The 51,934-nt window shown below is 61.4% G+C and carries 45 protein-coding genes, 1 tRNA gene and 1 pseudogene (1 of these 47 cut by a window edge); 19 read left to right on the top strand and 28 right to left on the bottom strand.

Annotated elements, in window-relative coordinates; all coding sequences use genetic code 11:
• Positions 1 to 17 precede the first annotated feature (17 nt).
• Positions 18 to 2,165: a fatty acid oxidation complex subunit alpha FadB gene (gene fadB / locus GYM54_RS21660; protein ID WP_181102508.1), complete on the bottom strand. Its 2,148-nt coding sequence runs from the start codon at positions 2,163 to 2,165 to the stop codon at positions 18 to 20.
• A 402-nt stretch (positions 2,166 to 2,567) separates the two neighbouring features.
• Here fadB and GYM54_RS21655 point away from each other — a divergent pair, with 402 nt between their 5' ends.
• Positions 2,568 to 4,601, top strand: coding sequence for a S9 family peptidase (locus tag GYM54_RS21655; RefSeq protein WP_181102511.1), 2,034 nt, complete (start codon positions 2,568 to 2,570; stop codon positions 4,599 to 4,601).
• A 154-nt stretch (positions 4,602 to 4,755) separates the two neighbouring features.
• A complete protein-coding gene (locus tag GYM54_RS21650; protein WP_181102513.1) occupies positions 4,756 to 5,118 on the top strand; it encodes a YgaP-like transmembrane domain in 363 nt (120 codons plus the stop codon).
• 109 nt (positions 5,119 to 5,227) lie between these two features.
• On the opposite strand, the gene GYM54_RS21645 is transcribed toward GYM54_RS21650, so the two are convergent.
• The 4 genes from GYM54_RS21645 to GYM54_RS21630 form a co-directional block, all read right to left on the bottom strand.
• Positions 5,228 to 5,515, bottom strand: a complete 288-nt coding sequence (locus tag GYM54_RS21645) for a topoisomerase II (RefSeq protein WP_131648334.1) — start codon at positions 5,513 to 5,515, stop codon at positions 5,228 to 5,230.
• A gap of 65 nt (positions 5,516 to 5,580) precedes the next feature.
• Positions 5,581 to 6,801, bottom strand: a complete 1,221-nt coding sequence (locus GYM54_RS21640) for an aspartate aminotransferase family protein (RefSeq protein WP_181102515.1) — start codon at positions 6,799 to 6,801, stop codon at positions 5,581 to 5,583.
• Between the two features lie 117 nt (positions 6,802 to 6,918).
• Positions 6,919 to 7,614 (bottom strand): crotonase/enoyl-CoA hydratase family protein, encoded by a 696-nt coding sequence (locus tag GYM54_RS21635; protein ID WP_181102517.1) that lies wholly within the window; start codon positions 7,612 to 7,614, stop codon positions 6,919 to 6,921.
• 163 nt (positions 7,615 to 7,777) lie between these two features.
• A complete protein-coding gene (locus GYM54_RS21630) occupies positions 7,778 to 9,082 on the bottom strand; it encodes an HD-GYP domain-containing protein (RefSeq protein WP_181102519.1) in 1,305 nt (434 codons plus the stop codon).
• Between the two features lie 235 nt (positions 9,083 to 9,317).
• Here GYM54_RS21630 and GYM54_RS21625 point away from each other — a divergent pair.
• Positions 9,318 to 9,407 (top strand) — tRNA-Ser (locus GYM54_RS21625).
• A gap of 151 nt (positions 9,408 to 9,558) precedes the next feature.
• Here the strand turns inward: GYM54_RS21625 and GYM54_RS21620 are convergent.
• Positions 9,559 to 10,098, bottom strand: a complete 540-nt coding sequence (locus tag GYM54_RS21620) for a hypothetical protein (RefSeq protein ID WP_181102521.1) — start codon at positions 10,096 to 10,098, stop codon at positions 9,559 to 9,561.
• A gap of 450 nt (positions 10,099 to 10,548) precedes the next feature.
• Between GYM54_RS21620 and GYM54_RS21615 the strand changes: the two genes are divergently transcribed.
• On the top strand, positions 10,549 to 10,902 hold the full coding sequence (locus tag GYM54_RS21615) for a rhodanese-like domain-containing protein (protein ID WP_181102523.1): 354 nt from the start codon (positions 10,549 to 10,551) through the stop codon (positions 10,900 to 10,902).
• A 134-nt stretch (positions 10,903 to 11,036) separates the two neighbouring features.
• Positions 11,037 to 12,158, top strand: a complete 1,122-nt coding sequence (locus GYM54_RS21610) for a mechanosensitive ion channel family protein (RefSeq protein WP_181102525.1) — start codon at positions 11,037 to 11,039, stop codon at positions 12,156 to 12,158.
• A gap of 44 nt (positions 12,159 to 12,202) precedes the next feature.
• On the opposite strand, the gene acs is transcribed toward GYM54_RS21610, so the two are convergent.
• Positions 12,203 to 14,158: an acetate--CoA ligase gene (gene acs, locus GYM54_RS21605; protein ID WP_197444543.1), complete on the bottom strand. Its 1,956-nt coding sequence runs from the start codon at positions 14,156 to 14,158 to the stop codon at positions 12,203 to 12,205.
• 253 nt (positions 14,159 to 14,411) lie between these two features.
• On the opposite strand from acs, the gene GYM54_RS21600 reads away from it, so the two are divergent.
• The 4 genes from GYM54_RS21600 to GYM54_RS21585 all read left to right on the top strand — a co-directional run bounded on the left by GYM54_RS21600 (position 14,412) and on the right by GYM54_RS21585 (position 18,356).
• On the top strand, positions 14,412 to 15,755 hold the full coding sequence (locus GYM54_RS21600) for a DUF2254 domain-containing protein (RefSeq protein ID WP_197444542.1): 1,344 nt from the start codon (positions 14,412 to 14,414) through the stop codon (positions 15,753 to 15,755).
• 169 nt (positions 15,756 to 15,924) lie between these two features.
• A complete protein-coding gene (gene dapE / locus GYM54_RS21595; RefSeq protein ID WP_197444541.1) occupies positions 15,925 to 17,073 on the top strand; it encodes a succinyl-diaminopimelate desuccinylase in 1,149 nt (382 codons plus the stop codon).
• Positions 17,067 to 17,873, top strand: coding sequence for a putative RNA methyltransferase (locus GYM54_RS21590; RefSeq protein WP_131648324.1), 807 nt, complete (start codon positions 17,067 to 17,069; stop codon positions 17,871 to 17,873). The genes dapE and GYM54_RS21590 overlap by 7 nt, the downstream gene beginning before the upstream one ends.
• A gap of 111 nt (positions 17,874 to 17,984) precedes the next feature.
• Positions 17,985 to 18,356 (top strand): hypothetical protein, encoded by a 372-nt coding sequence (locus tag GYM54_RS21585; RefSeq protein WP_131648323.1) that lies wholly within the window; start codon positions 17,985 to 17,987, stop codon positions 18,354 to 18,356.
• Positions 18,357 to 18,592: 236 nt separating this feature from the next.
• Here GYM54_RS21585 and GYM54_RS21580 read toward each other — a convergent pair whose 3' ends face one another.
• The 4 genes from GYM54_RS21580 to GYM54_RS21565 all read right to left on the bottom strand — a co-directional run bounded on the left by GYM54_RS21580 (position 18,593) and on the right by GYM54_RS21565 (position 22,492).
• A complete protein-coding gene (locus tag GYM54_RS21580) occupies positions 18,593 to 18,802 on the bottom strand; it encodes a cold-shock protein (RefSeq protein WP_014852307.1) in 210 nt (69 codons plus the stop codon).
• Between the two features lie 192 nt (positions 18,803 to 18,994).
• The gene (locus tag GYM54_RS21575; protein ID WP_197444540.1) at positions 18,995 to 20,830 is read right to left on the bottom strand and encodes a Gldg family protein; all 1,836 of its coding nucleotides are present in this window, start codon (positions 20,828 to 20,830) and stop codon (positions 18,995 to 18,997) included.
• A 10-nt stretch (positions 20,831 to 20,840) separates the two neighbouring features.
• Positions 20,841 to 21,572, bottom strand: a complete 732-nt coding sequence (locus GYM54_RS21570) for an ABC transporter permease subunit (protein ID WP_131648321.1) — start codon at positions 21,570 to 21,572, stop codon at positions 20,841 to 20,843.
• Positions 21,569 to 22,492: an ABC transporter ATP-binding protein gene (locus GYM54_RS21565; protein WP_181102537.1), complete on the bottom strand. Its 924-nt coding sequence runs from the start codon at positions 22,490 to 22,492 to the stop codon at positions 21,569 to 21,571. The genes GYM54_RS21570 and GYM54_RS21565 overlap by 4 nt, the downstream gene beginning before the upstream one ends.
• 241 nt (positions 22,493 to 22,733) lie before the next feature.
• On the opposite strand from GYM54_RS21565, the pseudogene GYM54_RS22190 reads away from it, so the two are divergent.
• Positions 22,734 to 22,817: pseudogene (locus GYM54_RS22190) on the top strand (ANT(3'') family aminoglycoside nucleotidyltransferase); the annotation flags it as partial.
• Positions 22,818 to 22,878: 61 nt separating this feature from the next.
• On the opposite strand, the gene GYM54_RS21560 reads toward GYM54_RS22190, so the two are convergent.
• The 3 genes from GYM54_RS21560 to GYM54_RS21550 form a co-directional block, all read right to left on the bottom strand.
• Entirely contained in the window at positions 22,879 to 23,130 is a 252-nt protein-coding gene (locus GYM54_RS21560; protein ID WP_131648319.1) for a CcdB family protein, read from the bottom strand.
• A 57-nt stretch (positions 23,131 to 23,187) separates the two neighbouring features.
• Positions 23,188 to 23,433 (bottom strand): type II toxin-antitoxin system CcdA family antitoxin, encoded by a 246-nt coding sequence (locus GYM54_RS21555; protein WP_131648318.1) that lies wholly within the window; start codon positions 23,431 to 23,433, stop codon positions 23,188 to 23,190.
• Between the two features lie 137 nt (positions 23,434 to 23,570).
• Entirely contained in the window at positions 23,571 to 23,981 is a 411-nt protein-coding gene (locus GYM54_RS21550) for an SRPBCC family protein (RefSeq protein ID WP_181102539.1), read from the bottom strand.
• A gap of 157 nt (positions 23,982 to 24,138) precedes the next feature.
• Between GYM54_RS21550 and GYM54_RS21545 the strand changes: the two genes are divergently transcribed.
• The 6 genes from GYM54_RS21545 (at position 24,139) to GYM54_RS21520 (ending at position 30,777) form a co-directional block, all read left to right on the top strand.
• Positions 24,139 to 24,405: a hypothetical protein gene (locus GYM54_RS21545; protein WP_181102541.1), complete on the top strand. Its 267-nt coding sequence runs from the start codon at positions 24,139 to 24,141 to the stop codon at positions 24,403 to 24,405.
• 45 nt (positions 24,406 to 24,450) lie between these two features.
• Complete coding sequence (locus GYM54_RS21540; RefSeq protein WP_181102542.1) at positions 24,451 to 25,161, top strand: trans-aconitate 2-methyltransferase; 711 nt, start codon at positions 24,451 to 24,453, stop codon at positions 25,159 to 25,161.
• Positions 25,158 to 25,490, top strand: coding sequence for a hypothetical protein (locus GYM54_RS21535; protein ID WP_181102544.1), 333 nt, complete (start codon positions 25,158 to 25,160; stop codon positions 25,488 to 25,490). The genes GYM54_RS21540 and GYM54_RS21535 overlap by 4 nt, the downstream gene beginning before the upstream one ends.
• Positions 25,491 to 25,605: 115 nt before the next feature.
• Positions 25,606 to 26,013 carry an ester cyclase gene (locus GYM54_RS21530; protein ID WP_181102546.1) on the top strand — a complete coding sequence of 136 codons (408 nt, stop codon included), beginning with the start codon at positions 25,606 to 25,608 and terminating at the stop codon, positions 26,011 to 26,013.
• 175 nt (positions 26,014 to 26,188) lie between these two features.
• Complete coding sequence (gene plsB / locus GYM54_RS21525) at positions 26,189 to 28,681, top strand: glycerol-3-phosphate 1-O-acyltransferase PlsB (RefSeq protein ID WP_181102555.1); 2,493 nt, start codon at positions 26,189 to 26,191, stop codon at positions 28,679 to 28,681.
• A gap of 152 nt (positions 28,682 to 28,833) precedes the next feature.
• Complete coding sequence (locus tag GYM54_RS21520) at positions 28,834 to 30,777, top strand: DNA topoisomerase III (RefSeq protein WP_197444776.1); 1,944 nt, start codon at positions 28,834 to 28,836, stop codon at positions 30,775 to 30,777.
• A gap of 161 nt (positions 30,778 to 30,938) precedes the next feature.
• On the opposite strand, the gene mdoH is transcribed toward GYM54_RS21520, so the two are convergent.
• From mdoH to GYM54_RS21475, 9 genes are all read right to left on the bottom strand, one after another.
• A complete protein-coding gene (gene mdoH / locus GYM54_RS21515) occupies positions 30,939 to 33,470 on the bottom strand; it encodes a glucans biosynthesis glucosyltransferase MdoH (RefSeq protein ID WP_181102557.1) in 2,532 nt (843 codons plus the stop codon).
• The gene (locus GYM54_RS21510) at positions 33,463 to 34,962 is read right to left on the bottom strand and encodes a glucan biosynthesis protein G (RefSeq protein ID WP_131648954.1); all 1,500 of its coding nucleotides are present in this window, start codon (positions 34,960 to 34,962) and stop codon (positions 33,463 to 33,465) included. The genes mdoH and GYM54_RS21510 overlap by 8 nt, the downstream gene beginning before the upstream one ends.
• A 220-nt stretch (positions 34,963 to 35,182) precedes the next feature.
• The gene (gene bglX, locus GYM54_RS21505; protein WP_181102560.1) at positions 35,183 to 37,465 is read right to left on the bottom strand and encodes a beta-glucosidase BglX; all 2,283 of its coding nucleotides are present in this window, start codon (positions 37,463 to 37,465) and stop codon (positions 35,183 to 35,185) included.
• Positions 37,466 to 37,657: 192 nt separating this feature from the next.
• Entirely contained in the window at positions 37,658 to 38,197 is a 540-nt protein-coding gene (locus GYM54_RS21500; RefSeq protein WP_131648301.1) for a DUF3087 domain-containing protein, read from the bottom strand.
• 289 nt (positions 38,198 to 38,486) lie between these two features.
• A complete protein-coding gene (gene wrbA, locus GYM54_RS21495) occupies positions 38,487 to 39,086 on the bottom strand; it encodes an NAD(P)H:quinone oxidoreductase (protein WP_131648300.1) in 600 nt (199 codons plus the stop codon).
• 63 nt (positions 39,087 to 39,149) lie between these two features.
• A complete protein-coding gene (locus GYM54_RS21490) occupies positions 39,150 to 39,848 on the bottom strand; it encodes a pirin-like bicupin family protein (protein ID WP_181102570.1) in 699 nt (232 codons plus the stop codon).
• Between the two features lie 138 nt (positions 39,849 to 39,986).
• A complete protein-coding gene (locus tag GYM54_RS21485; protein ID WP_181102573.1) occupies positions 39,987 to 40,862 on the bottom strand; it encodes an alpha/beta fold hydrolase in 876 nt (291 codons plus the stop codon).
• 65 nt (positions 40,863 to 40,927) lie between these two features.
• The gene (locus tag GYM54_RS21480) at positions 40,928 to 41,638 is read right to left on the bottom strand and encodes an LrgB family protein (protein ID WP_181102575.1); all 711 of its coding nucleotides are present in this window, start codon (positions 41,636 to 41,638) and stop codon (positions 40,928 to 40,930) included.
• Positions 41,635 to 42,000, bottom strand: a complete 366-nt coding sequence (locus GYM54_RS21475) for a CidA/LrgA family protein (RefSeq protein WP_181102577.1) — start codon at positions 41,998 to 42,000, stop codon at positions 41,635 to 41,637. Before GYM54_RS21475 ends, GYM54_RS21480 begins: the two co-directional genes overlap by 4 nt.
• A gap of 402 nt (positions 42,001 to 42,402) precedes the next feature.
• Here GYM54_RS21475 and ccoG point away from each other — a divergent pair, with 402 nt between their 5' ends.
• Positions 42,403 to 43,818, top strand: coding sequence for a cytochrome c oxidase accessory protein CcoG (gene ccoG, locus GYM54_RS21470; RefSeq protein WP_181102579.1), 1,416 nt, complete (start codon positions 42,403 to 42,405; stop codon positions 43,816 to 43,818).
• A gap of 76 nt (positions 43,819 to 43,894) precedes the next feature.
• Positions 43,895 to 45,304, top strand: a complete 1,410-nt coding sequence (gene mapR, locus GYM54_RS21465; protein WP_181102581.1) for a GntR family transcriptional regulator MpaR — start codon at positions 43,895 to 43,897, stop codon at positions 45,302 to 45,304.
• A gap of 32 nt (positions 45,305 to 45,336) precedes the next feature.
• Here mapR and GYM54_RS21460 read toward each other — a convergent pair whose 3' ends face one another.
• From GYM54_RS21460 to GYM54_RS21440, 5 genes are all read right to left on the bottom strand, one after another.
• Entirely contained in the window at positions 45,337 to 46,116 is a 780-nt protein-coding gene (locus GYM54_RS21460; RefSeq protein ID WP_197444775.1) for a PhzF family phenazine biosynthesis protein, read from the bottom strand.
• A 120-nt stretch (positions 46,117 to 46,236) separates the two neighbouring features.
• A complete protein-coding gene (locus GYM54_RS21455) occupies positions 46,237 to 49,251 on the bottom strand; it encodes a transglycosylase domain-containing protein (RefSeq protein ID WP_181102585.1) in 3,015 nt (1,004 codons plus the stop codon).
• 226 nt (positions 49,252 to 49,477) lie between these two features.
• Entirely contained in the window at positions 49,478 to 50,227 is a 750-nt protein-coding gene (locus tag GYM54_RS21450) for a Zn-dependent hydrolase (RefSeq protein ID WP_181102587.1), read from the bottom strand.
• A 3-nt stretch (positions 50,228 to 50,230) separates the two neighbouring features.
• Positions 50,231 to 51,163, bottom strand: coding sequence for a pyridoxamine 5'-phosphate oxidase family protein (locus tag GYM54_RS21445; protein ID WP_181102589.1), 933 nt, complete (start codon positions 51,161 to 51,163; stop codon positions 50,231 to 50,233).
• Positions 51,164 to 51,174: 11 nt separating this feature from the next.
• A complete protein-coding gene (locus GYM54_RS21440) occupies positions 51,175 to 51,774 on the bottom strand; it encodes a glutathione S-transferase family protein (protein WP_181102591.1) in 600 nt (199 codons plus the stop codon).
• A 149-nt stretch (positions 51,775 to 51,923) separates the two neighbouring features.
• Between GYM54_RS21440 and GYM54_RS21435 the strand changes: the two genes are divergently transcribed.
• Positions 51,924 to 51,934, top strand: partial view of a TetR/AcrR family transcriptional regulator gene (locus GYM54_RS21435; RefSeq protein WP_181102593.1) — the start only. It continues 550 nt past the right edge of the window; 11 of the gene's 561 nt are visible here — the first part of the coding sequence; it begins with the start codon at positions 51,924 to 51,926; its stop codon lies off the right edge, out of view.

Genomic DNA, 51,934 nt, shown 5'->3' with positions numbered 1-51,934 from the left:
ATTTCTCTATTCCTCAATTAACCGTAGAAGCGCTGGCCGTTGGCAGCCATCTCACGCAGCTTCGCAGTCGGGTGGTACAGCGGGCCTAGGTCGGCGTACTTGTCCGCCAGCGCCACGAACTCGGCTACCCCGATCGAATCGATGTAGCGCAGTGCACCACCACGGAAGGGTGGGAAGCCGATGCCGTAGATCAAGCCCATGTCGGCTTCGGCAGCGGTCTCGACGATTTTGTCTTCCAGGCAGCGAACGGTTTCCAGGCACAGCGGGATCATCATGTAATTGATGATGTCCTCGTCGGAGAGCTCGCGGGTCTCGCTGACGATCGGCTTGAGCAGTTCGTACGACTGCGGGTCGACGACCTTCTTCGGCTTGCCCTTCTTGTCCACTTCATAGGCGTAGAAGCCCTTGCCATTCTTCTGGCCCAGGCGGTTTGCCTCGTACATGACGTCGACGGCGGTCTTGCTGTCGTCCTTCATGCGATCCGGGAAGCCTTCGGCCATGACGTCACGACCGTGGTGGCCGGTGTCCATGCCAACGACGTCCATCAGGTAGGCCGGGCCCATGGGCCAACCGAACTTTTCCATCACCTTGTCGGCGCGCGTGAAGTCGACGCCGTGGGCGATGGCGCGGGCGAAGCCGCCGAAGTACGGGAACAGCACACGGTTGACCAGGAAGCCCGGGCAATCGTTGACCACGACCGGGCTCTTGCCCATTTTCTTGGCGTAGGCAACCGTGGTGGCGATGGCGGTTTCGCTGGTCTTCTCGCCGCGAATAACTTCCACCAGCGGCATCATGTGCACCGGGTTGAAGAAGTGCATACCGCAGAAATTTTCCGGACGCTTGAGCGCCTGGGCCAGCAGGCTGATGGAAATGGTCGAGGTGTTGGAGGCGATGATCGCGTCCTCACGCACCAGGCCTTCGACTTCGGCCAGTACCGCCTGCTTGATCTTCGGATTCTCGACCACAGCTTCGACGACGATATCGACGTTGCCAAAATCACCATAAGAAGTGGTGGGGCGAATCGCATTCAGGGCTTCGGCCATCTTCGCTGGGGTCAGGCGACCCTTCTCGACGCGCTTGCCGAGCAGCTTGGACGCTTCGTCCAGGCCCATCTGGAGGCCTTCCTCGCGGATATCCTTCATCAGGATCGGCGTACCCTTGATGGCCGACTGATAGGCGATACCGCCACCCATGATGCCGGCACCGAGCACGGCAGCCAGTTTCACTTCACGGGCCTGCTTGTCGTAGTTCTTGGCCTTCTTCTTCAGCTCCTGGTCGCTGAGGAACAAGCCGACCAGGCTCTGCGCCACGGAGGTCTTGGCCAGTTTGACGAAGCCGGCGGCCTCGACTTCGATCGCCTTATCGCGACCGAAGTTGGCAGCTTTTTGAATGGTCTTGATCGCTTCGACCGGCGCCGGATAGTTCGGACCGGCTTGACCCGCGACGAAGCCCTTGGAGGTTTCGAAGGCCATCATCTGCTCGATGGCATTGAGCTTGAGCTTGTCCAGCTTCGGCTGACGCTTGGCCTTGTAGTCCAGCTCACCGGAAATGGCGCGCTTGATCAGATCCAGCGCCGCTTCCTGCAGTTTCTCCGGAGCGACCACGGCATCGACGGCATGCACTTTCAGCGCATCTTCGGCGCGGTTTTCCTTGCCCGAGGCGATCCACTCGACGGCGTTGTCAACGCCAATCAGACGCGGCAGGCGAACGGTGCCGCCGAAGCCCGGGTAGATGCCGAGTTTGACTTCCGGCAGACCGACCTTGGCGGTAGCGGACATGACGCGGTAGTCGGCCGCCAGGCACATTTCGAAACCGCCACCCAGGGCGATGCCGTTGATGGCGACGACGGTAGGCACGCCCAGGTCTTCGAAATCACTGAAGATCTTGTTCGCTTCGAGGTTGCCGGCGACCAGTTCCTCGTCTGGGAGCTTGAAGTTGTCGACGAATTCGGTGATGTCGGCGCCGACGATGAACACGTCCTTGCCGCTGGTGACGATGACGCCCTTGACCGAAGCGTCGCCCTTGATGGCATCGACAGCCTGGCGCAGTTCGTTGAGGGTGAGGCGGTTGAACTTGTTGACGGACTCACCCTTGAGGTCGAAATTCAATTCGACGATGCCGCTCTCAAGAGCCTTAACCGTGATGGCTTTACCTTCGTAAATCATCAACTGATCTCCAGGAATGGAAGCTGAACGTTACGTGCCGCACGTCATCGGCCTGAACGACCGTCACCGAATTCGATGAAACGACACCCACCGACACGATAAACCGGGCTGACGGCATTTGCATGGCAAACGCTCGATTCATACGCCCGTTTGATTTGGGTAGCACACCTTCATGGAAAAGCGATCTGTTGTCAATCAGCTGTCTATCCGCTCGAAGACGCTCACCCTTGCCAGTCGAACAGTTAAGCCTAGCCAAGGCCTCAAATGCCGCCGCTGCGGATATGTCGGCGCGATGAACCCAAACCGCGCGGCGTCGTCACACTGACGAGGCACCTAGTACACTCCTCGCCTGCTTCACCTCGTTCAGCTGCGCCGCTCGCGGCCGCGTTTCAGGAGTTATGCATGTCTGTACCCATCGCCCGCGTCGAGAGCGGCCAAGATCCCTACAAGTGGCTGGAGAACCGTGGCGCACCTGAGGTGCTCGATTATCTGAAGGCTGAAAACGCTTACCTGGAGCGCCAGCTGGCAGACCAGGCCGAGCTGCGCGAAGTGCTGTTCCAAGAAATCAAGAGCCGCATCCGCGAGACCGATCTCTCGCTGCCCGCCCCATGGGGTCCGTGGCTTTACTACCAGCGCACCACGGCCGGGGATGAATACCCGCGTCACTACCGTTGCCCGCGCCCAGCGGACGGTTCGCTCACGGTCGATGAAAACGCCGAGCAACTGCTGCTCGACCCCAACGAACTGGCCGGTGGGGGCTTTCTTTCGCTGGGCGCCTTCAGCGTTAGCCAGGATCAGCGCAAGCTGGCCTACAGCCTCGACACCCAGGGCGATGAAATCTACCGGCTGTTCGTCAAGGATTTGGAGAGCGGCGAAGCCACCGCCCTGCCCTTCGACAATTGTGACGGCAGCATGACCTGGGCGAACGACCATCAGACATTGTTCTTCGGCGAACTCGACGACACCCACCGCCCGCACAAGATCTATCGCCATCGCCTGGGAGAAGAAGGCCGCAGCGAGGTCTACCACGACCCGGATGGCCGCTATTTCGTGCATTGCTACCGCACCAGCTCTGAGCGCCAGCTGGTGATCCTGTCCAACAGCAAGACCACCAGCGAAGCCTGGGTACTGCCGGCCGATGAACCGGAAGGCCGCTGGACCTGCCTTGCCCCTCGCGAGGAGAACCACGAGTACTACCCCGACCACGGCCAGCTTGACGGCGAATGGCGCTGGTTCGTGCGCAGCAACCAGACCGGAATCAACTTCGCGCTGTATCAGGCGGCGGAAAGCGCGCCGCAACGGGAAAACTGGCAGGAGCTGGTCGCACAAGACGACGCGGTGATGCTCGAAGAGATCAGCCTGAATGCTAGCGCCCTTACTCTCAGCCTGCGCGAAGCCGGCCTGCCGATCATCGAGGTACGGCCGCAGAACGATGCACCCTATCGCCTGCAACTGCCGGACGCGGCTTACAGCCTGCACGTGCAGAACACCCTGGAATTCGACAGCCCGGTGATCCGTCTGCGCTACGAAGCGCTCAACCGTCCCGCGCAGATTCGTCAGCTGCAGCTTGCCAATGGCGAACAGAAGGTTCTGAAAGAAACCCCGGTGGAAGGCCCCTTCGACGCCGATGCCTACGAAAGCCGGCGCATCTGGGCAACCGCAGCGGATGGCACGCAAGTACCGATCAGCCTGGTGGGTCGCAGTGAGACGTTCGGCAAAGCCGCACCGCTTTATCTGTATGGCTACGGCGCTTACGGCCACAGCCTCGATCCCTGGTTCTCCCATGCGCGGCTGTCGCTGCTCGACCGTGGTTTCATCTTCGCCATCGCCCACGTGCGCGGCGGCGGCGATCTTGGCGAAGCCTGGTACCGCGCCGGCAAGCTGGAGCACAAAACGAACACCTTCGGCGACTTCATCGCCTGCGCGGAGAAACTGGTCGCCGATGGCTATACCACGCCGCAACGCCTGGCCATCAGCGGTGGCAGTGCCGGTGGTCTGCTGATCGGTGCGGTGCTCAATCAGCGTCCGGAACTCTTCGGTGTCGCCATCGCCGAAGTGCCCTTCGTCGACGTGCTCAATACCATGCTTAACGAAGAGCTGCCCCTGACCGTCACCGAGTACGACGAATGGGGCAACCCCAACGAGCCGGACGTGCACGCGCGAATGAAGGCCTACGCGCCCTACGAGAATGTCCAGGCGCAAGCCTATCCGGCAATCCTCGCGGTCGCCGGCTACAACGACAGTCGGGTCCAATACTGGGAGGCGGCGAAATGGGTAGCCAAACTTCGCGCCAGCAAGACCGACGACAACCTGCTGCTGTTGAAGACCGAACTCGGCGCCGGCCATGGCGGCATGAGCGGTCGTTATCAGGGGTTGAAGGATGTGGCCTTGGAATACGCGTTCGTACTCAAGGTTTTCAATATGGCGAAGCGCTAAGGCGTCAAAGCTTTCACACTGCATGACCCGAGACATCTGCAGTGAGTCTGGGCTGATGGTGCCGTTCTGTAGACCGCAGGTTTACCGACTTGTGGTCGGAACGCCTCCGGCGCGCCGGGGTCACCTATCACACCACTGTTCGGAGCGATCACCCATGACCAGGACATCCTCAAACCAGGCATCGCAAAATGTGCATGGCTGGGAGCGCGCGGCATCGATCGCAGGCGGGCTCTACTTCCTCGGCAAGGGCATCGGCCGCGGTGGTCTGGGCGGGCTATTGCAGCTGGCGGTGGGCGGTATGGCCCTGGCACGCGGCGTGACGGGACACTGCGAAGCCAAGCGCGTGCTTTGCGAAGTGAACGACCAAGCCAAAATGGCTGAAGGCAACTACCGGAGCATGCCGCTGGAGCGCAGCGAAGCGGGCCAGGCGCGAATGAAAGCCAACGCTCAGGCAGCCACCTCTACCGCGACGGTCACCGGCAACGATTCACTCGCCAACCCTCCAACCGGCGTCTGAGCAATAACCGGCGCGCTTCGGGCGGGCGCGCCAAGCCGAAGCCGATTGCAGCCGCCCGACTCAGACCAGCGCGTCACAGCTCGACAAGTTGCCGAGCGCAAGCGGTCCGTCAGTGGTCGTGGCCGCAGTCCGGCCCATGAACATGATCGTCTTCGGCCGACTCGACGGGCTCCATCTCAAGCTCGAGACTGACCAGATTAGTAGCCAGCGGGCGCAGCAGCAGATTGGCGTATTCAGTGTCACCGTCTTCCACGTCAACGCCGATCATCAGCTGGTTGTTGCCGACCTGTTGAATCCACACCTCCCGCCCTTGCCACATCACGGCAAAACGGGTGCAGGACGTTTCGAGCTGAGTACCGTCTACGTCTTCCAGGATCAGTTGCAGGCTATCGCTCATGGTCAAAACTCTCGATGGATTAAAGAAGGCAGGACGTTAGCCGCCCTGCCGGATTCAGGCCTTGATCAGGCCTGGGTCAATTTCGCCGCCGCCCGCTCGAAGCGAGCGAGACCTTCAGCGATATCGTCTTCCTCGATGATCAGGCTCGGTGCCAGACGGATGACATCAGGACCGGCTTGCAGAATCATCAACGCTTCCCTTTCGGCGGCATCGAAGATCTCTCTTGCGCGGCCTTTCCACGCCTCGTTCAACACGCAGCCGATCAGCATGCCCATACCGCGCACCTGATCGAACAGTCCGTAGCGCTGACCAATCTCCAATAGCCCGCGCTTGAAGCGCTCGTGCCGCTCCTTGACGCCGTTCAAAACCTCCGGGGTATTGACGATATCGACCACCGCTTCGGCCACCGCGCAGGCGAGCGGATTGCCGCCATAGGTGGTGCCGTGGGTGCCAACACTGAAATGTGCGGCGATTTCATTTGTGGTCAGCATCAACCCGATCGGGAAACCGCCACCGAGGCTCTTGGCGTTTGTCAAGATATCCGGCGTGACCCCGTAATTCATGTAGGCGAAAAGCTCGCCGGTACGGCCCATGCCGGTCTGAACCTCATCGAAGATCAGCAATGCGTTGTGCTCGTCACACAGCTTGCGGGCCCCTTCGAGATAAGCCTGATCGGCCGGCAGAACGCCGCTTTCACCCTGAATTGGCTCAAGTACCACGGCGCAGGTTTTATCGGAAATAGCGGCGGCCAACGCATCGAGATTGTTGTAAGGAACGTGGCTGATGCCCTGAATCTTTGGTCCGAAACCGTCGGAGTATTTTGGCTGACCACCGACCGTCACGGTGAAGAGCGTCCGACCATGGAAGCTGTTTACTGCGGAGATGATTTCGCATTTCTCCGGCCCGTGATTATCGAAGGCATAGCGGCGCGCCAGCTTGAATGCCGCCTCGTTCGCTTCGGCCCCGGAATTACAGAAAAACGCCCGATCGGCGAAGGTCGCGGCGACCAGCTTCTTGGCCAACCGCAGCGCCGGTTCGTTAGTGAAAATATTGGAGATGTGCCACAACTTGCCGGCCTGCTCAGTCAGCGTAGCCACCAGTGCCGGATGGGCATGACCAAGCACGTTCACGGCGATGCCGCCGGTAAAGTCGATCAGTTCTCGCCCGCGCTGATCCCATACTCGCGAACCTTGGCCACGCACGGGGATGAAGGCGGCGGGTGCGAAAGTGGGAACGATGACCTGGTCGAAATCTGCGCGTTCTACCGGGGTGTGCGGGGCGGACATCAGGGCTCTCCTGCGAGGCGATACGATAGGAATGAAAACGCCCCGCCATGGCGGGGCGCTGCACTCGCAGTTTAAACGCAGGTCCGCCAGGAATGGACGGTCCGGCGAAAATTATCTTCAGGAGACGACTGAATGTTGCTTGTCCAGCACGATGGCCTGATCCAAGGTTTCCAGCAGCGCCTTGCGTACCTTGAGTTTGGTGTTCTTGTGGGCCGTCATGTTGATTTTTTTCAGCTGTGCCGCGATCGCTTTGGCGATGTCCATTAGCTCACCAGCAGGAACGATCTTGTCGAGGAAGCCGGCTTCGAGCGCCGCTTGCGGGGAGAAGATTTCGCCGTTGATCACCGAACGCTGGAACGCCGGTTTGGTCAGCCGATCCCGCGCCAGCTCGATACCCGAATGGTGCATCGTCATGCCGATCTGCACTTCATTGAGACCAATGTTGAATGCGCCGTCGACACCGATGCGGTAGTCGGCGGAAAGCAGCAGGAACGCCCCCTTGGCAATGGCATGTCCGGGGCATGCCACGATAATCGGGAAGGGATGGGCAAGCATTCGTCGCGTGAAGGCCGAACCGGTGGCCACAAGGGCAATGGCGCTTTCAGGCCCGGAAGTCATCACCTTGAGGTCATAACCGCCGGACAGAATCCCCGGCTGGCCGGTGAGAATCACCACCGCGCGGTCTTGCTCTGCACGATCGAATGCGGCGTTGAGCGCGTCGAATACGGCCGGCGACAGCGCATTGACCTTGCCATTGTTCAGAGTCAGCGTGGCAATGCCGTCTTCGAGGTCGTAGGAAACCAGATCACTCATGACGAATATTCCTTGTTAGAAGTGCGCAGACGTTACCCAGCACAACCCGCAAGGTAAAGCGTCGTGACTGACTGACAAGTCATATTGGCCGCGTCATCAGTGCAGTACGAGCGTAGCAGCGTTCAATGTTCAGCAGAAAATTCGCGGTTCAAAGGCGGCTGGCTTAGCTCTCGGCTGTATCCGGCTCAAGTTCGAGCACGGCAAGCAACTCGGGGTGCAGGAGCGTCTGCAACTGCGGATCGGCGATGAACAGATCGTAGGAGCCGTCGGCAATACCGCCGCTGATCCGATAAGGTGTGCCATCGGCATCGACGGTCAACTGGGAAAGATCCAGATAACGAGGCTCGCAAGGCATCTTGTTTGCGTCCCGCATGACCACAACTTTGGGCCGCAGGTGCAACTGCTGATGCTTCTCCAGCACCAGCGCGATTTCACCAGTATGCAACTCGACCAACGTCCCTACCGGGAACACCCCGAGCCAACGAATGAATTCATTCACCAGACTCTCGTCGAATTGCTGGCCGGCACTGCTGCGCAGCACGTCGTAGGCAGTCTGGATCGGGCGCGCATCGTCATAGGTGCGATGGCTGGTGATCGCATCGAAGGCATCGACGATGGTAATCACTCGCGTGGTGAATGGAATCTGATACTGATCGAGCCCTTGCGGATAACCTTTGCCATCCAGCCGCTCATGATGCCCGTACGCGGCGTGGACGGCGGCAGCGGGGATATCATTCTGGCCACACAAGGCCTCGTAGCCGAACGATGGGTGCAACTTGATGTGCTCGAACTCTTCCTGGGTCAGCTTCCCCGGCTTGTTCAAAATGGCGGGATCGATCTTCATCTTCCCGACGTCGTGCAGCAGCCCGGCGACGCCCAACAGCTCTATTTTCTCGTCGGGCAACCCAAGGTGCGTCCCGAAGCCCATCGCCAGGATGGAGACGGAGAGGCAGTGCAGGCTGGTGTACACGTCCCTAGACTTCAGACGCGTCAGCCAAAGCATGGCGCTCTCGTTGCGCAGCATGCTCTCCAGGTTCCGCTTGACCAGCGCCTGGCAGGCCTTGGTATCGATCACTCGTCCCTGCTGGACATCCAAAAGCACCCGATCCAGCACCAGCGCGCTACTTCGATAGGCTTCGCGCGCTTCCTGCACTTCAAGCGAGAGCGGGATGCGCGACATCTTGCGCTTCACCCGTAGTGGCGTCGCCGAAGGCACCATCATCTGGCCCTGATCGAGCAGTACCCGACGGGTGTCATCGACGAAAACGTAGTCGCAGCGTTCGCGCACCGCCTGGATATGCTCCAGTTTGAGCAGCGGGAATCCTTGGAATAGAAAGTCGGTCTGGCGCCACGGCCGATCCAGCTCGCATATATACATGCCGAGCTCCAGATGACTGGCGTGCAGACGCCGCTTCGTAGCAACTTCCGCCACGTCAGGCCGCTTGCGCTTGCTTTTGAATAACTTCATCGAAGCCTGTCCTGGCTCTTTATATTCGCGACGCTCGACTCCGCTTGCGTAAAGCACCGAGATATTACTAGAGCTAAGAACCTCAAAATTTAATATAGGTTCACTTCAACCCTACGTTTCGCCCGCATTCTAACGGTGCGTTAACCACATGAAAGATCTAAAAAACTTTTTGCCATCCGCGTTCTCTTCGGCTACATTAGCGCGCCTCGACGGACATCAAGCCCCGTCGAGACCCGGTGAGGTGTCCGAGCGGTTGAAGGAGCACGCCTGGAAAGTGTGTATACGAGAAATCGTATCGTGGGTTCGAATCCCACCCTCACCGCCAGACTCGAAACATACAAAGCCCCGATTATCGGGGCTTTGTATGTTTCTACCGTTCGCAATACCATCAGAAGTGCCGAGGACATTTCGCCTCGCGCAGCCATACGATCCATGCCCGCCTGGAAATGCACCGCAACGAGGCCATCACCGATCGGTCAATTACCACTGGCTCCGCCGGCTGCGGAGCCCGCTGGGCTGCTACCGGGTCCTCTGATCCCGTTACCGCCTGATGTTCCGATTTCACCCGCGGCTGCGCCGTTTTCGGGGCTGACGTTTCCATTGGCACCACGATTGCGGATGGGCTGAACGGGCGTACCGGTGGTCGTCGACCTACCAGACTCCACCGTCGATCTTCCCGGACCAGTGGTTGTGATCGGACTATCGCTATTACCCGGCTGCGTGACCCCGGGGTTAGGAGCGCCACCACTCGGGGCCTGTCCGGGCTGAGTTGCGTGTGTGCCGACCGAATTGTTCGGACTGGCAGAGCCCGCTGCGCCCGACTCGGCCGCCGAGCCGCTGGATACTCCAGGCTCGCGAATGGCGTTGATCTCGTCCCCGATCCGTTGGCGATTTTGCTCCATCTCAGCGCCGATCTGGTCACGTTCCTGCTGCAGGGTCATGCTTTCTTCTTCGGCATTCGCCGCGCCTGAAACGATCAGGGCGAACAGCATTGCCGGCACGCCAAGCCTGTTCATGGTTAGTCTCCATTCATGGTGTTCATTTCATGGACAACAAAAACCACGCAGCTGCGCACGAGGGATGATCAGCCCAAAAGCTAACCCGCCAGGTCGCGCCTGAATGAAAACTCACGTCTACTGGTCTGTAAATTGCTTGAGATTAAGCCCACGCCTTCGAGAGTGATCATCAGGCCGTTGTCGGACAGCGGATCAGACCGATGCCGCTACCACAAACCTATTACAGCGCGCCGCAATTCATCGGCGCGTAATTTTTCGGCACGACGCGCGACGGGTGAGCCGGACAACCGGAGCCCGCGCGCCAGATCAATAAAAAGGCCGCTACCATGTTCAAACACAAGAAGTTCAGGCAGGCCACCATGATCCTGATCGCTACGGCGATCATCCTGATCCTGCCGAACCTGACCCGCCTGATCAGCTGATCGCCCAAGCGCGGCACGAGAGGAACCCATGCACCGACTGTTCCTGTTATTGATGATGGCGACCGGCACAGCGATTGGCGGCGAAATTGATCAGCCCGCCGCGCTGGCCGCGTTGCAACGCGCCGACAGTATCCTGATCGACGTTCGCACCGCGCAGGAGTACGCCGAAGGCGCTTTGCCTGGAGCAACGCGAATCGAGACCCAGGATCTCTCCGAGCGCATCGCCAGTGTCGCCCCCGACAAGGACGCCCCGATCGTTCTGTACTGCCGCAGTGGTCGTCGCTCGTCCGCCGCTCAGGATATCCTCCAGGACATGGGTTATCGCCAGGTCATCAATGCTGGCGCCTATCAGGACTTGCAAGCAGTCGTTCCACCGCGCTGAGCCGCGCGCTTTTGCTCATCGCCGTCAGCGTCATCTCCCTTCGCCTTTAGCGGGAACTAATGCGTAGCAGCGGCTACTGAAAAAGAAGCCGCTATTTTTGCGCCTGCCCGCAACTGCCCGGAGGACTCGGATTGATGAATTGGGACGTGCTGTTTAACGAAACCCTATGGATCAACACTGCCATAATCGCTGGCGTCACAATTGTCAGCTATCTAATCCTGCAGGCCATTCTGCGGATCATTACCAGCCGCCTGCGGGCAATGAGCCAACGCTCCAAAAGCGGCTTCGTCGCCATTGCGGCGGAAATGCTCAGCCGCACCAGCCATCTGTTACTGATTGCTCTCTCGTTACTGATCAGCCTCAAGATCGTCGAACTGCCGGATCGCTGGGAATCGGCGATGTCGCATGGCTGGTTCATCGCCCTCGCCTTCCAGCTCGCACTCTGGATGGACACCGCCGTCAGGCTGTGGATGGAAAGCCTAAGCCGCGACGGCAAGGCGCGAAACCCGGTCACTACCACCATCATCGGCATCATGATCCGCATTGTCATCTGGACCATGATGCTGCTCTCGATCCTGGCTAACCTCGGCGTCGACATTACGGCGATGGTCGCCAGCCTCGGCGTCGGCGGTATCGCCATCGCCCTGGCGGTCCAGACGCTGCTCAGCGACGTGTTCGCATCTCTGTCCATTGGCGTGGACAAACCCTTCGAGATTGGCGATTTCGTCGTGTTCGGCGATGTCGCCGGGACAATCGAGCACATCGGCCTTAGGACCACGCGCATCCGAGCATTGAGCGGCGAGCAGATCGTCACCGCCAACGCCGATCTGCTCACGCAGGTCCTGCACAACTACAAACGCATGAACACGCGGCGAATCGTGTTCAAGTTCGGCATTGCCTATCAGACGCCGTCGGACAAGGTTCGCGAGGTTTCAGCACTGGTTAAGCAGATCATCGAGAGCCTGGATAACGCCAAATTCGACCGGGCGCACTTCCTTGCCTTCGACAATAGCCAGCTCACGTTTGAGGTCGTCTATATCATGCAGGTGTCGGACTACAACGCGTACATGGACGCTCAGCAGGAGATCAACCTGCAATTACTCGACGGCATTCGAGAGATGGGCGTGCAGTTCGCCTTCCCGGTCCGCAAGGTCGAATTCACTGGCGGCAACCTGCCGGAAGTGAACGTAGCCGGTATTCCCAAGGAAAAACCCGCTGCCAACCAGGAAGCTCAGAGCGCTCAGCCAAACGGCTGACGACTGGCGGCGTCCGGCCAGAGTGGACGCCGCCGCAGCTCGCTTCAAGGCAGACGGATCTGTTTGTGGGTTTCAATCAACTGCTCCACGACGCCCGGGTCAGCCAGTGTCGAGATATCGCCCAAGGCGTCGTATTCGTCAGCGGCGATCTTGCGCAGAATGCGCCGCATGATCTTGCCCGAGCGCGTCTTCGGCAGCCCCGGCGCCCACTGAATCACGTCCGGCACGGCGATTGGCCCGATTTCCTTGCGCACCCACTGTTGCAATTCCTGACGCAGCTGATCGGAAGGCTCCTCCCCTGTCACCAGCGTCACATACACATATATTCCCTGCCCCTTGAGCGGATGCGGCACACCCACCGCAGCCGCTTCGGCCACTTTGCGATGCGCCACTAAGGCGCTTTCGATTTCGGCCGTCCCCATGCGGTGGCCGGAAACGTTCAGCACGTCATCCACTCGGCCAGTGATCCAGTAATAACCATCCTCGTCGCGGCGCGCTCCGTCTCCGGTGAAATACATGCCGCGGAAAGTCTTGAAGTAGGTATCGACGAAGCGGTCATGGTCACGATAGATGCTGCGCATCTGCCCTGGCCAGGAATCGAGGATGACCAGATTGCCATCGGTGGCGCCTTCCAGCAGATTGCCGAGGTTATCCACCAGCCCCGGTACTATGCCGAAAAAAGGTCGCGTCGCAGAACCTGGCTTCAGTGCGGTCGCACCCGGCAGCGGGCTGATGAGAATGCCGCCGGTCTCGGTCTGCCACCAAGTATCGACGATTGGGCAACGTGACCGCCCCACCGTCTCGTAATACCAGTGCCAGGCTTCCGGGTTGATCGGCTCACCCACGGTCCCGAGCAACCGCATACTCGAACCATCGGCACCCTCCATCGCCGCGCTGCCTTCGGCCATCATCGAGCGTATCGCCGTGGGCGCGGTATAGAGAATGTTGACCTTGTGCTTGTCGATGACCTGCGCGATCCGCGTCACGTCGGGATAGTTAGGCACACCTTCGAACATCAAGGTGGTCGCGCCATTGGCCAGCGGCCCGTAAATGATGTAGCTGTGTCCGGTGATCCAGCCCACGTCGGCGGTACACCAGTAGATCTCGCCGGGTCGATAGTCGAAGACCCTTTCGTGGGTCAGCGCGGCATAGAGCAGATAGCCGCCCGTGGTATGCATCACGCCTTTGGGTTTTCCGGTTGAACCGGAGGTATAAAGAATGAACAGCGGCTCCTCCGCACCCATCTCCTTGGGCGCGCAGACTTCACCCGCGACACGCATCAAATCCTCGTACCAGATGTCACGATGCTGATGCCATTTGATATTGCCGCCGGTACGCCGCACCACGATGATCTTTTGCACGCAGCGGGTTTTCGGGTTGGTCAGTGCCTCGTCGACGTTAGCCTTTAGCGGTATGGCCTTGCCGCCGCGCAGTCCTTCGTCGGCCGTTATCACGACCTTGGAATTGCCGTCGATGATTCGTCCGGCCAGCGCCTCCGGTGAAAAACCGCCGAACACGACCGAATGGATGGCGCCGATGCGTGCACAGGCCAGCATCGCCACGGCAACTTCTGGAATCATCGGCATATAGATGGTGACGACGTCCCCTCGGTGCACATCTTGCCCACGCAGGGCGTTGGCGAACTTGCTGACCTCCTGATGCAGCTCGCGGTAGGTGATCTTGCGCTGCTCCGAGGGAGCATCACCTTCCCAGATGATCGCGACCTCATCGCCACGCGTTTCCAGATGGCGATCCAGACAGTTGGCCGAGACGTTCAAGGTGCCATCGGCAAACCACTTGATGTCGACGTGATGATCATCGAAGGATGTCTGCTTGACGCGTGTGAACGGTTTGATCCAGTCAATCCGCTCCGCCTGCTCGCGCCAGAAGCCGTCAGGGTTGACCACCGACTGTTGATACATGGCTTTGTAAGTGGCTTCGTCGGTCAGCGACCGCGCCGCAACGTCAGGATTTACGGGATACAGGGACTCAGCACTCATGGGTAAATACCTCACTCGTCGGTCTTGTTATCGTTTCGAATAACCCTGTCTCACAGGCGAACCATACGCATCAAACCAAGCGCCTGGACGACTTCACGTTCGAGCTACGCGGGGTCAAAGCGTTCCGCTGGCCGCAAGCCGTGGCAAAACGCCCTTGCGTAAAAGCATAGACGGTTCGGCCAGGGCGTACTTCGCCGCTCTTCGCGGTCGTAGAAATGAGGGGCGAGCGCCCGCCAACACTGAGGTTCGATGGATGTCAGATCCAGCCAACATGCTCTTTCGTGTCGTTACACGCATCAACGAAAGCATCGCTTTGTATCCGGTCCTTATCCCTGCACTCTATGTCGTGGCAGCCGTTCTGGTATTCGCATTCGAATCGACCCACGCTGCTGCGACGCTACGCGACGAACTACCGCCAGGCCTGGTCGACGTCGACAACGGTCGCGAGATACTCGGCACGCTGATCACCGGCATCGTATCCCTCACGGTCTTTAGTTTCTCGATGGTGATGGTCGTGCTAAATGGCGCGGCGGCCCGTCTGTCACCGCGCGTGCTGCCTGGATTGGTCAGCGATCGGCGGAATCAGGTGATCCTCGGGGTTTACCTGGGCAGCATCGTCTATTACCTGCTGCTGATCAGCAGCATCAACACGAACGACCCAGAAAGCGTTCCGGTGCTTGGCCTGCTGCTGGCGGTGCTGTTCGGCATATCCTGCATGGCCTTGTTCATCGTGTTCATCCGCTCAGTTTCCCAATCGATTCAAGTCGACTGGATACTCGGCCAGCTCTACAACGGCGCATTAAAGAATCTCGACAAGCGCAAGCGGCGCATCGCCCAGGTTGCCGAAATTCCCAATACAGACGATTGGTGGTGCCTACCCGCAGCCCACTCGGGTTACCTGCGCGAGGTAAACGAAAGGCGCCTGGGCAAATTGCTACGCCAACGCGGTTTGATTGCCATGATTCAAGTGGAGCCGGGCTTCTTTCTAATCGATGGCCATCCGCTGATCAAGTTCAGCGGGCCGCTGAGTGCCGAAGATGCGAGTGAAGCGTCGGATTGCTTCGACTTTCATGACAACGAATTCGCCAGCGCAAACGTCTCCTACGGTATGCGGCAGATCTCCGAGATCGCAGTCAAGGCAATAAGCCCGGCCATCAACGACCCCGGTACAGCAATGCGGGCAACCAACCTGATCGGCGTACTGTTGAAGCAACTCGGCGGCGTGCGGCCTTACGATGTGGGCTGTTTCGATGATGGCCAGCCACGCCTCTTCTATCCGCAAGTGGGCATGCGACGCCTACTACAAACCGTCGTAGGCCCTATACGCGTCTACGGCGGTCATGATCCACAGGTGCTGTTCGCGCTGCTGCAGTGTCTGAAAAATGCCCTGCACGGCAACCCGAGCGAAACGCAGCGAGAGGCTCTTCACGAAGAGATATGCGCATTGCGCGAGGAAGCCGACGCGAAACTGGAAAACCAGCAGGACCGCCATATGGTGAACGAGGCGCTCGAGCTTCTGGTTGATTCCAAGATCGGCCCTCTAACCGTAGCGCTTCTTCCCATCAGCCGGGGCAAAGCAATTAAGGCGACAGCCTAACCTCCGATCACCAACAGATACGTCCGGATGCCGATGCGGTTCGCCCTTCAGATCGCAGCAGGAAGCGCCAACAAGCACGGTGCGAGGCGCCGCTTTCGCTCCGTCGTTGGCGCTCTGCTCGCCTGCTTTTTAATTTAATATGGCCACCTTTCGCCGTACCGGAGCCGTAATGACCGCCGCAGCCCTTTCCCCGACTCTTGAACTCGCGTGCGAGCTGATCAATCGTCCATCGGTGACCCCGCTGGACGAAGGCTGCCAGCAATTGATGAGCGAGCGGCTTGCCGCCTGCGGGTTCGCCATCGAGCCGATGCACATCGAGGACGTCGAAAACTTCTGGGCGATACGCGGCAACGAAGGGCCGGTCCTGTGTTTCGCCGGTCATACCGACGTGGTCCCCACCGGGCCGGTGCAGGCGTGGCGGAACCCACCGTTCACGGCGCGCATCGACGAGAGCGGCATGCTCCACGGCCGCGGCGCGGCGGACATGAAGGGCAGTCTGGCGTCGATGATCGTCGCGGTGGAGCGCTTCACCGCCGACCATCCCAACCATAAAGGTCAGATCGCGTTCCTGATCACCAGCGATGAAGAAGGCCCTGCGCACCACGGCACCAAGGCGGTCGTCGAGCGTCTGCGCGAACGCGGTCAACGCCTGGACTGGTGCATCGTCGGCGAACCGTCGAGCACCACGTTGGTGGGTGATGTAGTGAAGAATGGCCGCCGCGGCTCGCTCGGCGGCACCCTCACCGTACGGGGTCAGCAGGGTCACGTGGCTTATCCGCACCTGGCGAAGAATCCGATTCATCTGGCCGCGCCGGCGCTGGCCGAACTGGCTGCCGAGCATTGGGACGATGGCAACGCCTTCTTCCCGCCGACCAGTTTTCAGATTTCCAATCTCAATTCCGGTACCGGTGCGACCAACGTCATCCCCGGTACGCTGGAAGCGGTGTTCAACTTCCGCTTTTCCACCGAATCCACTGTCGAAGACTTGCAGCAACGCACCGCAGCAATCCTCGACAAGCACGGGCTGGACTGGAGCGTCGATTGGGCGTTGTCGGGCCAGCCCTTCCTCACCGAGCCGGGCGAGCTGCTCGACGGCGTGGCAGCGGCGATCCGCAGCGTGACCGGTCGCGAAACGACGCCTTCCACCAGCGGCGGCACGTCGGATGGCCGATTCATCGCGACCTTGGGAACCCAAGTGGTCGAGCTTGGCCCGGTCAACGCAACGATTCATCAAGTGGACGAACATATCCTGGCCAGCGATCTCGACCTGCTGACCGATATCTACTACCAGACGCTGGTCAATCTGCTCCCATGCTGATCTGCCCCATCTGCCGCGCCGGGCTGATCGCAGTCGACAATGGCGTCGCCTGCCCGGCCAATCACCGTTTCGATCGTGCCCGTCAGGGTTATCTCAATCTGCTGCCGGTGCAGCACAAGAATAGCCGCGACCCCGGCGACAACCAGGCCATGGTCGAAGCGCGCAGGCGCTTTCTCGATGGCGGCCACTATGCCCCGCTGGCTGCACGTTTGGCGCAGCTGGCGGCCGAACGTGCGCCTGGTCGCTGGCTAGATATAGGCTGTGGCGAAGGCTATTACACCGCGCAGATCGCCCAGGCGTTGCCGAATGCCGAAGGCTATGCACTGGATATTTCCCGCGAGGCGGTCAAGCGTTCCTGCAAGCGTGCACCGCAGCTCGAATGGCTGGTGGCGAGCATGGCGCGGGTTCCGCTGGCAGACGCCAGCTGCGACTTGCTCGCCAGCGTATTCAGCCCGCTGGACTGGTCCGAAGCCCGGCGCCTGCTCGCACCCGGCGGAGGCCTGCTGCGCATGGGCCCTACCCGCGAGCACCTTTGGGAACTGCGCGGTCTGCTGTATGACGAAGTACGTGACTATGATGACGAAAAGCACTTGTCACTGATCCCAGAAGGCATGCACCTCGCCCACAGCGAAACGCTGACCTTCGAACTGCAGCTGGACAGTGCCGATGACCGTGCCGATCTACTGGCGATGACCCCGCACGGCTGGCGCGCCAGCGCCGAACGCCGCGCCGCGGTGATCGAGGCGCCACTGCGTGTACGGGTTGCGATACGCTACGACTGGATTCAGCGCGACGCCTAGTGTTGCCATGCGCTAGGACCCGTCTTGCAGACGCCTCGTCGCAAGCGGGCCAGTACAGATACCGACCGACCACAGAATCAACTGAAACATCACCCAACAAGGCAGCCGCCCATGCGCCAACCGGACATCGAGATCTACCTCAGGGATGCCAGCCAGGACGCCGTCACCGACTGGCTGAACCTGGCCGTCGGGCCCTGTTCTGCGTGGCAACCCAAAGGCAAGACGTTCAAGTGCCGCGCTGGACAGGTCCCGATCACCTGGCTGCCGAAGGCGGTCGGCAAATGGCATAGCCTGTTGCTCGAAAGCGACGCAACACCCTGGGAAGACGATGTCGCCTGCGCGCGTGCCGCATATCAGGCGCTGGGGGTGGAAATTCGCTGCGCGCCCGGCGGCTGGCAGGAAGAAGAATCAGTAGAAGATGCTGATCGCTGGATCAGCATCAGCGAACGCGGCGAAGAGGAAATCGTCTGGCGTACGGATTGATGGGGCCTCTGAACGGGTCCTTGGTGGCTTGTTCCGTTGGAAGCGCACATCCGTAGGGGCCGATCATTCGGCCGACAACCAGACCATGGACGCCACCGAGGTGGGCTGAAGCGGAGCGCCGCCCGGCCCACCCTACAGAACTATAAAGACGTCATAGAAAACAAACCCCGCTGAATAGCGGGGTTTGTCATCAATGTGCCCATCGAGCGACGGGCCGCTTCATTGCCGCAGCAGGATCAGAGCCCTGCAACGTCCTCGGCCTGCAGGCCTTTTTGGCCTTGTGTAACCGAGAATTCCACCTGCTGACCTTCGGCCAGAGAGCGGTGGCCTTCGCCACGAATCGCCTGGTAGTGCACAAACACATCCGCACCACTACCACGCTGGATGAATCCATAACCCTTGGCATCGTTGAACCACTTAACGGTTCCGGTCTCGCGCTCAGCCATCCTAACTTTCTCCAACTCGATTCTTGTTATTCCCCACCGTGGGGATGGAACGATCCGGCCCGACTTGCAGCAAGCCGTCCGCCCGACAATCTACCGGAACAGACATGACAGGTGCGTTTCCGAGCCGCTCGCCGGCTGAGTATAAACAGGAAACTCCCGGCTTCGGCTCTTTGCAGCCGCTCAAAGCGTCCATCAGCCGGTCTTGCGCCTGCGCCACAACCAAGCCAGCAACACGCCCAGCGTCAGTAACAGCGGTATTAGCGCGATATTGACGAACTTCAGCGTACGGCCCAGCGCCTCGATGTCAGCGTTGAGCTGGTAGCGCACCTCGCGTAGCTCCTTGCGGATACCCAGCTTTTCCTGCATGAAGTTCTGCAATGCCGCCTCTTGTTCGGTGGTCAGTTCCAGCGCCTGTTCCGGGTCCGGGCTCTGCAGCTCGGCCAGCTTCGCTTCCGTCGCGGCCAGGCGCTGCTGCAAGACGTCTTCCGTCTCGCGGAAACGGTTTTCCGCCTGGCGTTGCAATTCCTCGACAACCACGAAAGGCCGGGCAAAGCGGCCGCGCGAGCGAATGCTGATCAGCGCATCGGTACCGGCGAGATTGTCCAGCGCGTTGACCACGAAGGTGCCGTTGTCGGCCCAGGGCTGCGGCAGCCGCTGGCCAAAGAAATCCTGTACCTGTACCCACATACGGTCGGCTAGCAGATCGGTATCCGCCACGGCGATGACATTGATGTGAGCCGCTTCCTTAAGGCCGTCCATGCGCCCTTCGATCCCGTCCGGGTAGGCCGATTGCGCAGGCCCCTGAATGCGCGCAGCCAGGGTGTAGCGCTCGCCGGTCGGCTGCAGCTCACGCAGTAGCATTTCCGGATTATCCAGGGTGGCGAAGCGCGCCGCCTCGAACGGCATGGCATAGCTTGAGCTCTGGATCAGCGGCGTGAAGCGGGTCGTTGCACTCTCCAGCGGCTCGAGGAAACCAGCCGTGGCCACCGTCAGGCTTTCCAGCGAGGCGGTGGTGACATCCTCGGTATCCATGGTGCCTTGAGGTAGGTTCAACCAGCCGGGATGGCGGACCGATCGACGCTCGGCGCCAACGCCGACGGACATCGCATAGGACGCATCCGCCACCACCTGATCGGCAGCCATGCGCACGCCCCAGGCTTCGAACAGCGGCTCCAGATCGGACGCCTTGTTCTCGCCGAACTCGCCCGGGCCGATGCCCATGCCAGGATCGGCTTCGCTGTATGGGTCGACGAACACCAGCAGTTTGCCGCCACGCATGACGAACTGGTCGATGGCGTAGAGCGTCTGTTCCGGTAGCTCCTTGGGGTGCACCAGCATCAGCACCGACACGCTGGCCGGGATCATGTCGACGTCGCGCTTGAGGCTCTCGATATGGAAAACCTGGCGGATGTTCTCCAGCACCATCCAGGGCTGCGTCGCCTGCTGGGTGCGCATATCGAAACCGCCATTGATCTGTAACCCGGACAGCACGCCCACAACGGGCATCTGCGGCGCCGCAAGCGTTTGCACCAGCCGGCTGATCTCGTATTCCAGAAACTCCTCCTGATCCAGCGGGAAGAACGGAATGCCCTGCGTCTGGCCTTCGGCGTTGGTCCCGGCAAGGCCGAAGTAGATCGTGTCGCCACTCTGGTTCAACGGCACCGCCTGCAGGCCCAGCTCGGCGGCGCGATCTTCCTCTTCCGAGAACGGCTGCGGGTCGATCACGTGCAGCTTGATCTTGCTTCCCGCCTCGCGCTCGTAGGCGCGCAGCATTTCCTCGACACGCCGGGCATAGTTACGCAGCGCTACCAGGTCTTTCACCGCATGGTCGGAATAGAAAAAATGAAGCTCGATGGGCTCCTTGAGTTCATCGAGGATGGTCTCGGTGCCTTCGGAAATGGTGTAGAGCTTCTGCTCGGTCAGGTCCAGTCGAGCACCGGTGAACAGCAGACCGGAGAACATGTTGAACGCCAAGAACGCCAGCGCGATCAGCAGCAGTCCGGCACCCGAATAAATCACTCGTTTCATGTGGGCTCCCTTATGCCGCTTTTTTTAGATCGACGACCACGGCAGTAGCCGCCAGCCAGGCGATGATCAGCGTCACGAAATACAGCAAATCACGCAGATCGATCACGCCCTTGCTGAGCGAGTCGAAACGAATCAGGAAACTCAGCGAAGCCACTGCATCCACCAGCCACTGCGGTGCCCAGGCGAAAGCGTCGAGCACCATCGGCAAGCCGCTGACGATGAACAGAAAGCACACGCTGACTGCCAGGATGAAGGCGATCACCTGGTTCTTCGCCAGTGCCGACATGCACGAACCTATCGCAAGGAAGGCACCCGCCAGCAACCAGCTGCCGAAGTAACCGGCGGCAATCGCGCCGTTATCCGGCTCGCCGAGATAGTTGACGGTAATGACCATCGGAAAGGTCAGCAGCAGCGCCATGCCGGCAAACACCCAGGCGGCGAGAAACTTGCCGGTGACTGCCTCGAACAAGCTGATCGGTAGCGTCATCAACAGTTCGATGGAGCCGGATTTACGCTCCTCCGCCCATAAGCGCATCGCGATGGCGGGGATAAGGAACAGGTACAGCCAGGTATGGAAGCCGAAGAATGGCACCAGATCCGCCTGGCCCCGTTCGTAGAAGCCACCCAGATAAAAGGTGAACACCCCGGACAGTACCAGGAAAATCAGAATGAACACATAGGCGAGCGGCGTGGCGAAATAGCTGCCCAGCTCGCGCTTGAAGATCACCGGCAACTGGCTCATAGCGCCTCCCCGCGGGTCAATGTACGGAACACCTCGTCCAGCCGACCACGCTCCACGTTCAGCTCCTTCACCGGCCAACCCTGCTGGCCGATCAACGCATTGATCTGCGGGAAGATCACCTCGCCCGGCTTGGCCAGCACCGTGACGCTGTGTTCCGGCTCGTTGTGCTCGACCCCCGCCACGCCCGGCATGGCTGCCAATGCAATCTCATCCAGCGGACCGTCGCTGACCAGCGTCACCGCCTGGTGATATTTCGAACGGCTCTCCAGCTCGAGTGGTGTGCCATCGGCCACCAAGCGACCGCTGGCGATCACCACCGCGCGGGTACATACCGCGGTGACCTCTTCAAGGATATGGGTCGAAATGATCACGATCTTGTCCTGCGCCAGCCCCTGAATCAGCTCGCGCACCTGATGCTTCTGGTTCGGGTCAAGGCCATCGGTGGGCTCGTCGAGGATCAGCACGCGCGGATCATGCAGAATCGCCTGCGCCAGCCCGACGCGCCGCTTGAAGCCCTTGGACAGCGTCTCGATCGTCTGGCCGAGCACCGCCTCCAATTCGACCTGCCCCGCCGCGGTATCGACCCGTACGCGCTTGTCCGCGCCGCGATAGCCGCGCACCTCAGCGATGAATTCAAGAAAGCCGCGTACCGTCATGTCGCCATAACAAGGCGCGCCTTCCGGCAGATAACCGATCTGCCGCTGGGCCTGCAACGTCTGGGTCTGGATGTCGCAACCGAAAATGCTGGCCGTACCGGAAGTCGGCGCGAGAAAGCCGGTCAGCATCTTCATGGTAGTGGACTTTCCGGCGCCATTGGGGCCGAGAAAACCCAGCACCTCACCAGGCTGGACGCTGAACGACAGCGCATCGACCGCCGTGTGCTGGGCAAATCGTTTGGTCAGATTCTTTAACTCGATCATTGGCCTCTCATCCATGGATCAAGGCCGGCGCCACGCATGCACCACGCAACCGGCCTGCAAAAATGCCGGCGGAACTATATGAAGATGGACGCGGCGAATGCAACGGACAAAGCGGTTGGGAGATTTACCGGAGATTGCATCGTTCGCTTCGCCCACTAGACCTTCGCAAAGCTACGCTTCTGCTCGCTTCTTAATCATTAAACATCATGGCTATTTCTGTACCTGAGGAAATTCGGCACAGCTGTCGCAGGCACTCGATATCGTCCAGTGTCATCTGGCATCGACGCTACTGGCAGTGCACTTTTTTTACGGTTCCGCGCTGAATCGTTAAATTGCTCGATGCCGGCACTAAGAATGTCTAACAATTCATCAAGCGTTAGATACACCTATGAAATTCCGGTGATAAGCAAATCAAGAGCAGCAATGATTTCATCGCGTTGCGCGGAGAGTTCCGCAACTTGGGTGCCAAGTTGCTTCTTGGTGATACTGGGCAGTTGCGGAGTTACCATCACGTACTGCCTGCCTTCAATTTCAAAGGTTGGCGTGAGGGTCGTGAGGGTTTTCCCTTTCATGGCAAAAGCCGTGTAGAGAGGCACCACAACTCGCGTACCCAGCTCGGCGATCAAATCGCTTTGCACATGGGTACGGCAGCTTTGGTGGCTGAGTTTGTGTTCTTGTAAACGGTAAACTCAGCATCAGAAGCTCCTCAGCTCATCGCTGAACACACCCTGGGCTTCCACGTATTCGTTATAGGCATCGATGGCTTTGCTGTTCTCTGCCAGCCATTGCTCACGCTGTTTGTTCTTCAGGGCCTCGACCAGAGCCTGTTCCAATGTCGCGGAGAGGTTGATATTCAAGTCTCTGGCTTTATGGAGTAAGTCACCGTTAACGCCGAGGTTAACAGCCCGCTTGGGGGCATGAGGGTCATAAGCTGCGAGCATGGTCCTCACTCCTTTGCTATGCATGCGCAGATGTTATGCGCGTCCCGGCGTTCCATCAAAGGCGCATCCGACAACAGACGCAACCGTTCGCTTCGCTCACTGGGAGGGGCAAAAGCCGCCCCTTTCGGCGACCCGTCTCAGCTCTTGCCCTCCACATGCCGACCGAAGTTATCCAGAATGGCCTGCCAACCCTGGCGCTGGAGCTCGGGTGGGTTTTCGGTCTCCGCGTCGAAGCTGACGGTCACGAGAACGCCGTCGGGGCGCTCGGCAAACTCGATCTCGGCCTCACGGCCATCGCCCATTCGGTATTCGATGAGCTTCTTCGGTACGACGCGGGCGTAGGTGCCTTCGAAGTCGAACCCCAGGCTGCCGTCCTTCGCTTCCATGCGCGACATGAACGTGCCGCCTTCGCGCAGATCGACGGTGCTCCTGGTCGTGTGCCAGTCATCCTGAGCCGCATTCCATTGCTTGATGTCTGCGGGATTGTTGTAGGCATCCCAGACTTTTCCGAGATCGGCCTTTACGTGAGTCTCTACGGTGATTTTCACGGTGGTCTCCTTTGGATTGCAGTTGCCCTGTCCTTAGTCGAACGGGGAAGTGGAAATTCGACACGGTAGTTGTTACGGCGGATATGCAATCCTCGAAAACGGTAGCGAACGGCAGGTGACCTGCCCGCTTCTCATTCCGCACGTTAAGGAATCATCGATGGCATTCGTGGCAAGCCTTATCGCAACACTGTTTCTGGCGGGTTATTTGCGTGGGCGCCGTGTTAAAGCACTGGTGGCCATTGCCGGCGCCGGCCTGGTTTTGCCGGTGTTGGTGGCGTTCACATCCTTTGTTTATCCGGCGGACCCGGAAGCACGCATGTGGGCAGCGATTGCCATTCCTGTCTCATACCTGTGGGGGTTGGCCGCCGCGGGTCTGGGCTATGGTGTAGCGGTGCTGGCGCTGAAAGGCCGGCGCGATATCTGATACCCCGAGGCGTGTACCCGACCTGAGCCTGCAAAAGGAGTCCCCATGCGCAGAGATGAAATCAAGGCGATATTCGATCAACAGGCTTCGAGCTATGACGAGCGCTGGGCCAAGACGGCGTCTATTCGCGAGGCCTTGCACTTCCTCCTCGAAGCGGTGTTTGCCGAGCTTCCGACCAATGCACGGCTGCTGTGTATCGGTGCGGGTACGGGTGAGGAGATCGCCTATCTCGCACAGCGCTTTCCGCAGTGGACCTTCACGGCGGTGGAGCCGTCCGCTGCCATGCTGGAAGTGTGCCGCGACAAGGCAATGAAGGGAGGCTTTGCATCGCGCTGCGAGTTTCACGAGGGTTATCTGGAATCACTGCCAGGGCAGGCGCCGTTCGATGCAGCGACCTGCTTTCTGGTTTCCCAGTTCATTCTGGAGCCGGAGGCTCGCACCGCGTTTTTCCGGGCCATCGCGACGAGGCTTGGTCCGGGGGCGATATTGGCGAGTTCCGATCTGGCGGCGGATGTGGATTCGACCGCGTACGACGCCCTCCTCCATACCTGGATGAACATGATGCGGGTGGCGGATATCCCTGCCGCGGGCGTCGAGCAGATGCGTGCGGCCTATGCCAAGGACGTTGCGATTCTTCCTGCCGAGCGAATAGCTGCCATCATCGAGGCCGGCGGCTTCGATGAGCCCGTTCCCTTCTACCAGGCCGGGTTGATCCATGCCTGGTTCGCTAAGCGCGTATCAGGCGAGGCGTCATGAGCCGATCATGGGTCCTGCCCTTCCTGATCGCAGCGCTTGCAGGCGCGGCTATCTGGGCGTTGTCGCCCTTGCTCACCGGCCGGGCTGAACCCTGGGACGCAGGCCTGTACTACAGCGGCGCGCTGTTGGCAGCGGGGTTGCTCTCGGGTATCACCGCGCCGAAGCCGCTCTGGGCGCACTATCTGGGTGGCATAGCCGGACAGGCGCTGTACCTGTTGCTGTTCTTGCCGTCCAGCCCCTTGATGGCGGTAGGCCTGGTGTTCCTGTTGGTGTGGTCACTGCTGTTGCTGGTCGGTGCCTATGCCGGTGCCCGCGTTCGGATGCGCTGAAGGCATCCGCCCTCGCCGCTGTTCATCCGAAGCTCGCATAGTCAACACGTACTGCGCGAAGCTGAACTAGTGTTTCAAGACCGACAACACGACCGCGCACAACGGAGGACCAGTGATGACCCCAGCCGATCTGGCCAGCATCTACCGACAGTACATCGCCTGTCTGAATGCCAGGGACTGGCCGAACCTTGGGCGCTTCGTGCATGACGAGGTGAGTCATAACGGCAAGCGGATCGGCCTGGCCGGCTATCGCCAAATGCTGGAAAACGACTACGCCACCATTCCCGACCTGCGCTTCAACATCGAATTGCTGGTTGCCGAGCCGCCTTATATCGCGAGCCGGCTGCAATTCGACTGCTCGCCAAAAGCCCGGTTTCTGGAGCTGGATGTCGACGGGCGGAAGGTTTCGTTCGCGGAGAACGTCTTCTATGCGTTCAAGGACGGGCAGATCGTCGAGGTCCGCTCCGTCATCGACAAGGCCGCCATCGAGGCGCAGCTGTCGACTCGGTCCGAAGGCACTTGACCCTTCGCCGGCACACCTCGGCTCGAGCCGGCAGGCAGGTATACCTACGGTGGAAAATGCTTCGCGGTTTTCCACCCTACGCACACCGAGCATCAGAGTTTTTGCCCGCCACCTTCGCTTACGGCACACTTGCGCCCTTCGAGGGCACAGCCCTATTTGAAGTCGAATCCGCCGTATGACCCGCTCTCCGATCCGCCGTCTTATTTTCTCCCTCGTGCGCCGTGTGCTGTATTTCTGGGTGCGCTCGGAAACCATCAACCAGTCAGCTTTCAACCTCAAGCTGGACCGCAGCAGGCCGGTGTTTTATGTGCTGCAACGCGCCTCGCTGAGCGATCTGGCGGTGCTCGATCAAGAGTGCGGCAAGGCCGGTTTGCCACGTCCGGTGGCGGAGGTCGCCGTGGGTAGCCATATCGAGCCAGCGGCGTTCATTTTTCTCAATCCCGCCGCAAGCTGGTTCGGCCGACGCACGCGAATCGTGCCGCCCGCGCCCTTGGTACGACTGGTCGGCGCGCTCGAACAGAACGCGGTAGATAACGCTCAGATCGTTCCGGTGAGTGTGTTCTGGGGCCAGTCCCCGGATCGCGAAACCAGCCCCTGGAAGCTGCTGTTCGCCGACAGCTGGGCGGTGACCGGCCGACTGCGCAAGCTGCTGAGTATCCTGATACTCGGGCGCAAGACGCGTGTGCAGTTCTCCACGCCGATCCAGCTCGACGAGTTGGTGGCGATGAACAAGGGTCACGAACGTACGCTGCGCATGGTTCATCGCATGCTACGGGTGCACTTCCGGCAGCAGAAGACCTCAGTGATCGGTCCAGACCTTTCGCACCGGCGCAATCTGGTCAAAGGGCTGGTACACGCGCCGGCGGTGCGTCAGGCGATCCGCGACGAAGCCGAGCGCGAGAATATTTCCGTGGAGAAGGCCGAGGCCAAAGCGCTGCGCTACGGCAACGAGATCGCCTCGGACTATGCCTATACGGCGGTGCGCTTTCTCGAGGTGGTGCTGTCCTGGTTCTGGAACAAGATCTACGACGGCATCCGGGTCAATCACATCGAGCCGCTGCAGGAGGCGGTGCGCGGGCATGAGGTGATCTACGTGCCGTGCCACCGCAGCCATATCGACTATCTGCTGCTGTCCTATCTGCTGTTCCGCAACGGCCTGACGCCGCCGCACATCGCCGCCGGCATCAACCTCAACATGCCGGTGATCGGCAGCCTGCTGCGCCGTGGCGGGGCCTTCTTCATGCGCCGCTCGTTCAAGGGCAACCCGCTGTACACCTCGGTGTTCAATGAATACCTGCACACGCTGTTCAGCCGCGGCTTCCCGGTGGAGTACTTCGTCGAAGGCGGCCGCTCGCGCACCGGGCGCATGCTGCAGCCCAAGACCGGCATGCTGGCGATCACCCTGCGCAGCTACCTGCGCTCGCCGCGGCTGCCGATTCTCTTCGTGCCGGTCTACATCGGCTACGAGCGCGTGCTGGAAGGCCGCACCTACCTGGGCGAATTGCGCGGCGCGCAGAAGAAGAAGGAGTCGATTTTCGATATCTTCAAGGTCATCGGCGCGCTCAAGCAGCGCTTCGGCCAAGTCTGGGTAAATTTCGGCGAACCGCTCAAGCTCAACGCATTCTTGGACAAGGAGCAGCCCGGCTGGCGCCAGCAAAACCTGGCGCCGGATTACCGCCCGGAATGGCTCAGCGGCACGACCAATCGCCTCGCCGAGCGCATCGCCCAGCGACTCAACGAAGCGGCGGCGGTCAATCCGGTCAATCTGGTGGCGCTGGCAATGCTGTCCACCAGCCGTCAGGCGCTGGATCAGCGTTCGTTGGCGCGCATCCTCGATCTCTATCAGCGCCTGTTGCGCGCAGTGCCCTATTCGCCTCATACAACGCTACCGGACGGCAATGGCGAGGTACTGATCGACTATGTGAAGGACCTTGGCCTGCTTGCCGAACAGAAGGACGCGCTGGGCAATATCCTCTATCTCGACGAGCAGAACGCCGTCCTGATGACCTATTACCGTAACAACGTAATGCACATCTTCGCCCTGCCGGCGCTACTGGCGAGCTTCTTCCAGAGCAGTTCGCGGATCAGCCGCGCGCAGATCCTGCGCTTTACCCAGGCGTTGTATCCGTACCTGCGCGCGGAGCTGTTCATACGCTGGGAGCCGGAAGAGCTGGAGGCAGTGGTCGACCACTGGCTGGCGGCCTTCGTCGACCAGGGCCTGCTCAAGCTCGATGGCGAAACCTATGTGCGCCCGGCACCGAGTTCGCGTCAGTTCGTGCTGCTGACGCTACTGGCGCGGGTCATCGTGCAGACATTACAGCGCTTCTATATGGCAATTTCCCTGCTGCTCAACAGCGGTCAACACAGCCTCACCGCCGAAGAGTTGGAAACGCTCTGCACGGTGATGGCCCAGCGCCTGTCGATCCTGCATGGCCTGAACGCACCGGAATTCTTCGACAAGAGCCTGTTTCGCCATTTCATCAAGAGTCTTCAGGAGCAGGACGTGCTGCGACTGGACGCGGCCGGCAAACTCGCTTACCACGACAAACTCGGCGAGTTGGCCGAAGGCGTGGCCAAACGCGTGCTGCCCGCCGAGATTCGTCTTTCGATCCGTCAGGTGGCTCTGGAGCGGCATGAGGAAGACGTTGCGATCGATCAGCAGGGCTAAAAGCACCTCGCGTCGGAACCCGGCAGATGGCAACCAGCACGGTCGAAGATCGACGCAGATGACAAAAACTGTACATCCATACAGATAAAGATTGCCTGAAGTCGCTCCGCTGCTCATGCTATCTCCATAGTGGAAATGGATAGATGACGGCGATGCGGCTGTTTCTCTGCGAAAAACCCTCCCAGGCCAAGGACATCGCCAAGGTCCTCGGCGCCAATCGACGTGGCGACGGCTGCTGGTTCGGCCCCGGCCTGACGGTGACTTGGTGCATCGGCCATCTGCTGGAAACCGCCCCGCCGGATGCATACGACGCCCGCTACAAGCGCTGGGTGCTGGGCGATCTGCCGATCATTCCCGAGCGCTGGAAGATGCAGGTCAAGCCGAAAACTGCCAGCCAGTTCAAGGCGGTCAAGCGTCTGCTGGGTGAAGCCAAAGAACTGGTGATCGCCACCGACGCGGACCGCGAAGGCGAGATGATCGCCCGCGAGCTGGTGGAACACTGCCGTTATCGCGGCCCCATCCAGCGGCTCTGGCTGTCGGCGCTAGACGACGCCTCGATCCGCAAGGCGCTGGCCGCGCTCAAGCCCGGCTCCCAGACCTTCAGCCTCTACCACTCGGCACTGGGCCGCTCGCGCGCCGACTGGCTGATCGGGATGAACATGAGCCGGCTGTTCACCCTGCTCGGGCGTCAGTCCGGCTACCAAGGCGTGCTGCCGGTGGGCCGGGTGCAGACGCCGACGCTGCGCCTGGTGGTGGATCGCGACCGCAGCATCGCCGAATTCGTGCCGGTGCCCTACTGGGCCATCGAGGTCCAGTTGCAGGCCGACGGCATGCCCTTCACCGCGCAATGGCGCGCAGCCGAGGATCGCTGCGATGACCAGGGGCGCTGCCTCGAACCGGAACATGCGCGCCAGGCAGCCGCCGCCATCGACAGTTCCGCCCAGGCACAGGTGCTGAAGTTGCGCACCGAACGCATGCGCGAGGCACCGCCGCTGCCCTTCGACCTCGGCACCCTGCAGGAAATCTGCTCGAAGAAACTCGGCCTCGGCGCCCAGGAAACCCTGGATATCGCGCAGGCACTCTACGAGACGCACAAGCTGATCACCTATCCGCGCAGCGATTGCGGCTACCTGCCGCTGAGCCAGCACAGCGAGGCGCCGGCGATCATCGCCGCCCTTGGCCGCAGCGACCCGGCGTTGTCCGAATTGCTCACACATGTGCAGCCGCAACGCCGCTCGCGCGCCTGGAACGACGCCAAGGTCAGTGCCCACCACGGCATCATCCCCACCGCCGCTACCGATCTGTCACGCCTGATGGGCAAGCAACGCTCGGTCTATACGCTGATTCGCGCCCGCTACCTGGCGCAATTCCTGCCGAATCACGAATACGACCGCACCCAGGCGGATTTCGACTGCGCCGAGCAGGCGCTGCGGGCGGTGGGCAAGGTGATCGTCGAACTCGGCTGGCGCCGCGCGCTGCCCGAGGCGCTGACGCCCGCCAAGGGCCGCGAGCCGGCACCTGCTCAGGCACTGCCGGCGTTGAGCGAAGGCCAGCACTGCAACGTCATGAGCGTAAACCTCAAGGACCTCTGGACCCAGCCGCCCAAACCCTTCACCGAAGGCGACCTGATCAAGGCGATGAAGAATGTCGCCAAGCTGGTGGACGACCCACGCCTGAAGCAGAAGCTCAAGGACACTACCGGCATCGGCACCGAAGCGACGCGGGCGGGCATCATTCAAGGTCTGCTGGACCGCGGCTATCTGACCAAGCAAGGCAAAGCGCTGTCAGCCAGCCCGGCGGCCTTCAGCCTGATTGACGCTGTGCCACGCGCCATTGCCGACCCTGGCACCACGGCGATCTGGGAACAGGCGCTGGACATGGTGCAGAGCGGCGAGATGAGTCTGGAGGAATTCGTAGCCAAGCAGTCGGCGTGGATGCGCAAGCAGGTGGAACGCTGCCGCGAGCTGCGCCTGACCATCAGCGGCCCGGCGAACCCGCCCGGCAAAGGCGCGACCTGGAAGAAGAAGCGCAAGGCGGCGCCGCGCAAGGCCAGCGCCGGCAAGCGGGCGACGCGTGGAAGTACCCATCCCGCCTGAGCCTTGCTTGTTAACGTGGGTGTTTGTTTTTCGCTGGGCAGGCAGGCTCACGCCTGCATTCGCCGCGAAGGCGCGCCTCCCACAAAAAGCGGCGCGGTGTGAGGTTTCGCTTTTGTGGGAGTGCCGCCCTCGGCACGAAGCTTCTGGCTTGAGCTGGCGGACTACCGCCGCTCATACGCCTCACGCCAGTCCCGGTGCCGCTCGTCCTGCCAGACGCGTTCATGCAGGCGCGCCATACCTTCGGGATCGTTGAGCAGTCGCCAGCGTGTCGCCTCGGCAGCACCCTTGGGTCCGGCGGCGAGAATTTCACCCAGGCGCTGTTCGCGCAGGGTTTCCGCGGCCGGCACCACCTTGGCGTGCCGCGCACGCGCCATGGCGCAGACCAGTGCGTTATACGAAGGATCCACCGTGGCGGCGATGAACCCCTGCTGCAGCGCATTAGCCTGGTTCTGCTGGTTGTAACGGTCCGTGGCGGCCAGTTCGGCGGGCGGGTTGAATTCCTCTGGGATCAGGAACAATTTGCGCCGGAACGCCGCCAGGCCGGGCCCGGTACGGCTGGTAAGCACCGAGACCGGTGCCGATAGGATTAGCGACACCACGATAGGTGCCAGCCACCAGAGGAATGCCGGATCGAGCCAGGCCACCAGCGCCGCCCAGAGCACGCCCAGCAACATCTGCGAACCATGCCGGCGCAGCGCTTCGCCCCAGGGCGTGGCGTTGTCGGCGCGTTGCGGCGACTTCCACTGCACCGACCAACCAAGGAACGCCGCCGTGACGAACACGGTGTGGAACAGCATGCGCACCGGCGCCAGCAGCATCGAGAACAGGGTTTCAAGGATCATCGACAGCAACAGACGGATTCCTCCGCCATATTCCTTCGAACCCTGAATCCAGATCAGCACTACGCTGAGCAGCTTGGGCAGGAACAGCAGCGTCAGCGTCGCGGAGAACAGCGCAATCGCCTCCCGCGGATGCCACTGCGGCCACAGCGGATACAGCTGGTTGGGCTGCAGGAAATACTCCGGAACCATCAGCGTATGGATCGCCAGCAGCCCGGTGGAGAGCGCCAGGAAAGTGAACCACAGCGGCGCCGACAGATAGGACATCACCCCGGTGAGAAACACGAAGCGGTGCACCGTATGCATGCCCTTGACCAAGAACAGGCGGAAGTTCATCAGGTTACCGTGGCACCAGCGGCGGTCGCGCTTGAGTTCGTCGAGCAGGTTCGGCGGCAACTCTTCGTAGCTGCCGGGCAGGTCGTAGGCGATCCACACGCCCCAGCCGGCGCGGCGCATCAGGGCCGCCTCGACGAAATCGTGGGAGAGGATGTCGCCGGCGAAGGAACCCTTGCCCGGCAGCGGCGCCAGCGCGCAGTGCTCGATAAAGGGTTTGACCCGGATGATCGCGTTATGGCCCCAGTAGTGCGACTCGCCCAGCTGCCAGAAATTCAGCCCCGCGGTGAACAGCGGCCCATAGACCCGCGTGGCGAACTGCTGCATGCGCGCGTAGAGCGTATCCATGCCGGAGGCTTTCGGCCCGGTCTGGATGATGCCGGCGCCAGGGTTGACCTCCATCAGCCGCACTAACGACGTCAGGCAGCCGCCGCTCATCACGCTGTCGGCGTCCAGCACCACCATGTAGCGGTAACTGCTGCCCCAGCGCCGGCAGAAGTCATCGATGTTGCCGCTCTTGCGCTTCACTCGGCGGCGACGGCGGCGATAGAAGATATGGCCGAAACCGTCGACCTCGCGGCACAGCTCCAGCCAGGCCTTCTGCTCGGCCACGCAGGTGTCGGGGTCGTTGCTGTCGCTGAGCACGAAGATGTCGAAGTGCTCGATCTCACCCGTGGCCAGCAGCGATTCGTAGGTCGCTCGCAGTCCGGCGAACACCCGCGGCACGTCCTCGTTGGCGATGGGCATTACCAGTGCCGTGCGCGCCTCGGCCGGAATCGGTTCGTTGCCCGTGCTGGTGGCGGAAATGTTGTAGCGGTCGCGTCCCTTGAGCAATTGGAAGAAGCCCATCAACGCCGTCCAGAAGCCCACCGACACCCAGCAGAACAGCAGCGCGAACAGCAGCAGGATGCTGGTCTGTACCACGTAAGGAAGGATTTGCCGCGCCGACTCCTGCCAGGGCTGTAGAAACACCTCCTGCAGACTGACCAGCGCCCAGCCTTGATAAGGCAACACGGCTTTCATGTGCCAGGTGGCGATGGCCGTCTGCGCCAGCATCAGGATCAGCAGCGCGGCACGCCGGTAAGCGGCAACCCGGCGCCAGCCCGACCTGTCGATGGGCTGCGGCGCGTCGGGCTGCTCCACCGTGCGGTTCTTCTTGAACAGCAGGCGCCACCAGCTCAGGCGCAGCACGCTGGTATGCCAGGGCTCCGGCACCATCCGCGTGCGCACGATCGGCGGCGTCGACTGGATGCAGGTGCGGCCCTGATGATCCGCGGTCAGCACCCCGCCACGTTCGAAAAGATCACCCCAGGCAAGCTTCAGCCGCGCCGCAGCCGAGCCGAGCGGATCGCTCGGCGATTCATTCCCGTCCGACGTGCCCTGTGCCAATGCCCGATGCACATCGGCCAGCTCGCCTCCTTGTCGATCCACCTGCTCGCCCAGCGCCTGGCGTTGCTCGGCATCGAGGGGAAGCTCGGCGAGATAACGCTGGGCGAGCGATTGTTGCGCGTGTTCAGTCATGGACGGGTATCTGATAGCTCCAGGTTTCGGACAGCGTGGTCTCGCCATCCACCAGCGCCGCGCGCAATTCCACCGGACGCGCCGGGTCCTTGACCCGCAGCCGCAGCGTCAGCCGCCAGCCCTTGGTGACCGGGTTATGGCGCAGGTTGTTCTCCACCAGCTCGACATTGTCATCGACGCTGACCTGGGTGCTGACCGGCGCGTCGGCCGGCAACTCGGCCAGGTTCGGCCCGACGAAGTCGACGATCAATGCGGTGCTGCCATCGGGTTGGCGAATCAGGTTGGACTGCTTCACATCGCCGGCCGACAGGCGCGTCTGCTTGACCCAGGCGAGCTCGGGATCATGCAACTCGGGTTCGTCCATAGTGAAGTGCAGGCGATATCCGATCTCGATCGCTTCGCCCGGCGCTGGCGTCTTTTCCGGCACCCAGAAGGCAACGATGTTGTCGTTGGTTTCATCCGGCGTGGGAATCTCGATCAGTTCGACGTGGCCCTTGCCCCAGTCGCCAACCGGCTCGATCCAGCCGCTGGGCCGCAGTTCGTAGCGATCGTCCAGATCTTCGTAACGACCGAAATCGCGGGTACGCTGCAGCAAGCCGAAGCCTCTCGGGTTCTCCACGTTGTAGCTGCTGATGGCCAGGCGCTTGGGGTTGTTTAGCGGACGCCAGATCCACTCGCCGTTGCCGGCATGGATCGCCAGGCCTTCAGAATCGTGCAACTGTGGCCGGTAGTTGAGCTGCTCGCTGGGCTGATTGGCGCCGAACAGGTACATGCTGGTGAGCGGTGCGATGCCGAGCTTTTCCACCGGCGCACGCAGGAAGACCTTGGACTGCACATCCACGATGCTGTCCTTGCCCGGCGTGACTTCCATGCGGTAGGCACCGGTGGCGCGCGGCGAATCCAGCAAGGCGTAGATCAGCAGGCTGCCGCGGTCGGCCTGTGGTCGCTCGACCCAGAACTCGGTGAAGCGTGGAAATTCCTCGCCACTCGGCAGCGCCGTGTCGATCGCCAGCCCACGTGCCGACAGGCCGTAGACCTGCCCCTTGCCGACCACGCGGAAATAGCTGGCGCCAAGCAGCGTCATCAGCTCGTCCTGCTTGTCCTTCTTGTTCAGCGGATAGAGCACCTTGAAGCCGGCGAAGCCGAGGTTCTGCAGCGCAGCGGGGTCGATGTCTACATTGCCGAACTCGAACATCTCCGGGTCGTAGCGGATTTCACGAACGCGGGTCGCGGTGACCTCATTGATCTTCACCGGTACGTCGAAATGCATGCCCTGATGGTAGAAGAACAGCTCGAAAGGCGTTTCGGCATCGCGCCAGTAGCCCTTGTCTTCACGAAAGCGCAGCTGCTGATAATCGGCGAAGGCCATCTCACGGAATACCGCCGGCAGATTGCTCTTGGCCGGCACGTAGGGCGCCGCTGCCAGCTTCTCGGCCTTGCTAGCGACATCATCGAGGCTGAACGCCCAGCTGCTGCCGACGACAAAAGCCATGCAAAGGCCCAGCAGATTGCCCAGCACCCGGCTTCTGGTGCGAGCCTTCGATCCTTGATTCAAAATGGTAAACACGGTGCCTCCTGAACAGTACGAATTGCGCACAGACCTTTGCCTGCTTGCGTTCCTTGGTCTACTACCCGCACGAATGATTCCCCGCTGATCGAAAACAGCGCCGCTCGTCAGGCCATTTTTGGCCGTTACATTGGCTCTATTGCAATCAACGCAACTCGAACTGCTGCGTCTGTACGCGCTGCGAATCGAGCCCTACCTGCACCTCGAACATCCCCGCTTCAGCCACCTGGCGCAGTTGCGCATCGACGAACTTCAGCTGGTCTTCGCCAACCCTGAAACGCACCTGCTGCTCTTCGCCAGCCTTGAGCCAGACCTTGCGAAACCCCTTCAGCTCCTTGACCGGGCGCACTACCGAGGCGGCCAGGTCATGGATATACAACTGCACGACCGTCGCGCCATCGTGCTTGCCGATGTTCTTCAGCGTCACGCTGACGTCCAGGCTTGCGCCACGTGAAAGCACATCGGTCGACAGGCGCGGCGGCGACAGGCTGAATTGTGTGTAGCTCAGTCCGTAGCCGAAGGGGTACAGCGGGCCGTTCGGCTCATCGAAATATTGCGAGGTGTAATTGCCCGGCTTGCCTTCGACGAAAGGCCGGCCCAGACGCGGATGGTTGTAATAGGTGGGAATCTGTCCCACGGAGCGCGGAAACGAGATCGGCAGCTTGCCCGAGGGGTTGTAGTCGCCGAACAGCACCTCGGCGATGGCGTGCCCGCCTTCGGTGCCGCTGAACCAGGTTTCCAGCATCGCGTCGGCGTTGGCCTGCGCCCAGGAAAGATTCAGCGGGCGGCCATTCATCAGCACCAGCACCAACGGCTTGCCGGTCTGTTTCAAGGCGCGCAGCAAAGCCTGCTGGCTACTCGGCAGCTGCAGGCTGGTGCGGCTGGATGATTCATGGGACATGCCGCGCGACTCGCCCACCACGGCGACGACGACGTCCGCCTGCTCGGCTGCAGCGACCGCCTCGGCGATCATCTCCTCGGCCGAGCGCCGGTCCTGCACGACCTCGGGATTGTCCCAGTTGAGGAAGTTCAGGTACTCGACCATCCGCGGGTCGTCGGTGATGTTGGCGCCACGGGCGTAAATCAGCCGTCCGCGCTCGCCGAGGGCAGCCTGGAGGCCTTGGCGCAGCGTAACCGTCTGCTTTGCCACACCCGCTGCTGACCAGCTGCCGAGCATGTCGATATGCGAATCGGCCAGCGGCCCGACCAAGGCGATGCGCGCCGCCTTGTCGAGTGGTAGGACATTGTTGCGGTTTTCCAGCAGTACCAGCGACTGGCGCGCCACCTCGCGGGCGGCCTCGCGGTGCAGGCGGCTTTCGGCGTTGACCTCGGGCGGATCTTCGCTGGGCTGGCCGATGCGCCGGTACGGGTCGTGGAACAGGCCCAGATCGTATTTTGCGCCCAGCACTTCGCGCACAGCCTGGTCGACGGCCTGTATCGGCACGTCACCCGCCTGCACCAGTTCGGCCAGATGCTCACCGTAGAGCGAGTCCGCCATGCTCATGTCGAGCCCGGCGTCTATTGCCAGCTTCGCCGCCTCGCGCCCATCGGCGGCCACACCATGGCGGAGCAGTTCGGTGATCGCTCCATGGTCGCTGATGGTCACGCCGGAAAAGCCCCAGTCATCACGCAGCAGGTCGCGCAGCAACCAGCGGTTGGCGCTGGCCGGTACGCCGTTGATGGTGTTCAGCGCCACCATCACCGCGCCGGCCCCGGCATCAACGGCCGCACGGTATGGCGGCAGGTAATCCTGGTGCATGCGCAGCGGGCTCATGTCCACCACGTTGTAATCGCGCCCGCCTTCGACCGCACCATAGAGCGCGAAATGCTTGACGCTGGCCATCAGGCTGTCGGGGTTACGCAGAGACTCGCCCTGGTAGGCGCCAACCATGGTGCGGGCGATCTCGGACACCAGATAAGGATCTTCACCGAAGCCTTCCGAGGTCCGCCCCCAGCGTGGGTCACGGGCGATATCGACCATGGGTGCGAAGGTCATGTCGAGCCCGTCGGCGCTGGCCTCGATGGCCGAAATACGCCCCGCCGTAGCGACCGCCTGCATGTCCCAGGTCGAAGCCAGGCCGAGGCCGATGGGGAAAGTAGTGCGATGCCCGTGCACCACGTCGTAGGCGAAGAAGATCGGGATCTGCAAGCGGCTGCGCAGCGCGGCATCCTGCAGGGGACGGTTGTCCAGCCGGGTGACCGAATTGAAGGTGCCGCCGACATTGCCTGCAGCCAGCTCCTCGGCAAGCCGCTCCCGGGGCATGTCCGCACCGATGCTGATCAGACGCAGCTGGCCTACCTTTTCCTGCAGCGTCATCCGCTGCAGCAACTGCTCGATAAACGCCGGTTTGTCGTCCAGCCTGCTTTCGGCCAGAACCGGACAAGCTATGAAGATGGTGAGCAAGCCGAGTAGACACAGCCTTTTCATGAGGGGTTCCCGCATAAGGGTCTTGGACGCACAGTGTCGCGCTTCACGCGGACCCATGGATCGCGGTGTAGTGACATAGGGAAATGAACGGCACCAAAAAACCAGAGACAGGACGGCTCTGGTGAAGGAAATCGAAAGGTATTCAGCCCGCTTTGACGCTCATGCGGGACGAGGCGGCGATTATTACCGCCTTCATTTCGCGGCGTCGATCTTTTTTACAGTCTCGATCCAGGTCGGTTCCAGGCGCTGCTGATCGACATCCAGGCCCAGCGCTTCCATGGCGCTGCGGTGCTGTTCGATTTCCGCCCTCATTTCGAGAAGAGAGCCGCTGTTGGCGTCCAGCTGGTGCATCTGGGTGAGGCCCAGATGGTAGAAGCGCAGCAGCTTCATCGCGGTAGGATCTTCGAGCGCCACGCCCGCTTTCACGTGATGCATGACGTTAGTCACGCTCATCAGGCTGCGTTTGAGCCGCCAACCGTAGACCGCCGATGCCATCCACGGCTGCTGCCAATAGACCAGGCGAACCAGCAGTACCGTCAACCCGAGCCCGATCACCACACCGGCGATGTTCAGGCGCAGGTTGTCGCCGCCCGGCTCGCCGAATATCGCCACTGCGGCGGCGGACAGCCCCATCGCCAAGAGCACGAAAGTGGCCACGACGGCCAGCGTGCTGCGTCTGGTTTGCTGGCGGTAGGTTTCGGGATTCAGCGGCTTGATTTCGAATGCGGGCATCAGGGCTCCTCGATTGCCAGATATGTTACGTGCGGCGAGAGCTTCGCGGCTGAAGCCGCGCCCTCAGTCGATGCACCTGTGGGACGGCTCTGGGTAGATTGCTGGTGGGCTGAAGCCCACCCTACGATACTGAAGTGGAGCGCTGCCCGGCCCACCCTACGCCACATCGGCGCGCATTATCACCGTATCGACTACACGCAGCTATCTGTATCGGAGCGCAAAGCGGGCCGGACAGGCAATGCCATCCGGCCCGCTGTGAAAAGGCAGCTACGAGCTGCCTACGAGTAGATCAACCCTTGAGCTTGAGCGTGGTCTTGGCGACCAGCTCGCCCTGATAACGCGCAATGGTCAGTTCCTTGGTGGACGGCTGACGCGAGCCATCACCGCCGGCGATGGTCGAGGCACCGTAAGGCGTGCCGCCGTTGGTCTCGGAAATATCGAAGAACTCCCCAATGCCATAGCCGGTGGGCACGATGATCATTCCGTGGTGGGCCAGGGTGGTCCAGGTGGAAGTGATGGTCATCTCCTGCCCGCCACCCGTGCCGGTCGACGTAAACACACTGGCGACCTTGCCGTGCAGCGCGCCTTTGGCCCAGAGGCCGCCGGTCTGGTCGAGGAAATTGCGCATCTGCCCGGACATGTTGCCGAAGCGGGTCGGCGTGCCGAAGATGATCGCGTCGTAATCGGGCAGCTCGGCGGCAGTAGCGATGTCTGCAGCCTGATCGGTCTTGCCGCCTGCATTCTTGAAGACATCTTGCGGCATGGTTTCCGGCACACGCTTGATGGTCACTTCGGCGCCTTGAACACGACGCGCACCGTCGGCGACCGCGTTGGCCATGGTTTCGATGTGGCCATACATCGAGTGATACAGCACGAGAATCTTCGCCATTTTCGTTTCCTCTTTCTGGGTTATGTTTCGACTCTGTTTCTATCTACGCTGTCGCCGAATCGCTCAGCGAACGTCCACCAGCACCACTTCGCTATGTTCCAGCGCCTTGATGGTGAGCAGCGTCTCATCACGCACCGCCACGCCATCCCCTGTCGCTGCAACGAGCCCAGCAACCTCGATACGCCCACTGGCGGGCACCAGATAGACCTTGCGACCATCACCAATTCGGTATTGGGCAACCTGACCTGGTGAAAGTGCAGCTGCGGCCAGACGCGCGTCGGCCCGGATCGGCAACGCATCGCTGTCATCAGCCATGCCGCTAGCCAGCGTGACAAATGCACCCGCACGCTCCACTGTAGGGAACGGGCGCGTACCCCAGCTTGGAGGCAGCCCGGTTTGGTCCGGGTAGATCCAAATCTGGAAAATCTCGGTGGGCTCGCTTTCGAGGTTGTATTCGCTATGGGCGATGCCGGTGCCGGCACTCATGACCTGTACATCACCGGCAGCCGTACGATCGCTATTACCCAGGCTGTCTTCGTGGCTGATGGCGCCCTTGCGGACGTAGGTGATGATTTCCATGTCGCGGTGCGTATGGGTCGGGAAGCCCGAGTTCGGCGCGATGGTGTCGTCATTCCAGACCCGCAAGCGGCCCCAGTGCATGCGCAGCGGGTCGTGATAGTCGGCAAATGAAAAATGATGGCGGGCATGCAACCAGCCATGGTGTGCGGCGCCAAGCTCAGCGCGCGGGCGGATTTCGATCATCGATGGCAGCCTCTGGGTCAATCAGCTCGACACATTGCCGAGCGCTATGGCCGCCATTTTCCATTCAATCGATCGTCTGAATAGCGGATATTCTCGGTAAAACCTATCTATCTATTCGATATTTAAGGCGTCTGACGTTTACGACAGGAACCCGAGAACCTCTTCCAACAGCAGTTGCGGAACCTCTTCAGCGATGTAATGACCTGCCGGCAGCGCCTTGCCTTGCACGCTCGCTGCGACGGCACGCCACTCCTTGAGCGGATCGAAGCAACGCTCGACGACGCCTTTAGCGCCCCATAGCACCAGCAGGGGCGCCTCGATACGCCGGTCAGCGGCACGATCTTCCCGGTCGTGCTGCAGATCGATACCGGCACTGGCCCGATAATCCTCGCAGAATGCGTGAACGGTGCCGGGCAGCTTCATGCAGCGCAGGTATTCGGCGTAGGCGGCAGCGGTGAACGGATGATGATGGTCGGCGCGGGTCGCCACGGCGGTCTTCAATACCAGCTCGGGCGCAGTCTCCATGAGCGTTTCCGGCAACGGTGCCGGACGGATCAGAAAGAACCAGTGCCAGTAAGCGCGCGCGAAGGTTTCATCGGTCTGGCTGTACATCGCGAGGGTCGGTGCGATGTCCAACAGAATCAGCCGGCGAACCGTCTGTGGATGATCCATCGCCAGACGATGGCTGACCCGCGCGCCGCGGTCGTGGGCAAGAATATCGAAACGCTTGAAGCCCAAGGTGCGCATCAACTCCACCTGATCAAGCGCCATCTCGCGCTTGCTGTAGGCCACGTGATCCTGACCGCCTTCGGGCTTGCTGCTATCACCGTAACCGCGCAAATCGGCCGCCACGACGGTGAAGTGTTCGGCAAGCTGATCGGCCACTGCGTGCCACATGACATGCGTCTGCGGGTAGCCGTGGAGCAGCAGCAAGGGCGGTCCGGAGCCGCCTTTGCGATAGGCGATCCGTACGCCATTGACCTCGCACTCGTCACGCTGGAACTGCTCGAACATGGGACCACTCCTGAAGGTTAGGACCTTAAGATTAGGCCCACATCGTTCAAGCGCAACAGCATCATTCAACCCATCAGCAGCGGCAGAAATAGCGCGATGAGAATGCCCAGCAGGCTCATGCCCAGCGCAGCGAAGGCGCCGCACTCATCGCTTTCCTCCAACGCGCGAGCTGTACCGATGGCGTGGGCGTTGATGCCGTAACTCAGACCCCGGGCAGCCGGATGATCGACACCTGCCCAACCCAACAGCCACGGCCCTAGCGCCGTACCGATGACGCCGGTGAGCATCACGAATACCGCCGCCAGCGAAGCGAAGCCGCCAATCTGCTCAGCCACCAGCATGGCGATTGGCATGGTTGCAGCCTTGGGCGACAGGCTCATCAGCACGGACAGATCCGCACCCAAAGCGCTGGCGATCACCAACGTCAGGACGACGCCCAGCACGCCGCCGCTCACCAAGGTGATGACGATCGGCCAGAACAGCTGCTGGATGCGCTTGATATGACGATACAGCGGTACCGCCAAGGCCACCGTTGCGGGGCCGACCAGCACGGCGATCATCGAGGCGCCCTCGCGGTAGCTCGCATAATCGATCCCGCACAGGTAGAGCGTTCCGACCACCAGCAGCATGCCTATCATCACCGGCTGCAGCACCAGCCAGCCGCTGCGTCGGTAGAGTGCCAGTGCGAGCTGGAACGCGATCAGCGTCAGCGCCACGGAAAACAGCGGGTGGTCCTGTGTCATTGCCCAGACATCACGCCATTCAAGACGATTCATAGCTGATTCTCCTTGCGGCGTTCCGTCCGCCGAATGAGGTACTGCATCAGCCAGCCGCAAAACGGAACGGTGACCATCAACGAAAGCACCAGCCCGGCCGCGATGGCAGGCAGATCGGCCAGCAAGGCTTCGCTACTGGTCATGATCCCGGCCGCCGGCACGATCAGCAGCAGCGGCAGGTATTGCAGCAGCAACGCCGCGGTTTTCTCGAGTGGTTCGGGGATGCCGCGGCGCAGCAACAGCAGGCCGAACAGCAGCACCATGCCGATGATTGGCCCAGGCAATGCCGGAAGCAGCAGAAGATTGATGACGCTGCCAAGCAATTGCAGCACTACTAGCCATGTCAGGCCTTTGAGGATCATTGGAATTCCTTGAGTCGACAGCAGAACGGAACGCAGGGGGTTAAGCCAAGGATCGATAGCAGCATGCGCGCACAACCGATGCAAGCCCGGGACTATCGCCCGCTGCGGTGGTGGCAAAACAGGTGCAGATAGACGGAAAAAAAACGGATCAGTTAGCCAATGGATTTCATCCTGATTCGCCTGTGACCCGGCGTCGCAGGGCCTAGATAGTTAGTCGTCTCGTTAGGTTGCCGAAATTGAGCAGAAGTCCAGGCACGGCCAGCCTTCCACGCTGTTTCGGTCATCGCAAACGTTCATTCGTCCGCCATCTGATCCGTATTTAAGCTCGAAGTCTGAGTCTGTTATGTACTTCTGCTTCACTTGATCATTCGCCCTGCCTGAATACCCGATGGGGCGCATGAAATGACCGAACGAATTCCCGCCACGATCATCGCCACTGTTGATCCAAGCAAACCGATACGCCTGACGCCCGCACAGAATGGCGGTCCGATCCATACCCGCAGCTTCTCCGGCCTGTTCCGCAATCTGCGCTTGCTGGGCGGCGGTCTGTTGCTGCTGCTCTACTTCGGCACCCAATGGCTGAATTGGGATGGTCGCCAGGCGGTGCTCTGGGATCTCGGCAAACAGCAATTCCATATCTTTGCTGCCACCTTCTGGCCGCAGGACTTCATCCTGCTGTCGGCATTGCTGATCATCGCGGCCTTTGGCCTGTTCTTCATCACGGTACTGGCTGGCCGCGTGTGGTGTGGCTCTGCGTGTCCGCAGAGCACCTGGACCTGGATTTTCATGTGGGCGGAAAAGGTCACCGAGGGCGACCGCGGGCAGCGGATCAAACTCGACGCCGCGCCCTGGTCCGCCTCAAAGTTGCTACGCCGCACCGCCAAACACGCGATCTGGCTGGCGGTCAGTCTCGCGACGGCGCTCGCCTTCGTCGGCTACTTCACTCCGGTACGCGAATTGGTCCGTGATCTGTTCACCCTGGAGCTCGGGTTGTCCGCCGGCTTCTGGTTGTTCTTTTTCACCGCTGCGACCTACCTCAATGCGGGGTGGCTGCGGGAAAAGGTCTGCCTGCACATGTGCCCTTATTCGCGCTTCCAGGCGGTGATGTTCGATGCCGATACCCTGCTGGTTTCCTACGATGCGGCCCGTGGCGAAAGCCGCGGCGCGCGACGCAAGGACAGCGATCCGCGCGCACAGGGCCTCGGTGACTGCATCGACTGCACCCTGTGCGTGCAGGTCTGCCCCACCGGCATCGACATCCGCGACGGCCTGCAACTGGACTGCATCAGTTGCGGCGCCTGCGTCGACGCCTGCGACAGCGTGATGGACAGGATGGGCTATGCGCGCGGCCTGGTTCGCTTCACGTCTGAACGCGCGCTACAGGGCGGCAGAACGCGCCTGCTTCGCCCGCGCCTGATCGGCTATGCCGCCGCACTTCTGATGATGATTGGCGCCTTCGTCTGGGCGCTGGATGTTCGGCCGATGCTGTCGCTGGATGTCACTAAGGACCGCACCCTGTATCGCGAAAATACGCAGGGTCAGATCGAAAACATGTACAGCCTCAAGGTCATCAACAAGACCCAGCAGCACCGGCGGTACGCGATATCGCTCGGTGAGGGACCATTCGAGCTGCACGGTCGACGCGAAATCAGCCTGGCGCCCGGCGAGATCGCCGATCTGCCGGTCAGCGTGGCGCTTACCGACGCCAGCCATGGCCGGGCGCTGAGCCGCAGACTGCAGTTCGAGATTCGTGACCTGGACGATCCACACAGCGCCGTCAGTACCTACAGCACCTTTGTCGCGCCAGCCAATCCGTGAGCCGCGCGGCAACACGAGATACACCGTCCGCGCTTCGTGCAGTATCGTCACCCATTGCCGCAGCTGAGCCAGACGCATGAAGCGCTACGAAAAATTCGCCGACGAGATAGCCGAACTGATCCGCACCGGCGTATTGGGGCCGGGCGAAAGAGTGCCGTCGGTGCGCCACGCCAGCCGCACCTACGGGGTCAGCCCGTCGACGGTGTTTCAGGCCTACTACCTGCTCGAGGATCGCGGCCTGATTCAGGCGCGGGCGCGTTCGGGCTACTTCGTTCGCGAACACGCCAAGCGTCCGCTGCACGAACCCGAGATCGGCCCGCGGCTGGCCGAAACCACCGACGTTGGCGTCAGCGAGCTGGTGTTCTCGGTGCTCGCCTCGCTACGCGATCCAAACACCGTGCCCTTCGGCTCGGCCTTTCCCAGCCCGGAACTCTTTCCGCTGCAACGCCTGGCTCGCTCCATGGCTCAGTGCGTACGCGACATGCCGGCCAGCGCGGTGATCGCCGAGATGACGGCCGGCAATCCGGACCTGCGCCGGCAACTCGCCCTGCGCTACATGGTCAGCGGCGTGATGCTGCCGATGGACGAACTGGTGATCACCACCGGCGCCATGGAGGCGCTGAATCTGTGTCTGCAGGTCGTGACCGAGCCAGGTGATCTGGTTGCCATCGAAGCGCCCGCTTTCTACGCCACGCTGCAGGTACTGGAGCGGCTCAAGCTCAAGGCGGTGGAAATCCCGGTGCATCCGCGCGAGGGCATCGATCTTGACACACTCGCTGACAGCCTCGCCAAGCTTCCGATCAAGGCGTGCTGGTTCATGAGCAGCCTGCAAAACCCGCTGGGCGCGAGCATGGGTGAGCCGAAGAAATTGCAGCTTTACGAGCTGCTGCGGCAGCATCAGGTACCGCTGATCGAAGACGACGTCTACGCCGAGCTCTATTTCACCCAGGAACCGCCCAAGCCCGTCAAAAGCCATGACCGAGACGGCTTGGTCATGCACTGCGGCTCATTCTCCAAAAGCCTCGCGCCGGGGTATCGAGTCGGCTGGGTCGCTGGCGGGCGGTACGCCGAGCAGATCGGCCGGCTCAAGCTCATGACCACGATTTCTCCTTCCGTCCCGGCCCAGGCGGCCATCGCCAACTACCTGCAGCACGGCGGCTACGACCGTCATTTGCGCAAGCTGCGCCACGCGCTGGAAATGCAGCAAGGCGCAATGCTCGCCTCCGCCGCCCGACATTTCCCGGCGACCACGCGGGTCACACGCCCCGGCGGCGGCTACTTTCTGTGGTTCGAATTCCCGGAGCCGGTCGATTCCCTGCAACTGCTGCAGCTCGCGCTCGCCCAAGGCATCAGTCTCGCCCCCGGCCCGATCTTCTCGGCCACTCAACGATTCCGAAACTGCGCGCGGTTGAACCATGGCCACCCGTGGGATGCGCGCAGCGAAAAGGCCATGGAATTGCTCGGACGGATGATCAAATCGTTCTAAATCGAAGCCTCGGCAGTAAGCCACGCACGACGCTAAACCTCGATCGTTCCCTGCAGGTACTGCACTGCTCGCCCGGCGACGAACACGCGCTCCCCTTCCACCCGGCAATACAGTAGCCCGCTACGACGCGAGGCCTGCAGCGCAACCAGCGATGATTTGCCCAGGCGCCCGCTCCAGTAAGGCGCAAGACCGGCATAAATCGAGCCCGTCACCGGATCTTCATCACCACCATTGGCCGGCCAGAAATAACGCGAGACGAAGTCCTGCTCACGCCCCGGCGCGGTGATCACCACATCCAGCGGGGCGAGTGTCTTGAGGGCAGCAAGGTCCGGCGTCAGAGCGCGTACCTGCTCCTCGTCCTCGTATACGGCGAACCAGGCCTGACTGCTTTTCAGGACGGCTTGCGGAACGATGCCTAGGCCGTTGGATAACTCCGCCGGAGGGTCATCCACGCGCTCGGGTTCGCGGTTGGGGAAGTTCATTTCCAGCAAGCCGTCGTCCAGCTGCGCGACGCTGATGTCGCCCACCGACGCCGCACGGAAGGTCAGCGGCGCCGTCGCCATTCGCTGGCTGAGCAGCACGAAGGCGCTAGCCAACGTTGCGTGACCGCAAAAGTCGATCTCGGTAATGGGCGAGAACCAGCGAATATGAAAAGCACCGTCCGGCTCGCGTACCAGAAAGGCGGTTTCCGACAGGTTGTTTTCGATGGCGATCGACTGCATCTGCGCATCGCTCAGCCATTGCTCCAGCGGCACCACCGCGGCGGAGTTGCCCTTGAACAACACATCGGTAAATGCATCGACCTGATAGATCGGCAGTTTCATGCTCGCCCTCATCCCTGCTTGGCGCCCGCCATCGGGCGCGCTAATCGAACGAGTCTCGCCGAGCGGGAAGCGCTCGGCAATCTTCCTGAGTGACTGGCTGTGGCCGGGTCAGGAGCTCGACACCATGCTGGCGGTCAGCGTGGGCTTGATCGGCTCTGCCGGCGGCTGACATTGCGTCTGTGCGCCGACCTGCAGATAGGGCTGGAGAATCGGCGCCATGCCTTTGAGCACCTGCACCGGCAGCGCCGAGGTGAAGCGGAAACTGTCTGCGCCGCGCCCTGGAACGTAGGCGGTCAAGGTGCCGAAATGATTCGGACCGAGAAAGAAAACGAAGGTGGCAGTCCGATTCAATGCCAGCGAACTGATCAGCCGCCCGCCTGCCCCAATGGTCTGGATGCGGTTGTCGCCCGTTCCGGTCTTGCCGCCAACACGTAGCGGTTCGCCGTCACTTTGCAGGAAGCTGCCGCGCAGCCGGCGCGCCGTGCCACCCTCAACCACATTGGCGAGCGCTTCGCGTAACGCCGCGGCCACCTCACTGTGCAGCACCCTGACACCCGTATTCGGCCTGATGCCCACGCGCGTTTCATACGGCGTGTCGCTGGCAAAATGCAGGCTGTCGATACGCACACTGGGCAGCCTTACGCCGTCATTGACGATGATGCCCATCAGCTCCGCCAGCGCGGCCGGGCGATCGCCGGAACTGCCCAGCGCGGTGGCGAGCGACGGCACCAGATGATCGAAGGGATAACCCAGACGCTGCCAGCGACGGTGGATGTCGGTGAAGGCTTCCACTTCCAGCATGATGCGAATGCGGCTGTCGCGCGCGCTCTTGTGCCGGCTGCGGAACAGCCAGCCGTAGACTTCCTGGCGCTCAGCGGTGCTGGCAGCGATCACCTCGGAGATGCCTGCATCCGGGTGCTTGATCAGATAGCCCAGCAACCACAGGTCCAGCGGATGCACCCTGGCGATGTAGCCCTGATCCGGCAGGCTATAGGCGCCCGGTCCGTAACGGGTGTAGAGCGAATCGAGCTTGTCGTCGTTGAGTTCGACGCCCGGCAGGGCTTGCTTGAGGAAGCGGTCGAAAGCAGCACGATCGGCCTCCGGCATCAGGTAGCGGTGCACCGCGGCGAGCCGGGGCGGCGTCGGGCGCATGCCGTCCAGCAGCACTTCGATGCGTTCCTCAGCAGTCTTGCCACGGTACTTTTTCCAGAAGCGCTGAAGGAACACCGAGCCCTCGCGGTCGGCGAAGCGTCGCAGATATTCACGCCGCTCGGGGTTGTCGTCACTTTTCAACAGCTCGGCGCCGTTGGAGGTCTGGTAGGTGCTGTACCTCACCAGATCTCGCATCAAGCGTACGAACGGCAGGTTGATCGACTCTCGCAGCGCCTCGCGCATGGTGGGCAAACGTCCGTCATCCTCACGACGAAAATTGCCGAATCGATGCATACCGGCCCCGGTGAAGAAACGCTCGGCGGGACTGGCCGAGTAGCGGCGTTCCAGCGCCGCATCGAGCATCGCCGGTAGGTTGCGGTCCTCGTGCTCGATCAGATAACCCACGGCCCAGCGTGTCAGCGGATCGACCGCCTCGGCTTTGCGCAATTCGCTGATTTCGCTTTGCGCATAGCGATCGTGCAATTCGGCGATCACTTCGAGATAGGTAGTCAGCACGCGCAGCTTGGCCGTGGAGCCAAGCTCCAGTTTGCTGCCTTCATTGATATCGAACGGCTGGTTTGTGTTGTCGGTCTGTACCCGCACGCGGAAGCCCTGCTCACCGCGCTCGAACAGCGTGAAGCTGTAGCGGACGTCCGCGGTGCGCTCCGGCGACAGCATTCGCTCGCCGAACAGCCCGACCTCGCCCGCGAACTCCGGCTCCGCCAGACGCAGCAGATAATCGCTGACCTGCTTCTGTAATTCCCCGTGCAGCGGCGTGGTGGCGGCCAGATCGAGACGATCCAGTTCATACAGCGACACGCCGAGCAGACTGCTCAAACGCATGCGCGCGGCGGTGATGCCCTTGCTGGTCGGCACCTCGCGGATACCCGGCTCGCGGCGTAGATCACGGAACATCACCTTCTGCTGCAGCGCCGCGTTGCGCAGCCGGGTGCCGATCACCCCACCGTTGGCCAGCAGACGGATGTGGCTGTCGGTGAGCTCCGCCATGTCTTCTCGTCCGGAGAACAGGTAATACGACGGGCGCCGCTGAGCGATCAGCAACGACAACACCTGGCGCAGCGCCAGGCCCCGTGCCTCATAACTGACATCGGCGTTGCGGCGCGAGTCCAGCGCACGGTTGACCTCGGCGAAATCCGCGCCGAACCAGAGGCGCAGTCCATCGGCAATGCCATGCACTTCGCCGTGACCGTACGCCGCCGACAGCGGCACGCTGTTGAGGTAGTCGCGCACGATACGCTTGCGCGTGGTCAAGGTTTGCTGGCCTTCGCGGTAGGTGCGCACGCTCGCCGAAATCATCTGCCGGATTTTTTCCTCCGCGCTTCCGGTTCGGCCTTCAGGCGAGTGGCGGTATTTCTCTACCTGGGTCGCGAGCGTACTGCCGCCAGCCGCCTGTACCGGCAGGCCGAGCTTCTTTTCGACCTGGCTCACAGCCGCCATGGTGAAACGCGGCCAGTCCACAGCCGGGTTCGCGCGGGGTCGCTCGGCATTGAGCAGCCCGCGATCCTCGATGAACAACAGGCTCATCGCGATGATGGGCGGCACGTCTTCGAAGGTTTCGTAGTACTGATGCGGGTAGCTGTTGGCGTATAGGGGCTCGCCACGGCAATCGTCTATCGTCAGCCCCGCCTGCGACTTTTCCGGATAGGGCAGGAAGAAGCCGTGGCTGGCGTAGCGTTGCAAGGCCGGCGAAAAACGCACCTGCTGTTGGATATCGAAACCGCGCTCGGTCAGCCGCTCGAGAAACTTTGGCAGCGCCGCATAGCCCAGACGCCGATCGAAAGGCCCAGCCTCGGGGAAGCGGATATTGGTGCTCGCGCCGGGCTCGACCCGATAGTCGAGGTTCTCGGCATAACGGCTCAGCCACAGCGCCTGCAGCTTTGAGGTATGCATCTCATGCCAGGCCGCATAGCCACCGCCTGCCAGCAGCGAGATGCCCAGCAACAGCGTCATGCGGCGCGCCAGACGGCTGCCGTGCGTGGTTGGTCTACCGGTTTTGCTGGCCTTCGATGCGCGCTTGCCACCAGCCGCCCGGGAGGTATCGCTCCGCCATACTGCGCCCATATGTTCCGGCCTGGCTTCCTAGGAAAATCACAGGCTTAAGCTTAGCTGTTGGCGTTTCGTTCACGTGTTCAAGCAGACGAACGGAGCCGCTCAAGAACGGCCTTGGCAGAGCCCCTTATTCGATCCACGTTGGATAAAAACCGAGCCGCGCTTGCAGCTGAGCATCCCGCACCTGCAAAACCTCGGCAGGCAACGGCTTTTGATTGCTTTCACTGCCGACGGCATCGCCATGAAAGAAGTAGCGCTGCCCATCATCCAAGGTGAGGAACAGCCCTAGCGCGCCATGCCCGGGCAGTTTCACCACTATCAGCCGCCCGTCGCCAAACAGGTCGAGGCTATCCTCGAATCCATAAAAAGAACGCCGTTCGAAGCGCAGCGGCTGCCAATCGACCCCATGAGCGAACTGCGCCGGGATCACTGCAGGCGGCGTTGCGGTGCGGGCGTAATGAATACTTTCCGGATTGGCCAGCACCGGCAGATCGGCGAAGTCGGCCAGCCCGGACGCGTACTCCCAACGGGCGCAACCCAGCACAACCCGGTCGACGCTTATGCCATCGCGATCAAGCTGATCACGCGCAGGCTGTACGGCCCGGTAGCGCCTTTCACGCCAGGGAATCGCGCTGTCCAGCTGCGCATCGATCTGCCGGCCGAGGCCCGTGCCGAATAGCAGCCGACTGCCCTGATGCTCGATCAGGACGGCAATGTGGTTGACGGTTGGCGGCTGTACCCAGCCACCATCGCGCCAGGAGAATTCACCGCTGGACGTGGTCTGCGCGGTGCGAACCAAGCTGAAGCGCAGTTCCGCTGCGCTCACGGTTCCGGCCAATAACATCAATGACAAGCCAACTATCCTCAGGCTGCGCATGGCTCACACTCCTGCCTCGGGAAGGAATGGCGAAAACTGGGGCGAAGCGAACGCCAACGGCAGGCGCGAGCGGCGCAGCGTCCAGCGTCCCGGCGTCAGCGCGAGCATTCGCTCCGCGCCAGCCGGCGGTGTGACATTCAACGCCTCGTACTGCTCAGGCCAGATCAGCTCAGCACGCGCCTGCAGGTGCAGCAGATCGCCGCTACTGAAATCGATCAACAGCAGCCCACAGCGCGGGTCGCGCAGCAGATTGCCGAGCGTATTGAATAGCCGATTGCCGCTGTAGTCCGGTATCCAGAGCCGACCGTCCCGGCCGACCTCGATAAAACCGGCCGGTCCGCCACGATGCGAAATATCCACTCCGCCACCCTGTGGGTCCGAACTCTGGCTGGCGATGAACAACGTGTCCGCCGCCTGTACCAGCCCCAGCCATTGTTCGTCCAGGCCGTCACCCTTAAGCATTAACCCCGGCAGGCGCGGGGTCGCCTGCCAATCGCGTGCCTGGATGTACTTCGTGCAATTGCCGAACGACTGCGCGACCGCGACGCTGAAGCCGCGCTCGTCACTCTCGACTATGCGCCCATTCATCCTGTTGCGTCTGCGAGTCGGCCATTCGAGCCCGAGCAGACCGACCGCGGCGCGCGGCTGCAGCAGTGATGCGATCGGATCGTCGATCTGTGGCCGGGCGCCAACGCACAGCAAGGCTGGATGGGGCGACCAGGCGAACCCAGCCGCGCCGCAAAGTATCGATGCATGAGGCTGCCCTTCGCTGTCCACCGCCGCTACCAGCAAAGCCGGTAATTGCGCGAAAAATTCCCGATGCTGCTCAGGCATAAACGACGAGCGGATCACGCGACTGCCTATTTGCTCGGCTTTTTCGCGAACGCCGGCACGGGTCTGAACGGATTGCTCGCCGACGTGGAAGGGGCTGCTCATAGCGATATCTCCTATTCCAGGCCGGGCATTCCGATGTAGCCCGGCAGCTCGCGGATGCGGGAACACCAGGAGCGGATTGCCGGGTACGGACCGAGATCGATACCGCCCTCACCAGCCAGCGCCGCGTAGGGGTATACCGCTAGATCGGCGATGGTTGGCGCAGCGGTTTCGGCCAGCCAGGCATGTTCGGTGAGCTGCTGCTCGACCAACTGTAAAGCGGCGAGCGCACGGCTGGCGGTCAAGGGTTCGTCGATCGGGCGGCGGAACAAGCGCCCTACCCGAGCCGTGGCCGGGCCGTGATGCATCTCGTTGGCGGCGAAACTCAGCCAGCCAACGACGCGCGCCTGAGTGAGCGCATCCTGCGGATACCAGACTTCGTCGGCGTAGCGCCGTGCCAGGTAGACGAGGATGGCCTGGGAGTCGACCACGCGGGTATCGCCATCCTCCAGAACCGGCACCTGCCCGCGCGGATTGATAGCGAGAAACGACGGTTGCTTGTGCTCGCCTTGCAGCAGATTCACCGGCACCAGCTCAACCGGCTGGCCGATCAGGCTGAGAAACAGGCGCGCTTTGTAGCAGTTACCGGACAGGGTCAGATCGTACAGTTTCATCGTGTCGCTCCTTCGCAGATGTGGTTGGGTAAGGCACGACTGGATAATAGACAGACCTGTCTGTACACTGCAAGCGCAAAATGTTCTCGAGGATGACGATTGGAGCGAAAAGAACCGCTGCCGCATAATGGCCGCCCGAGGAGACCTACATGGCATCGAA

Source organism: Pseudomonas sp. MTM4 (assembly GCF_019355055.1).
In the GTDB taxonomy this organism is placed as follows: Bacteria; Pseudomonadota; Gammaproteobacteria; order Pseudomonadales; family Pseudomonadaceae; genus Stutzerimonas.
Note: the sequence above shows the minus strand (reverse complement) of the source record. Positions and strands in the feature narration are given on the sequence as shown.

Bases quoted from the DNA above. Each gene is read 5' to 3' on its own strand.
- GYM54_RS21600 (WP_197444542.1), top strand. From the start codon at position 14,412: ATGTCAGATCCAGCCAACATGCTCTTTCGTGTCGTTACACGCATCAAC.
- GYM54_RS21480 (WP_181102575.1), bottom strand. From the start codon at position 41,638: ATGAATCGTCTTGAATGGCGTGATGTCTGGGCAATGACACAGGACCAC.
- GYM54_RS21510 (WP_131648954.1), bottom strand. From the start codon at position 34,962: ATGGCTTTTGTCGTCGGCAGCAGCTGGGCGTTCAGCCTCGATGATGTC.
- wrbA (WP_131648300.1), bottom strand. From the start codon at position 39,086: ATGGCGAAGATTCTCGTGCTGTATCACTCGATGTATGGCCACATCGAA.
- GYM54_RS21620 (WP_181102521.1), bottom strand. From the start codon at position 10,098: ATGAACAGGCTTGGCGTGCCGGCAATGCTGTTCGCCCTGATCGTTTCA.
- GYM54_RS21545 (WP_181102541.1), top strand. From the start codon at position 24,139: ATGGCATTCGTGGCAAGCCTTATCGCAACACTGTTTCTGGCGGGTTAT.
- GYM54_RS21535 (WP_181102544.1), top strand. From the start codon at position 25,158: ATGAGCCGATCATGGGTCCTGCCCTTCCTGATCGCAGCGCTTGCAGGC.
- plsB (WP_181102555.1), top strand. From the start codon at position 26,189: ATGACCCGCTCTCCGATCCGCCGTCTTATTTTCTCCCTCGTGCGCCGT.
- GYM54_RS21540 (WP_181102542.1), top strand. From the start codon at position 24,451: ATGCGCAGAGATGAAATCAAGGCGATATTCGATCAACAGGCTTCGAGC.
- GYM54_RS21555 (WP_131648318.1), bottom strand. From the start codon at position 23,433: ATGCTCGCAGCTTATGACCCTCATGCCCCCAAGCGGGCTGTTAACCTC.
- GYM54_RS21570 (WP_131648321.1), bottom strand. From the start codon at position 21,572: ATGAGCCAGTTGCCGGTGATCTTCAAGCGCGAGCTGGGCAGCTATTTC.
- dapE (WP_197444541.1), top strand. From the start codon at position 15,925: ATGACCGCCGCAGCCCTTTCCCCGACTCTTGAACTCGCGTGCGAGCTG.
- GYM54_RS21455 (WP_181102585.1), bottom strand. From the start codon at position 49,251: ATGACGCTGTTGCTGGGCATCTCGCTGCTGGCAGGCGGTGGCTATGCG.
- fadB (WP_181102508.1), bottom strand. From the start codon at position 2,165: ATGATTTACGAAGGTAAAGCCATCACGGTTAAGGCTCTTGAGAGCGGC.
- GYM54_RS21650 (WP_181102513.1), top strand. From the start codon at position 4,756: ATGACCAGGACATCCTCAAACCAGGCATCGCAAAATGTGCATGGCTGG.
- GYM54_RS21590 (WP_131648324.1), top strand. From the start codon at position 17,067: ATGCTGATCTGCCCCATCTGCCGCGCCGGGCTGATCGCAGTCGACAAT.
- GYM54_RS21630 (WP_181102519.1), bottom strand. From the start codon at position 9,082: ATGAAGTTATTCAAAAGCAAGCGCAAGCGGCCTGACGTGGCGGAAGTT.
- GYM54_RS21635 (WP_181102517.1), bottom strand. From the start codon at position 7,614: ATGAGTGATCTGGTTTCCTACGACCTCGAAGACGGCATTGCCACGCTG.
- GYM54_RS21450 (WP_181102587.1), bottom strand. From the start codon at position 50,227: ATGCGCAGCCTGAGGATAGTTGGCTTGTCATTGATGTTATTGGCCGGA.
- GYM54_RS21610 (WP_181102525.1), top strand. From the start codon at position 11,037: ATGAATTGGGACGTGCTGTTTAACGAAACCCTATGGATCAACACTGCC.
- GYM54_RS21485 (WP_181102573.1), bottom strand. From the start codon at position 40,862: ATGTTCGAGCAGTTCCAGCGTGACGAGTGCGAGGTCAATGGCGTACGG.
- GYM54_RS21520 (WP_197444776.1), top strand. From the start codon at position 28,834: ATGCGGCTGTTTCTCTGCGAAAAACCCTCCCAGGCCAAGGACATCGCC.
- GYM54_RS21500 (WP_131648301.1), bottom strand. From the start codon at position 38,197: ATGCCCGCATTCGAAATCAAGCCGCTGAATCCCGAAACCTACCGCCAG.
- GYM54_RS21575 (WP_197444540.1), bottom strand. From the start codon at position 20,830: ATGAAACGAGTGATTTATTCGGGTGCCGGACTGCTGCTGATCGCGCTG.
- GYM54_RS21645 (WP_131648334.1), bottom strand. From the start codon at position 5,515: ATGAGCGATAGCCTGCAACTGATCCTGGAAGACGTAGACGGTACTCAG.
- GYM54_RS21445 (WP_181102589.1), bottom strand. From the start codon at position 51,163: ATGAGCAGCCCCTTCCACGTCGGCGAGCAATCCGTTCAGACCCGTGCC.
- GYM54_RS21530 (WP_181102546.1), top strand. From the start codon at position 25,606: ATGACCCCAGCCGATCTGGCCAGCATCTACCGACAGTACATCGCCTGT.
- GYM54_RS21615 (WP_181102523.1), top strand. From the start codon at position 10,549: ATGCACCGACTGTTCCTGTTATTGATGATGGCGACCGGCACAGCGATT.
- GYM54_RS21565 (WP_181102537.1), bottom strand. From the start codon at position 22,492: ATGATCGAGTTAAAGAATCTGACCAAACGATTTGCCCAGCACACGGCG.
- mapR (WP_181102581.1), top strand. From the start codon at position 43,895: ATGAAGCGCTACGAAAAATTCGCCGACGAGATAGCCGAACTGATCCGC.
- GYM54_RS21580 (WP_014852307.1), bottom strand. From the start codon at position 18,802: ATGGCTGAGCGCGAGACCGGAACCGTTAAGTGGTTCAACGATGCCAAG.
- GYM54_RS21490 (WP_181102570.1), bottom strand. From the start codon at position 39,848: ATGATCGAAATCCGCCCGCGCGCTGAGCTTGGCGCCGCACACCATGGC.
- GYM54_RS21475 (WP_181102577.1), bottom strand. From the start codon at position 42,000: ATGATCCTCAAAGGCCTGACATGGCTAGTAGTGCTGCAATTGCTTGGC.
- GYM54_RS21655 (WP_181102511.1), top strand. From the start codon at position 2,568: ATGTCTGTACCCATCGCCCGCGTCGAGAGCGGCCAAGATCCCTACAAG.
- GYM54_RS21440 (WP_181102591.1), bottom strand. From the start codon at position 51,774: ATGAAACTGTACGATCTGACCCTGTCCGGTAACTGCTACAAAGCGCGC.
- bglX (WP_181102560.1), bottom strand. From the start codon at position 37,465: ATGAAAAGGCTGTGTCTACTCGGCTTGCTCACCATCTTCATAGCTTGT.
- mdoH (WP_181102557.1), bottom strand. From the start codon at position 33,470: ATGACTGAACACGCGCAACAATCGCTCGCCCAGCGTTATCTCGCCGAG.
- ccoG (WP_181102579.1), top strand. From the start codon at position 42,403: ATGACCGAACGAATTCCCGCCACGATCATCGCCACTGTTGATCCAAGC.
- GYM54_RS21585 (WP_131648323.1), top strand. From the start codon at position 17,985: ATGCGCCAACCGGACATCGAGATCTACCTCAGGGATGCCAGCCAGGAC.
- GYM54_RS21640 (WP_181102515.1), bottom strand. From the start codon at position 6,801: ATGTCCGCCCCGCACACCCCGGTAGAACGCGCAGATTTCGACCAGGTC.
- acs (WP_197444543.1), bottom strand. From the start codon at position 14,158: ATGAGTGCTGAGTCCCTGTATCCCGTAAATCCTGACGTTGCGGCGCGG.